The organism is Thauera sp. (assembly GCF_034003485.1).
Taxonomy (GTDB): Bacteria; Pseudomonadota; Gammaproteobacteria; order Burkholderiales; family Rhodocyclaceae; genus Thauera.
Genome location: NZ_JAVEYL010000024.1, coordinates 1 through 55,763 on the forward strand (window position 1 = coordinate 1; position 55,763 = coordinate 55,763).

Here is a 55,763-nt window from a genome sequence, read left to right on the forward strand (position 1 = left end):
CTGCGCGCCTTGCCTACCGCGACCACCGTCGAACACTTCGAGGCCCTCCTGCCCTGGAGTCTCAAGGCTGAGCAGTTGATCACAGCGTAGCGAGCCCCGGAAGGATGGGGTTCGTGGAGCGCTTACCGAACATAGGCTGCGGGCAGCAACCGCACCTCAATGCCAAGAGAATTGAGCCAGCGTGCCCAGTGATGCGCAGAACCGCAGGCTTCCATGATGACGAGCGCGACTTCGCGATTGGCGAACCAGCGTTCAAATTGAGCGCGGGTGAGACGATGGCTTTCGGTTACGCGCCAGGCCGAATCGGCCACCGCCAGTTGAAAGACGCTCTTGGCCAGGTCAACGGCAACGGTAGTAGCATGCATGACGGACTCCTCCTTCTGAAGACCGATCCCCATCCCCATGAGCACCGGTGGCGCCAATTGAGCGCCGAAAAGGAGGGGGAGTCCATCCCATCATTCAAGCGGGACGCGCTACGCGCGCCCCTTAATTCAGGCCTCATCAAACAACCGTCATGATCGTTCTCTAAGCCGCACAAATGACACCGAAATCCATAGCACTTATGGCCGACTACAACCGCTGGATGAACCAGCGAATCTACGAAGCCGCCTGCTCACTGCCAGAAGCAGAGGTCAGAAGAGACCGAGGCGCCTTTTTCGGCTCCATACTTCAAACGTTAAATCACATCGCAGTCGGCGACACCATTTGGTTGCATAGGTTTTCACAACACCCAGAAATGTCCGCGATGCAAACGGAACTGCTGAAGTTCCCGCAACCTTCATCACTAAGGCAGGAGATAGGCTCATCGATGGAAAGCCTGCGCAATTACCGGCAGGCACTGGACGAAGTCATTGTTCGCTGGTCTTGTTCTCTTACTCCTGAACAACTGGCCTCTACGCTCACCTACCGCAACATGGCCGGGCAACCTTCGTCCAAGATCTTCAGCCATTTGATACAGCACTTCTTCAACCACCAAACACACCACAGGGGCCAAGTAAGCACTCTTCTTTTTCAGGCCGGAGTGGATGTGGGAGTGACAGATTTGCTTGCCCTCATACCAAACGAGTCGTAGGAAAAATGCAAGCACAACAATCTGTCTTTTGCCCCACGTATGCGGCACACAAGGAATGCATTATTGCGAATAGCTCACAAGATCATACATCTGTCACGCGCCTAAGGATTCAACCGGACATCGACGTGCTGCGCACGTTGCCGCCGGTTAACTGGAGCGTTGAGCAACAGCTTTCCTCGTAAGTCAATGGCAGCATTGCGTCGAACCCCGCCAGTTATGAATGAGCAAATGAAAGGCCTGACCCCGGTTTTTTCTTCCTGGGCGACGCTTGCGGCGCGCGGGATAGGCCCTATTCGTTAGGCCCCGTAAAACCTACTACGCTGCAAGGCAAAACAATGACCTTAGACGCAAGACCAACTCTGGCTAACCTCCTTGCGGAGAACGAGAGAACTATCGGAATCTTCTACCGACTGGCGACGATACTGCTAGTCGGCAGCTTGATTGCTCACCTCGCGTTTGCGTCCTACTACGTCCTTTCTGCAACGGCAGTGGAAAATGGAAATGTACTTATATTTGCAATCTTCAATGTCGCAGCCCTTGTGGTCGAGGTCTATCTCGGGCGCATCGCTTTCATGCTTGGATCAAGAGCGGGCCAGCTTAGGGACATGCAATACGCATTGCTGATTGCTGAGCAAGACATAGACACGATGCGATTCGAACTCGCCGCAAAGGCGATCATGTCGTTGCGTCGAGACGTTGGCGGACTGAAGGTCCTTGACGTCGAAAGCATTGTTAATAGGCTCTCCAGCGGCAAGCCGAGCGGAAAGGACGCGAGCTGACCTTTCGAACAAGCGTACCCCAAGCGTTGTAGGGCTTTGCTCCAACGTTAAACGACCGCTTTTCGGAGACGACGAGAGCGACTGCTGTGGCGGCTTACTGCTCACAAAACTGCCGATTTATTCTTTGAGAAGATCTGCGTCTGTCGAATCTGGATCTGCAGCTTACTGAGCCGCATGTTGATTCCGGAATGCGTGACGGTTGGCGCGAGTGGCGATGGTCAGCGCCACGACGACCAGGACCGCCGCGACGGCGAAGGTAATCCGCATACCTGTTGCAACAGCATCGGAGGGCGCGGTAGCAATGTCGCTCGACGCCGATCCGAACGCGAAGACTGCGCCCATGGCCGATGCGCCGGTGATGAGCCCCAGGTTGCGCGACAGGTTGAGCATGCCGGAGATGGCGCCACGTTGGTCCGGGCTGACATCCGCCATCACCGCGGTGTTGTTTGCGGTCTGGAAGAACGCATAGCTGGCGGTAATCACGACGATGGGTGCGAGGTAACCGGGGACGCCGAACGTCGTCGGCAACACGGCAAGTGTGATGGCCCCGGCAGTCATGCCGAGAAGGCCAACGGTCGTGACACATGGCGTGCCGAGCCGATCTGTCAGGCGCCCGGCAGGCACCGCGGTCAGTGCGGCTACGGCTGGACCGACGGACAGGACGAACCCGATCATTGCCGCGTCAAGCCCGAGGGACCGGGAGAGATAGAATGGTCCGACAACCAGTGTCGCCATCATCACGGTTGAAACGAGGGCGCTGGTCGCCAGGCTCGCACTCAGTTCAAGCTTGCGAAACATCGCCATCCGGATCAAGGGGGATGGGGTCCGCGCTTCGGCGAAATAGAAAAGACCTGCGCCGATAATGGCAAGTAAGAGCAGGGCCGCGCTGAGCAGGCCAAAGCTGCCGCGCGCGGTTGTCATCGCTAGCGCATAGGCGGCGAGCGTCAGGGCCAGCAGCAGCGTGCCTCTTGTGTCAAAGGCGGCGGGTTCCGTTTTCGGCTTCCTTTGATCCGCACGCAGGTGGCGATAGGCGAGAAGAAGCGCCAGAGCGCCCAGCGGCACGTTGATGAAGAATAGGGCCCGCCAACCGAACCCCGCGATCAGCGCACCGCCGAGCGTAGGACCGAGCGCGGTGCCGATTGCCGACATCGTTCCCAGCAGGCCAATGGCGCTACCCGTTTTTTCTTTCGGTACCGTCTCGCCGACGAAGGCCATGGCAAGCGCCAGCATGATCGCGGCGCCAAGACCTTGCAGCACACGTGCAGCAATCAGCAGCCACAAGGTGGGCGCCATGCCGCAAAGGATCGAGGCCAGCGTGAACAGGGAGATGCCGAACAACAGCAGCCTTCTGCGGCCCACGATGTCGCCGATGCGCCCGGCGCTGACGATCAAGGTGGTGATGGCAAGCAGATAGGCGATGACGATCCACTGCACTGCCTGGAAGGAGGCGTCGAACGCTTCAGCCATGCTCGGCAAGGCCACGTTGGCAATGCTGGTGCCGAGGGAGGACAGCAATACGGATAGCGCCAGGCCGGCCAGCGCCCAGCGCACAGAAGGCGTTCTTTCGGGACTTCGAGATTCCGCGTCAACGAGTCCTGCAAAGCGTGTTTTCACCGTTAACTCCTTTGATGTATGGCGATCCCGACGGGGCTAGGTGAATCGTAGGTCGCTGCATGACATGGCGGAAGGCGCAGCATTTGCACGTTATTGATGCGTATGGCGCCATATATCGAACGAACGCTGCTATCGTGGCTTCATGTCGAGACCTGATCTGAACCTGCTTTTCACCCTGGATGTCTTGCTCGCCGAAGGCAGCGTGGCAGGCGCCGCCCGACGCCTGCGGCTCAGCCCGTCGGCGATGAGCCGAGCGCTGGCAAGATTGCGCGAGACGACGGGTGATCCTCTGTTGGTCAGAGCCGGGCGCGGTCTCGTACCAACGCCGCGCGCAATTGAACTGCGCGAGCGGGTCGGTCAACTGGTGCAGGATGCGGAAGCCGCTTTACGCCCGGCAGAAAGACTTGACATCAAACAACTGGTCAGGACCTTCACGCTGCGGACCAGCGAGGGATTTGTCGAGAACTTCGGACCGGAATTGATCGCCCGCGTCGGAGAGGAAGCGCCTGGCGTGCGCCTGTGCTTCGTGCAGAAGCCGGACAAGGACAGCAAGCCGCTGCGCGACGGGCTGGTCGATCTGGAGACCGGTGTCGTGGGGCAGAACGCGGCGCCAGAGCTGCGAGTGCAGGCACTGTTCCGCGACCGTTTCATTGGCGTCGTGCGCATGGGGCACCCCCTGAGCCAGGGCGAGGTCACGCCTTCCCGCTATGCGGCCGGACGCCATGTCCACGTCTCGCGTCAGGGTGCGGACAAGGGGCTGATCGACGAGGCGTTGAGCGCAGTCGGACTGGAGCGCAAGATTGTCACCATCGTTGGTGACTTTTCGACCGCACTGGCCCTGGCTCGTGCATCCGACCTGATCGCAAGCGTTCCCGAACGACATACCGGAAACCTGCGCGCCGGCATGCACAGTTTCCCCATTCCAGTCCCCTCTCCAGAGCTCACGGTTTCATTGCTCTGGCACCCGAGGCAGGATGCAGATCCCGCGCATCGATGGCTACGTGGTCAAGTCAGAGACGTGTGTGCGGCGTTGCGCTGAGATGCGCGGACAGGCTCGACAGGGCTGAATGGCGGGTTCCGAATCATTTCGGAGCCATTCGCGATTGCTGCATTCTCCCTGTATTGACCAACGTCAACGAGAATTGCTTTCATCTGCAACACTCTTATCCCACTCCCGGGCTCGGGATCATTTCAGGAGCGAGACATGGCAAGAAAGCTTGAAGGCAAGGTCGCAGTCGTCACGGGCGCCAGCAGCGGGATCGGAAAATCGATCGTCGAGAAATACGTGGAAGAGGGCGCCCGGGTCGTCGCGTTTGCGCGCAATCTGGATGCCTTGAAGGAACTGGAGGCGAGCTGTCCCGGGCAGGTCAAGATCGTGGCGGGCGATGTGACGAAGCCGGAAGACCTGCAGCGCCTGGTCGCTGAAACCGTGCAGACCCATGGCGGCGTGGATATCGTCGTTCCGAACGCAGGCATTGCGCGCGTCGTGTCTTTTGAGGACAGCACCGCCGAAGCCTTCGACACCCAGTTTTCGGTGAATCTCTTTGGCGCCGCGGAAACCGCGCGCCTGTTCGTTCCCCACATCCGCAAGGGCGGATCGATCCAGTTCATCACCACTTTCCTCACCCAGGTCGGCTTTCCCGGGTTGGCCATTTACAGTGCCAGCAAGGCGGCGCTCAAATCCCTTTCCCAGACCCTGGCAGCAGAACTCGCTCCCCAGGGCATCCGGGTCAATTCCATCGCCCCGGGCCCGATCGGCACGCCGCTGTGGGGAACGGTCGGGCTGCCGCCTGAGGTCCTGGGCGCGGTCGCGGAAAAGATCAATTCCAGACTGATGCCCGGCGCGTTCGGCCAGCCCGAGGATATCGCCGAGCTCTCGGTGTTCCTGGCCTCGGACGGTGCGAAGAACATCTTCGGCCAGGAGATCGTCGTGGATGGCGGCTACACCGTAGGGTGAGCGCTGTTGTGAATGGCCGGTTTCAGCCCGCCGCCGGCGAGTTTTTCCGATGCTGGTGCTGATGGGGATGGGGCGGTGGTGGGGGCGTTCGTGGCGTTGCAGAGTTCACTGCTGCTGGAGTTGTCGGTTGATGCCCCCGTGCAGCGGAGCGTCAGTCGTTTCGCACCCGAAAGGAGATTTCTCGCCTTGGACATTCCACGGATCTTCAACATCACCGAGAGTGCTCACCGCATCCACAACCCGATGACACCCGAAAAGCTCGCCACGCTTGGCGCGGCGCTGCGTCTGGAAGCGGGTGCCCGGGTGCTCGACCTCGGCAGCGGTTCGGGGGAGATGTTATGCACCTGGGCACGCGATCACGGCATCATCGGTGTCGGCATCGACATGAGCCAGACGTTCAACGAGCAGGCGAAACGCCGCGCCGAAGAACTCGGCGTCGCCGATCAAGTCACGTTCATCCATGGCGATGCTGCCGGCCATGTCTCTGACGAGAAGGTCAGTGTGGCAGCCTGTATCGGTGCCACCTGGATCGGCGCGGGCGTCGCCGGCACGCTCGAACTTCTGGCGCGAAGCCTGGGCCCTGGCGGGATCATCCTCATCGGCGAGCCCTACTGGCGGCAGTTACCGCCGACGGAAGAGGTTGCCAAGCGGTGTCTTGCGGACTCGGTCTCCGACTTTCTGATGCTTCCAGAACTTCTCGCGTCCTTCGACCACCTTGGCTACGACGTCGTCGAGATGGTTCTTGCAGACCAGGACAGCTGGGACAGATACGAGGCCGCCAAATGGCTCACCATGCGCCGATGGCTTGATGCCAATCCCGACGACGAGTTGGCCAAGGAGGTTCGTGCCCAACTGAGCTCGGAACCCGTGCGCCACGCCGCTTATACGCGTGAGTACCTGGGCTGGGGGGTGTTCGCGCTGATGTCGCGGCGATGAGGGCATGACCGGGCGACACGGAAAGTGGGAAAGGACCGGTCATGGCGGATTCATCATTCGAGTGCTTCTTGTTCGTTTCAGCCTGGTGACAGGTGTACAAGGATCTCTATAAACATGAAGGCCCTGAACATCCTTTGGCAGCGACTCGTGACTCCCGAGGGGGAGACCTGCGAGCGGTGTGGCGGCACGCAAGACGCGATCGTCCAGGCTATCCCGAAGCTTCAGGAAGCGCTGCGGCCGCTGGGCATCGAGCCGGTTCTGGAAACGCGGGAGATCGCACTCGACGCATTCAAGGGGATGCCGTCCGAGTCCAATCGCATCTGGATTGCCGGGCGCTCGATTGAGGACTGGCTCAACGCCGGCGTCGGGAAAAGCACGTGTTGCTCTGCCTGTGGCGGCGCGGAGTGCCGGACTCTCGAAATCGGAAATGAAAGGTTCGAGACGATTCCGGAGCAGCTGATTCTCAAGGCTGCGTTGCTTGCCGCGTCTCAAGCCCTGAGTGCTGCAAGCGACGAAGGGGCCGATTCCGTTGAGATGAAACCGGGATGCTGTTCCGGTGGTTGAACGATCGAGCTGCCGGCGCGAGGTTTCGCCCGGCAGCAACGTCTGTCGCGCATGTAACCATGGTTGGCCATGTAAAAACGGTGCGAACATGAAAACCGCTTCTGTCGCCGAGACCAAGTCCGACCTGTCCAGCCTCATTGCCGACGTCGAAGCCGGCAATGACGTGCTCATTACCCGCCGCGGCCGGGCGGTTGCACGTCTGGTGGCCGAACCGGGCGCGGCGCGCGTGCTTGATCGCCTGGAGCCCCTGCGTCGCGAAGGGCTGGTGATCTCGGCGTGGGCGCTCACCGAAATGGCCAGCGTCGGCGGCATCAAGCAGCGCACCGGCGCCATCGACGCGGCCACGCGGCAGCAGGCGCTGGCGCACTTCCAGCGCTTCGTGTCGGCCGATTTCCGCACCGCAGCGGTGTTCATCGACGCGTCGCTGGCGCTGCGCGCGGTTGATGCGCTGCACCTGGCGAGTCTCGACCGCCGGCTGAACGAGGCTGCCGTCTTTCATCACATCGCTTGTGAAGACATGCTCGCGTAGCCGAGCCGTGAGCGGGCGGCTCAGTCCCGCAAGAACACCTGCAGCAACTCATTCAGAAACCGCCGCCCCTGCAGCGTCGGCCGCAGCTGCCCCGCCGCGATCTCCAGCAGCCCGAGTTCGCGCGCCCGCGTCAACTCGTCGGTGACGGCCTCGATCGGCACCCCGGTGCGCGCGGCGAAAAGCTTGGCCGGCACGCCATCGGTGAGCCGCAGCGCGTTCATCATGAACTCGAAGGGCAGCTCCGTCACCGAGACCTCGCGCGCTTCCTGGATGAAGTCGCCGCGCGCCGCGCCTTCGAGGTAGCGCCCGGGGTGCTTGTGGCGCATCTCGCGGCGGATGCCTTCGTGGCTGGAGAGCTTGCCGTGGGCGCCGGGGCCGAGGCCGAGGTAGTCGCCGAAGGTCCAGTAGTTGAGGTTGTGGCGGCTTTGTTCGTGCGGGCGGGCGAAGGCGGAGGTTTCGTAATGCGCGAAGCCGGCTTCGGCGAGGCGGGCCTCGATCGCTTCCTGCATGTCGGCGGCGGTGTCGTCGTCGGGCAGCGGCGGCGGGTTGTGGGCGAAGGGCGTGTTGGGCTCGAGCGTGAGGTGGTAGCAGGACAGGTGCTGCACGCCGAAGCCGATCGCGGTGTCGAGGTCGGCGAGCGCCATGTCCAGGGTCTGGCCGGGCAGGGCGTACATCAGGTCGAGATTGACGCGCTCGAAGTACGTGCGCGCGGCGTCGATCGCGCGCCGCGCATCAAGGCCGCCGTGGATGCGGCCGATCCTGGCGAGCATGACGTCGTCGAAGCTCTGGATGCCGAGCGAGAGGCGATTGACGCCGGCGGCGCGGTAGTCGCGAAAGCGCTCGGCCTCGACGGTGCCCGGGTTGGCCTCGAGCGTGACCTCGGCGAGCGGGTCGAGCGGCAGCAGCATGCGGATGCCGGTGAGCAGGCCGTCGAGCGTGGCCGCCGACATCAGGCTGGGCGTGCCGCCGCCGATGAACACGCTATGCACCCGCCGGCCCCAGATCTGGGGCAGGGCGTGCTGCAGGTCGGCGAGCACCGCGGCTAGCCAGGCCTGTTCGGGGATGCCACCGTCGCGCGGGGCGTGGGAGTTGAAGTCGCAGTAGGGGCACTTCTTCACGCACCACGGGAAATGCACGTAAACCGACAGCGGCGGTGGGGCCTCGAGTTGCGGGCGCTCGGGCAGTGCCAGGACGCGCGCCGGGCTGGCGGCGGGGGTGAGCGGGATGATGCGGCGGGTGGTCACGGCGAGGGGCGGTCCGGTGCGGTCTGCGCGTGTAGCAGCAGCGGTGGGAGTAGCCGTGGGAGCGGGCTTGCCCGCGAATACAGCGCGACAGCATGCAATATGCGCGGGCAAGCCCGCTCCCACAGGGCGGCGGGGTCAGAGCGGATGAGCGGCGAGGCGGGCGAGCAGGTGGCGCATGGCGGCGCCGCGGTGGCTGAGCGTGTTCTTCAGCGCCGAATCCAGCTCGGCAGCGGTCTGTTCCAGCTCGGGCACCCAGAACAGCGGGTCGTAGCCGAAGCCGCCTTCGCCGCGCGCGGCGGGCAGGATCTCGCCGTGCCATTCGCCGTCGGCGATCAGCGGGCGCGGGTCTTCGGCGTGGTGCACCAGCACCACGGCGGAATAGAAATAGGCACGGCGCTGGGCCGGCGCGGTGAGGTGGGCGAGCTTTTCCAGCAGCAGGGCGTTGTTGCGCGCGTCGGACTTGGGCTCGCCGGCAAAGCGCGCCGAGATCACGCCCGGCAAGCCGCCGAGCGCCTCGACGCACAGGCCCGAGTCATCCGCCACCGCGGGCAGGCCGGTGGCGGCGGAGGCGTGGCGGGCCTTGGCGAGTGCATTCTCGACGAAGCTGGGGTGCGGCTCTTCGGCCTCGCTGACGCCGAACACCGCTTGCGGGATGACCTCGATGCCGAGCGGGGCGAGCAGGGCCTGCATTTCGGCGGCCTTCTTGGCGTTGTTGCTGGCGAGGACGAGTCGGGTGCTCATGATTCGGTGGCTCCTGAGTGCGATCGCGCTGCGTTCGGCGCGTGGGTGTCGCGGCGGCCACCGCTCCCACAGCGAAACCGGGTGTCAGCTCCCGTGGGAGCGGCCTTGGCCGCGAAAGTTGCGCTTGATCTTGCGACATTCGCGGGCAAGCCCGTTTCCACAGACAGTTGCTCCCACAGGAATGCGGGGGGGACGGTAGCGGGGTCGTCGGCCGGATTCAGGCGGTGAGGATGGCTGAGCGTACCGCCGCGCGCTGCAGTTCGAACAACTGTCGGCCGCCGAGTTCGGCGAGGTCGAGCAAGGCGTTGAGTTCGGCGCGCGAGAAGGCCGCGCCCTCGGCCGTGCCCTGGACCTCGATCAGGCCGCCGCCCTCGGTCATCACCACGTTCATGTCGGTGTCGCAGTCGGAATCTTCGGCGTAGTCGAGGTCGAGCACCGGCTCGCCGTGGTGGATGCCGACCGACACCGCGGCGACGAATTCGCGCATCGGGTTGCGGGCGAGCTTGCCGGCGGTGACCAGGCCGACGAGCGCGTCATGCACCGCGACGCAGGCGCCGGTGATGGCGGCGGTGCGGGTGCCGCCGTCGGCCTGCAGCACGTCGCAGTCGACCACGATCTGGCGCTCGCCGAGCGCGCCGAGGTCGACCACCGCGCGCAGGCTGCGCCCGATCAGGCGCTGGATCTCCTGGGTGCGGCCGCTCTGCTTGCCCTTGGCCGCCTCGCGCGCGCTGCGGGTGTGGGTGGCGCGCGGCAGCATGCCGTATTCGGCGGTGACCCAGCCCTGACCCTTGCCGCGCAGGAAGCCGGGTACGTTTTCTTCGACGCTGGCGGTGCACAGCACGCGGGTGGCGCCGAATTCGACCAGCACCGAGCCTTCGGCATGGCAGGTGAAGCCGCGGGTGAGGCGCACGTCGCGGAGTTGGTCGGGCTGGCGCTGGCTGGGTCGCATGGGGGGTGTCCTATCGTTTCTGGTCGAATTTGCGGATGGTTTCGTTGATCTCGCGGATGGCGCGCTCGATCTCGTCCTCGTCGAGCTCGCCCGCTGGCCCCGTGCCCATGCTCGACATGTCGAGCCGGTTGGAGAAGTCGTCGAGTTCCATCGTGTGCGTGGAGATCGATTCGGCGCTGGCCGGGCTGGCATTGTCCTCGTCGTGCCAGCACATGGCTACCATGGAGAGGTTGTCGGCGTTGGGGCCGGCGCGGCGTTCGGCGTCGTCGAGCAGGCGCGGCACGGCCTGGCCGAGTGGCGTGGCGGTGAGGTGGGTGACGAAGCTGTCGTCGCCGACGGGTCCCCACACGCCGTCGCTGCACAGCGCGAGGACGTCGCCGTCGCGCAGCGGCGTGCGCGGCGAGTGCTCGACCTGCGGCGCGTGGTTGCCGCCGAGGCAGGAGTACAGCCGGTTGCGGCCGGGGTGGTTGTGCGCATCCTCGGGTTGCAGAAGGCCCTGGTCGAGCATCAACTGGGTGCGCGAGTGGTCGCGCGTGCGGGTGACGACGTGGCCGCGGCGCAGCAGATACAGGCGCGAATCGCCCGCGTGCGCCCAATGCGCGGCGCCGTCCTGTACCACGCAGGCGACGAGGGTGGTGCGCGGCGCCTCGGGCAGCAGGCGGTCGAGCGCATCGTCGAGGATCGCGTGGTGCGCGCCCGTCAGCACGCGCGACAGGAACAGCCCGGGATCGGGCAGCCGTGGGCGTGCTTCGCGCTGGAAGGCCTGGGTGATGTGCTGGGCGGCGATGTGCGCGGCGAGCTCGCCATGCAGGTGGCCGCCCATGCCGTCGGCGACCAGCATCAGCAGCGCTTCGCGCGAGTAGCAGTGGGCGATGCGGTCCTGGTTGCTGGCGCGTTGGCCGATGCGGCTTTCCTGGTAGATCGTGAAGCGCATGGTGGGCTCCTTCAACTGCGACCGATGAAGGACTTGAGCCGGTTGCCCAGGTCCGAGAACCAGGGCTCGGGACGATTGGCGCCGGCGTGGCGGTGGATCAGCGCCTTCTGCAGGGCATAGACGCTCTGCGGCCGGGCGAGGGAGTCGAGCCGCAGGCACCAGTCGATCAGTTCCAGCAGTTGTGCGTCGTAGCGGCCGGCGTGAGTCCTGGCGACTGGCTGCAGGGTGTCGTTGAGCACGCGCTCGTCGGCGCGGGGCGGCGCATTACCGGTGACGCTCGCGAACAGGCTGGCGCCCACGCTGTAGATGTCGGTCCACGGGCCAAGCTGCGCGTCTTTCTCGTACTGCTCGGGCGCGGCGTAGCCGGGGGTGTACATCGGCTTGAGCACCGGCTGGTCGCTCACCAGGGTCTGGCGCGCGGCGCCGAAGTCGAGCAGCACCGGTGTGCCGTCGTTGCGCAGATAGATGTTCGAGGGCTTGATGTCGAGGTGCAGCAGCTTGTGCGCGTGGACTTCGCGCAGGCCGTTGAGCATGCGCGCGAACACCGCGCGGATCAGCATTTCCCTGACCTCGCCGCGGTGCTTCTGGATGTAGTCGTGCCACGTACGGCCGCGCTCGAACTGCATGACCATGTACACCGTGCCATTGGCGCGGAAGAAGTTGAGCACGCGCACCACGTTCGGGTGCATGAGCTTGGCGAGCGCGCGGCCTTCCTCGAAAAAGCACTTCATGCCGTAGCGGAAGGCGAGCCGATGCTCGTCCGAGACCTGGGGTTCGGTCTCGCCGTCCTTGCGCAACGCAAGCGAGTTGGGGAGGTATTCCTTGATCGCCACCGGCGTGTCGTGGGCATCGAAGGCGAGGTAGACGATCGAGAAGCCGCCTAGCGACAATTGACGCTCGATGCGGTACTGGTCGAGCTGAAAGCCCTGTGGCAGCGCGCAGTTGGCTTGAGACGGCATCTTCGGGGGCGCTAGAATCGCGTCTTTCGCGGTTTCATCCTGATCGGACCCTGCAGTCTAATCGATGGGGCAGGGTTCCCGGAGCGCCTCAATGGTCCAAAGCATGACAGGGTTCGCGGTTCAGACGCGAGACTTGGGTGGTGTCAGCCTTCACCTCGAACTGCGCAGCGTCAATTCGCGCTATCTCGACCTGGGTTTTCGCATCGTCGACGATCTGCGCGCCGCCGAGCCCGCAATCCGCGAGCGCATCAGCGCGCGCCTCGGGCGCGGCAAGGTCGAATGTCGCCTCAACCTGCAGGCCGGTCACGCCGCGCCGCGCAGCATGGCGCTCAACGCCGCGCTGCTCGACCAGCTCGCCGACGCCCAGACCACGCTGCGCGCGCGCTTTGCCGACGCCGCGCCGCTGTCGGTGAATGAGCTGCTGCGCTGGCCGGGCATGCTCGCCGACGACAGCCTCGGCTTCGACGAGATGCTGCCGGCGATCATCGCGCTGACCAACGCCGCGCTCGACGACCTCGTCGCCACCCGTGGGCGCGAGGGCGAAAAGCTCGCCGACATGATCCGCGAGCGCGTTGCCCGCATGCGCGAGCTCGTCGCCATCGCCACGCCGCGCATGCCGGCGGTGGTGGTCGAATACCAGGAGCGCCTGACCGCCAAGCTGCGCGACGCGGTGGCAAGCCTGGACGAGGACCGCATCCGCCAGGAAGTCGCGCTCTACGCCCAGCGCATCGATGTGGACGAGGAGCTGACCCGGCTCGTCACCCATCTCGACGAGGTCGAGCGCATCCTCAAGGCCGGCGGCGCGGCCGGCAAGCGCCTCGACTTCCTGATGCAGGAGCTCAACCGCGAGGCCAACACGCTTGCCTCCAAGTCGCCGGCGACCGACATCACCGGCATCGCCATGGAGATGAAGGTGCTGATCGAGCAGATGCGCGAACAGGTGCAGAACCTGGAATAAAGGAAGACAGCCTCATGCCCGGAACCCTCTTCATCGTCACCGCACCCTCGGGCGCCGGCAAGACCACGCTGGTGCGCGGCCTGCTGCAGCGCGACCCGCGCGTGCAGTTGTCGATCTCCTACACCACGCGCGACCCGCGTCCGGGCGAGCAGAACGGGCGCGAATACAACTTCGTCGATGTGCCCACCTTCCGCGACCTGCGCGATCGCGGCGAGTTTCTCGAGTGGGCGGAAGTCCACGGCAACTACTACGCCACCTCCAGGGTCTGGCTGAGGGCGCAGATCGAGGCCGGCCGCGACACGCTGCTCGAGATCGACTGGCAGGGGGCGCAGCAGGTGCGCAAGCACTTCCCCGAGGCGGTCGGCGTATTCATCCTGCCGCCGTCGATGGACGCGCTGGAAGAGCGCCTGGTCGGGCGCGGCACCGATAGCCCCGAGGTCATCAGCCGCCGCCTGCTCGGCGCGCGCGGGGAAATGCGTCATGTCGCCGAATTCGACTACGTTATAATCAACGACGAAATCGATGCCGCGCTCGACGACCTGGTCGCCGTAGTGCGGGCTGCGCGTTTGCGCTGCGCCAATCAGCACCAGCGGCATCCCGAATATTTCGCCTTTCTAGAACAGGATTGACCATGGCCCGCATCACCGTAGAAGACTGCCTGAAAAGAATCCCGAACCGCTTCCAGCTCACCCTGGCGGCGACCTATCGTGCGCGTCAGCTCACCGCCGGCGGCACGCCGCAGATCGAGGTCGACCCGCTCGACCGGGACAAGCCCACCGTGATCGCGCTGCGCGAAATCGAAGCGGGCAAGGTCGGCCTCGAGATGCTCAACCGCGGCCAGGCCTGATTCCCTCCGGGGGTTGCATGAACACCGCAGAAGCGGGCCCTGCCCCCCAACCTTACCGCCCGCCCCCGTCGAGCGTGCTCTCGCTCGACTTCCAGCAGCTCAAGGCCAAGCTCGAGACCTATCTCAGGCCCGAAGACGTGGGTCGCGTCGAAGCGGCCTACCATTTTTCGGCCGATGCCCACGCCGGGCAGTTCCGTGTCAGCGGCGAGCCTTATGTCAGCCACCCGGTGGCGGTTTGCTCGCTGGTCGCCGACTGGAATCTCGACCCCCAGGCGCTGATCGCCGCGCTCCTCCACGACGTGATGGAGGACACCCACATCTCCAAGGCGGAGATCGCCGAGCGCTTCGGCAAGGTGGCGGCCGAGCTGGTCGACGGCCTGTCCAAGCTCGACAAGATCGAATTCCGCTCGCACGAAGAGGCGCAGGCCGAGAACTTCCGCAAGATGCTGCTGGCGATGGCGAGCGACCTGCGCGTCATCCTGATCAAGCTCGCCGACCGCCTGCACAACATGCGCACGCTGGACCACATGCGTCCGGCCAAGCGCCGCCGCATCGCCAACGAGACGCTCGAGATCTACGCCCCGATCGCCAACCGGCTGGGGCTCAATGATCTCTATCGCGAATTGCAGGAGCTGTCGTTCCGCAACAAGTACCCGTTGCGTTTCGAGGTGCTGTCCAAGGCCATCCGCTCCGCGCGTGGCAACCGCCGCGAAGTGGTCGGCAAGATTCTCGCCAGCATCGAGGAGCGCCTGCCCCAGTGGGGTATCGGCGCCGAGGTGCAGGGACGCGAGAAGCACCTCTACGGCATCTACCGCAAGATGGTCGAGAAGCACCTGTCTTTCTCGCAGGTGCTCGACATCTACGGCTTTCGCGTCATCGTCAAGGACGTGCCGAGCTGCTATCTGGCGCTCGGCGCGCTGCACTCGATGTACAAGCCGGTGCCGGGCAAGTTCAAGGACTACCTGGCGATCCCCAAGGCCAATGGCTACCAGAGCCTGCACACCACGCTGATCGGACCGTTCGGCATGCCGGTCGAGGTGCAGATTCGCACCCGCGAGATGCACCACATCGCCGAGACCGGCGTGGCCTCGCACTGGCTGTACAAGGAAGACGAGCGCACGCTCACCGAACTGCAGCAGAAGACGCATTCCTGGCTGCAGTCGCTGCTCGAGCTGCAATCCACCTCGGGCGAGGCCACCGAGTTCCTCGAGCACGTCAAGATCGATCTCTTTCCGGGTGAGGTGTACGTGTTCTCGCCGATGGGCAAGATCTTCTCGATGCCCAAGGGCTCGACGCCGGTGGACTTTGCCTACGCGGTGCACACCGACGTCGGCAACCGCTGCGTGGCCTGCCGCATCAACGGCGATCTGATGCCGCTGCGCAGCGAACTGCACAACGGTGACCAGGTCGAGATCATCACCGCCGCGCACGCCAACCCCAATCCGGCCTGGCTGTCGTATGCGCGCACCGGCAAGGCGCGCTCGCAGATCCGCCACTTCATGAAGAACGCGCAGCAGGACGAGTCGGTCGCGCTCGGCGAGCGCCTGCTCAACCAGGCCCTGCGCCCGCACGGCCTGACGCTGGGGCAGATCTCGTCCTTCGCCTGGGACCGTTTCCTGCGCGACCGCGGCGTACGCAACAAGAAGGACATCTTCTCCGACATCGGTCTGGGCAAGCGCCTGCCGGTGATCGTCGCCCGGCGCCTGGCCGAGGCGCAGGATCTCGAATCCGGCCGGCCGGACGTGGTCAAGCCCAAGCCCGCGGGCGCGATCACCATTCGCGGCTCGGAGGGCGTGGCGGTGCAGCTTGCGCGCTGCTGTCATCCGATTCCGGGCGATCCGATCATCGGCACCTTGCGCAAGGGCCAGGGGCTGGAAGTGCATACCCACGACTGCCCCAACGTGGCCAAGCTGCGCGGCGACCGCGGGCGCTGGGTGGACGTGGAATGGGAGCACGTGGTCGACGACCGCCTGTTCGATGTCGGCATCCGCGTGCTCAGCCGCAACGCGCGCGGGGTGCTGGCCCGGGTGGCGAGCGCGATCGCCGAGGAAGACTGCAACATCCAGAGCGTCAGCATGGAAAGCGAGCAGGGCGACTACACCGCGCTGAGCTTTACCGTGCAGGTTCACGACCGCATGCATCTGGCGCGCGTGATGCGCGCGGTGCGTCGGGTGCAGGAAGTCGTGCGCATCGGCCGCCTGAAGGCTGACGGGCGCGTGGGTTGATCCGCACTGGCGCTGGTAGAATCCGCACCGACCGTAGCGCGGCCGGCGCTGCAACCACATCAACAGGGGCCTCACATGGCGATGTACGAATCCGATCACACCAAGTTCATGCGCGAATGGATGGAGAAGCATCCGGAGCAGCGCGACGAGCAGAAGCAGGGCCGTGCCCTGTGGTGGGACAAGCCGCAGCGTGTCGACGAGCAGCAGCGCCTCGACGCGGCCGATGTGCCGGTCAAGCCCTACTACTACGACGCCAACCACTGAGTCCGGGCGCGTTTCCTGTTCTTGCGCGTGACTGAGCTCGCAACCGAGCGCATGCCCCGCAGGCCCGCATGAGCCTGCCGCGCCGTCTTGCAATCATCGATGTCGAGAGCACCGGCGCGCATCCGGTGCGCGACCGCATCACCGAGATCGCCATCCTGCGCATCGAGGACGGCGAGGTGGTGGCGCGCTGGGAGAGCCTGGTCGCGCCCGGGCAGTCGATCCCGCCGCTGATCGAGCAGGTCACCGGCATCTCCGACGCCATGGTGGCCGACGCGCCACCCTTCGCGGCCGTGGCCGATACGGTCGCGGCGCTGCTCGAGGGCTGCGTCTTCGTCGCCCACAGCGCGCGCTTCGACTTCGGCTTCATCAAGAACGCCTTCACCCGCATCGGGCGTGAGTTCGCGGCGCCCGTGCTGTGCACGGTCAAGCTGTCGCGCGCGCTGTTCCCCGAACATCACCGCCACGGCCTCGACGCGCTGATCGAGCGCCACGGTCTGGTGTGCGCGGCGCGCCATCGCGCCATGGGCGACGTCGAGGTGCTGTGGCAGTTCGTGCACCAGGTGGAGGCGGCGTTTGCGCCCGAGGTGCTGGCGCGCGCGGCCGAGCGCGCGATGAAGGCGCCGGTGCTGCCGCCGGGCCTGCCCGAAGGCATGCTCGAGGCCGTCCCGGATGTGCCCGGGCTGTATCTTTTCCACGCCGCTGCAGAAGCCCCTGCCGACGGACGGCGCGATCCGCCGCTGTTCGTTGGCCGTGCCCAGAGCCTGCGCGCGCGGGTCAGGGAGCACTTTGCGCCGCACGCGCGCAAGGGCCGTGACGCCGAACTGGCGGCCCGGGTGAAGCGCGTGGAGTGGATCGAAACCGCCGGCGAACTCGACACCTCGCTGCAGGAGCTGGCGCTGCTGCGCGACTTCCGTCCGCCGTACAACCGCCCGCAGGAACCCGCCGACGGGGCGTTCGCGCTGCGCCTGCTGGCCAACCGGCGGCGCGCACCGATGCACGAGAGCGTGCCGATTGCCGGCTCCGATCCAGCCGCATGGGAAGGCCTGTACGGCGTGTTCCGGAACCGGCGCGAAGCCGACAACCTGCTGCGCGAGCTGGCCATGCTGTACGGGCTGTGCCTGCGCCGCCTCGGCCTCGAGGGCGGGAGCGGTCCGTGCGCGGCGCATGGCGCCCGGCGCTGCGCCGGCGTGTGTGCGGGGAGGGAGTCGATCGCCGAGCACGATGCGCGCCTGGCGGCGGCGCTGGCCGGGGTGGGGGTCAAGCCCTGGCCCTGGGCCGGCGCGGTGCGCGTCACCGAGCATCACGCGGCGAGCGGGCGCACGCGTCATCACGTCTTCGACCGCTGGTGCTACCTGGGGAGTGTGGCCGACGAGGCCGCGGCGGTGGCGCTGGCAGCGAGCGCGCCGCGCAGCTTCGATGTCGATATCTTGCGGATACTCACTCGCTGGCTGGCGGTGCCCGCCCATCTGCAGCAGGTGGCGCCGTTTCCCGCGGGCGCAGCCTGAAGCGTTCGGTCGCTGGCTGGGGGGCTTGTCTGCGCTGCAGGCGCGTCAGTGCGCCGCGCAGCTGCGCAGTTCGGACAGCTTGCTGAGCACCATGCCGCGGCGGCCGCGCGGCTGGATCATGCCTTCACGGGTGAGTTGCGACAGGATGCGCGACAGGGTTTCGGGTGTCAGGTTGAGCTGGGCGGCGATGGTCTGCTTGTCGATGTCGAGACGGATCTCGCAGTGTTCGGCATCATCCGGGGCCAGCCGGGTGAGGTAATGCGCCACGCGTTGCGTGCCGCTGAGCTGGAACTGGACCTGCATGGTCGACATCAGGTCGTAGCTGGCGGTTGCCAGGCGCATCGACATCGACACCGCGAACGGGGTCGAGCTGACCATCGCCTCGCGCAACAGCCCGGTGGGCACGAACAGCAGTTCGCTCTGGGTCATGGCTTGCGCATTGACGATGTGCGGGCGGTTGAGCAGGGCGGCCTCCTCGCCGAAGAAACTGCCCGGATCGGCCAGGCGCACGATCTTCTCGCCGCCGGAGGGCGACAGCACGAAGCATTTGACGCGTCCGGCGAGCACGAGGTGGATGCCGCGCGGACAGTCTTCCTGCTGCACGAGCAGTTCGCCGCGCGCGGCATGGATCGGTCGCGCAGCGTTCTGGATACGTGTGCGGTCGGCAGCGTCGAGCATGTTGAAGGCGGCGAAGCGGGCCAGAAGATCCTGGGTATCGACGGCGGGTGCCTTGCTGCAGCTCATGCGACTCTCCTGCTGACGCCGTGTGCGGCGAACGAGCTGTAGACTAGCTGCTGATGTGTCGAATGCATGCTTCGGGGCGCCGCCGGAGAGCCTGTGGAGAGCGCTCGAATACCTCTAAAGAGGTATTTGAAAAATTTTGCAAGACTCTGATATTGAAAAGAAAATGAAAACGACGCAGCGTTTCCGGGGTGAAAACGACCTGCAAGGAGTATGTCGACGTTGTCGATGGGCCAGACCCTGGGGAAAAGGCTGATGATGCGATTTGCGATTCCACGGCCGGTGGTGCGGCGTTCGATCATGCTGCTGGTGTCGGTGGCCATGCTGTCGCTCACGCTGATCAGCCTGGCGGGTATGAGCGTCTCGGTACTGGTCGTCGAGAGCACGCGCGGCAGCGCGAGTGCGATCAACATCGCGGGCAGCCTGCGGCGCTACACGCATCGCGTGGCGAACCTGATCGCAGTCGATGCGCTGGGTGGCCGATTCGAGACCGAGCGCGTCGCTTCTGCCATGCGGGACCTCGAGCGTCAGCTCGAGCACCCGGCGCTGATGCGCTTCATCGAGCGTGCGCCGGGCGAACTGTTCGCCGCCACCTACCGTGGCGTGACTGCGTCCTGGCACCTGAGCCTGAAGCCGCGCATCGAGGCGCTCGGCAGCCTGGCGGGGCCGCCGCCGTCCGACCAGGTGGAGCTCCTGCTCAACGAGGTCGATGCCTTCGTCGAACAGCTCAACACCCTGGTGGCGGTGCTCGAGCACGACACCGAGACGCGCATCCATGATCTGCGCTTCATTCTCGGTGTCGCGATTGCGGTCACGATACTCGTCGTGATCATCGCGCTCTTCATGCTCCATCGTGCGCTGCTTCGACCGCTCAACGGCTTGCTCGACGCGGCGCGGCGCATCGCGGGGGGCGATTTCGGCGTCCGCGTGCGCTACACCGGTGAAGATGAGCTGGGTCGCGTGGGGAGTGGCTTCAACCTGATGGCGGACGAGCTCGCCAAGCACTATCACTCGCTCGAGCAGCGCGTTGCCGACAAGACGGTGGAGCTGCAGCGCAGCAATCGCTCGCTCGAGTTGCTTTACCACGCCATCGCCCGCCTGTATCAGTCGCCGACCTCGGTCGAGGCCTATGAGGCGACACTGCGCGACATCGACCGCGTGGCCGGCCTGCAGGGCAGCTTCGTGTGCATCGAGTCACGCCATGGCGGTCCGGCGAAGGTGATCGCGTCGTCGATCGGGCCGTGTCCGGACCGCGCCGCGGGTGGCGAAGAGGCCTGCAACGCCTGTCGCTCGGCTTCGGGCGGCGATGGTCTGGCGCTGCACAACCCGGCGCTGCTGCGCTTCCCGCTGCGCGATCGCGAGCACCATTACGGCATGCTGCGCCTGTCGCTGTCCGATGGCGTGCGCCTGGAGGACTGGCAGCGCCAGCTCGTCGAGGCCTTGTCGCGCCACATGGGGATGGCGCTCGGTGCCGCGCGACGAAGTGAACAGGAGCGCCTGCTCGCGCTGCAGGAAGAACGTTCGGTGATCGCACGCGAGCTGCACGATTCGCTCGCGCAGGCGCTGTCCTACATGAAGATCCAGGTGAGCCTGCTGCAGCCCGTGCTCGCAGACCCGGCGCGCAGTGCTCAGGCTGCGCCCATCCTCGCCGACCTGCGCGAGGGCATCAACGCCGCTTACCGGCAGTTGCGCGAGCTGCTGGTGTCCTTCCGTCTCGGCCTGTCCGCCGATCTCCCAACGCTGATCCAGGATGCCGTGCGCGAATACGGCACAAGGGGCGGTGTGGACATCGCGCTCGATGTCCACCTCGGGCCCTGCCTGCTGAGCCCCAACCAGGAGGTGCATGTGCTGCAGATCGTGCGCGAGGCGCTGTCGAACATGGTGCGTCATGCCAAGGCGCGTGCGGCGCGGGTGGCCTTGCATGGCGCGGCGGACGGCGAGGTCTGCCTGATCGTCGAGGACGACGGCAGCGGCCTGGGTGCACCGCCGGCTGATCTGCGCAACCACCACGGTCTGGCCATCATGCGCGAGCGTACGCGCAGCATGGGCGGAGAGATCGAGATCGCCTCGATGGATGAACACGGCACCCGCGTCCGCGTGCGCTTCCGCGCCGCGACCGGTGTCGCCACACCTGCTGCGGACGTCCGCAGCGAATTCGGAGACTCCAGCGCATGACGGAAACGCATCGCGTGCTCATCGTTGACGACCACCCGTTGTTTCGCCGCGGGCTCGTGCAGTTGCTGCAGGTCATACCGGGCTTTCAGCTGGTTGGCGAGGCCGCCGACGGCGCGGAGGGGCTGGCCCTTGCCCGCGAGCTGCGTCCCGACCTGATCCTGCTCGACCTCAACATGCGCGACGTGAGTGGGCTCGACGTCCTGCGCGGTCTGCGCGCAGCGCGCCTCGAGGCGCGCGTGATCATGGTGACCGTGTCGGATTCGGGCGAGGACGTCGTCGCTGCGTTGCGCGGTGGCGTGGATGGCTACCTGCTCAAGGACATGGAGCCGGAGGCCATGCTCGAGGCGCTGCAGGCGGTCGCTGCCGGGCGGATCGTGATCCCGGAGCAACTCAACCACCTGCTTGCTGCGGCCTTGCGCAGCGAGTCCCGTCCGCAGTCGATGGCCGCAGCTGGGCTCACCGAACAGGAGACGCGCATCCTGGAGAAGATCGCCGAGGGTATGTCGAACAAGCAGATCGGGCGCGAGCTCGACATCGCCGAAGGCACGGTCAAGGTGCACGTCAAGCACCTGCTGCGCAAGCTCGACCTGCGTTCGCGCGTCGAGGCCGCGGTCTGGGCTGTGGAGCGCATGCGCAGCTGAGGTCGCGCACGACCGACCTTGCGGCCCCCTGCCGAGGTTCCATGGCCAGGTTCGATGCCCGGGTTCATTGCGACCTGTTCGCAAGTTGATCGCGGTCAATAACCTGATGGAGCGAGTGGATTCTAATTCGCTTTGCCGTTCTATCAGGAAACACCCTTGGCTCCCGAGTCGTCCGCACGCGTTGCTACATCCCGCAGGGGCTTCCTGCGCATCGGAAGGCGTACGGTCGAGCCCGCCCGGCGCCCGCCCTGGGCGATCGATGAGGCGCTTTTTGTCGATCGCTGCACGCGCTGCGACCGCTGCATCGAGACCTGTCCCACGCAGATCCTGGTCCGCATGGATGGTGGCTTCCCCGGCGTCGACTTCAGTCGCGGTGAGTGCACCTTCTGCGGCGATTGCGTGAGTGTGTGCGAACCCCGGGCCCTGCTGCGGGGTGATGCCGCCGCGCTGCCATGGACCTTGGTGGCCGCGATCGGCGCCGATTGCCTGGCCGTGCGCGGCGTCGAGTGCCGGGTGTGCGGCGAAGTCTGTCCGGAGCGCGCGATTCGTTTTCGTCTTCAACTGGGTGGCGTAGCCCATCCCGTCCTCGATGCCGGCGTCTGCACCGGCTGCGGCGCCTGCATCGGTCCCTGTCCTGCTCGGGCAATCGCGATGCAGTCGGACAACAACATCCCCACCGAGAGGGAAACATGAATATTGCAAGTCTGGTCGTGCGGGCATTTCCCGCGGACTTCCCGGACGTGATCGAAGCCCTGAAGAAGATTCCCGGCGTCGAGCTGCACGGGTCGTCTTCCGAGAAGGGCAGCATCGTCATCACCATCGAGGACGGTGCGGGCTGGTCGGTGACCGACTCGATCCTGGCGGTGAATCTCGCCCCCAAGGTGCAGGGTCTGACGGTCGCTTATGAATACACCGATGCTGGTCTGGAATTGACGGAGGTCTGAAATGAGCATGAATCGACGCGAATTCATCAAGAACAACGCGATCGCCGCTGCGGCTGCCACCGCCGGCATCGGCATTCCGGTCGTGACGCAGGCGCAGGAGGGTGGCGCCAGCACCAAGGTGCGCTGGGACAAGGCCGCCTGCCGTTTCTGCGGCACGGGCTGTTCGGTGCTGGTGGGCGTGCAGAACGGTCGCATCGTGGCCACCCAGGGCGACCCGGACTCGCCGGTCAACCGCGGCCTGAACTGCATCAAGGGCTACTTCCTGTCCAAGATCATGTACGGCGAGGACCGCCTCACCAAGCCGCTGCTGCGCATGAAGAACGGCCAGTACGACAAGAACGGCGAATTCACGCCGATCTCGTGGGATCAGGCCTTCGACATCATGGAAGAAAAGTGGAAGAAGGCGATCAAGGAGCATGGCGTCGATTCCCTCGCCATGTTCGGCTCGGGCCAGTGGACGGTGTGGGAAGGCTATGCCGCCTCCAAGCTGATGAAGGCGGGCTTTCGCACCAACAACCTCGACCCCAACGCGCGCCACTGCATGGCCTCGGCCGTGGCCGGCTTCATGCGCACCTTCGGCATCGACGAGCCGATGGGCTGCTACGACGACATCGAGAACACCGACACCGTCGTGCTATGGGGCTCGAACATGGCCGAGATGCACCCCATCCTGTGGAGCCGCATCACCGACCGCCGCCTGTCCAAGGAAGGCTGCCAGGTCCACGTGCTGTCGACCTTCGAGCATCGTTCGTACGAGCTCGCCGACAACCCGATGATCTTCGTGCCGAACACCGACCTCGCGATCCTCAACTACATCTGCAACCACATCATCCAGAGCGGCAAGGTCAACAAGGCCTTCGTCGAGCGCAACGTCAAGTTCAAGATCGGTGAAGGCGACATCGGTTTCGGTCTGCGCCCGAACCATCCGCTCGAGGCCCAGGCCACCAGCAACGGGTACCCGGGTGCGGACGGCAAGCCCAAGGGCGATACCGGCGCAGCCAAGGATTGCAGCTTCGAGGACTTTGCCGCCTTCGTCTCCGGGTACACGCTGGAGAAGGTATCGAAGCTCTCCGGCGTGCCGGAAGACCGCCTGGTCAGGATGGCCGAGCAGTACGCCGACCCGGACCGCAAGGTCACCTCGTTCTGGACCATGGGCTTCAACCAGCACACCCGCGGCACCTGGGTGAACAACATGATCTACAACGTCCACCTGCTGGTGGGCAAGATCTCCGAGCCCGGCAACAGCCCGTTCTCGCTCACCGGCCAGCCCTCGGCCTGCGGTACCGCGCGCGAGGTCGGCACCTTCGCCCACCGCCTGCCGGCGGACATGGTGGTGATGAATCCGATGCACCGCGCGCTGACCGAGGAGATCTGGAAGCTGCCCGAAGGCACGATCTCGCCCAAGATCGGCTACCACGCGGTGGCGCAGAGCCGCGCGTTGAAGGACGGCAAGATCAAGTGCTACTGGACGTCCACCACCAACAACATGCAGGCCGGCCCCAACGTCAATGACGAGATCTACCCGGGCTGGCGCAATCCGGAAGCCTTCGTGGTGGTCTCCGACGTCTATCCGACCGTGTCCGCACTGTCGGCCGACCTGATCCTGCCGTGCGCGATGTGGGCCGAGAAGGAAGGCGCCTTCGGCAACGCCGAGCGCCGCACCCAGTTCTGGCGCCAGCAGGTGTCCGCACCGGGCGAGGCCAAATCCGACCTGTGGCAATACATCGAGTTCGCGAAGCGCTTCAAGGTCGAGGACGTGTGGCCGGAAGAGTTGATCGCCAAGAAGCCCGAGTACCGAGGCAAGACCTTGTACGACGTGCTCTACGCCAACGGTCAGGTCGACAAGTTCCCGCTCGAGGACGTGGAGAAGGCCAACGGCCACGCCTGGGCCGGTTACATGAACGACGAGTCGAAGGAGCTCGGCTACTACCTGCAGAAGGGTCTGTTCGAGGAATACGCCGCTTTCGGCCGTGGCCACGCGCACGACCTCGCAGACTTCGACGTCTATCACAAGGCGCGCGGCCTGCGCTGGCCGGTGGTCGATAACAAGGAGACCCTGTGGCGCTTCCGCGAGGGTTATGACCCCTACGTCAAGGCCGGTGAGGGCGTGAAGTTCTACGGCTACAAGGACAACAAGGCGATCATCTTTGCGCTGCCCTACCAGGATCCGCCCGAGATGCCGGATGCCGAGTACGACATGTGGCTGTGCACCGGTCGTGTGCTGGAGCACTGGCACACCGGTTCGATGACGCGGCGCGTGCCCGAGCTGCACCGCTCGGTCCCCGAGGCCCAGATCTTCATGCACCCGGACGACGCCCAGAAGCGCGGGCTGCAGCGCGGCATGGCGGTCAAGGTGTCCTCGCGCCGTGGCGAGATCGTCGCCCGTCTGGAGACCCGCGGCCGCAACAAGCCGCCGGTCGGACTGATCTTCGTGCCCTTCTTCGACGAAGGCCGGCTGGTGAACAAGCTCACGCTCGACGCCACCTGCCCGATCTCGAAAGAGACCGACTACAAGAAATGCGCGGTCAAGGTGGTGAAGGCTTAAGGCTCAACGACAGGAGGCGCAAGCCCCGCGCCCCGCCGACCGGGGGGACGGTAGCGGGTGCGGGCTTGCGATGACCATGAACGACAAGCTGCAACCAACCGGGCGTGCTGCAACCAGCGCACCGTCGCCGCGCCGCCGCTTCCTCAAGGATGCGGCGGGTGTCGCCGGTGGCGCGGGCCTGCTCGCGCTCGGTGCCGGGATGTACGCGAAGCAGGCGTCGGCGCTGCCCTCCACTGCCATCCGTCCACCCGGCGCGCTCCCCGAAGACGACTTCCTCGCGGCCTGCGTGCGCTGTGGCCTGTGCGTGCGCGACTGCCCCTACAACACCTTGAAGCTGGCCGAACTCGGCGACAACGTGGCCACGGGTACGCCTTATTTTGTGGCGCGCGACATCCCCTGCGAGATGTGCGAAGACATCCCCTGTGTGGTCGCCTGTCCGACCGGTGCGCTCGATCGTTCGCTCACCGATATCGGCAAGGCGAAGATGGGGCTGGCGGTGCTCATCGACCAGGAGAACTGCCTCAACTTCCTCGGTCTGCGCTGTGACGTGTGCTACCGGGTGTGCCCGGTCATCGACCAGGCGATCACGCTCGAGCGCATGCACAACCCGCGCTCGGATCGTCACGCCATGTTGCTGCCAACCGTGCATTCCGAGCACTGCACCGGCTGCGGCAAGTGCGAGAAGGCCTGCGTGCTGCCGGGCGAGTCGGCGATCAAGGTGCTGCCGATAAAGCTTGCGCAGGGCTCGAAGGCCGAGCACTACCTGCGCGGCTGGGAAGAGAAGGAAGCGGCCGGCCAGTCGTTGATCGGCGATCAGGTCGAGCTGCCCGTGCGTGGTCTCGAGGACAAGGCTTACGGCGACACTCGCGTCAAGCCGGGTGAAGGTCCGCAGGTGCCGGATTACAAGCCTGCCCAGCCGGGCGTTGGCGGCCTCGAATCGGGGTGGAAGCCATGAGCGCACAGACGACGACCGGCGGCGTGCCGGGGCGCAAGGTTCCGCCCAACAGCATCCGCGGCGCAGCGATGCGCGGCGTGGTTGCGCGACCGGGCCATGAGGCGGTGCAGGTCAAGGGTTGGTTGCGGGCGCACAAGTGGCTGCTGCTGCGGCGTGCGGCGCAACTGGGCATTCTGGCGCTGTTCCTCGTCGGCCCCTGGCTGGGGTGGTGGATCGTCAAGGGTAATCTTGCATCGAGTCTCACCCTTGGGGTCCTGCCGCTCACCGACCCATTCCTGATTGCGCAGCAATTCGCCGCGGGGCGGTGGCCTTACCAGGAGGCGCTGATCGGTGGCGGCATCGTGTTGGCCTTCTACCTGCTCTTCGGTGGGCGCCTGTTCTGCTCTTGGGTATGCCCGGTGAACATCGTCACCGATGCCGCCGCATGGCTGCGTCGCCGTCTCGGGCTCAAGGGCGGCAAGACGCCGGCGGCCGCCACGCGTTACTGGGTGCTGGGCTTCGTGCTGGTGATCGCGGCGGCGACCGGCTCGTTGGCGTGGGAATGGGTGAATCCGGTATCGATGTTCCACCGCGGCCTGATCTTCGGTTTCGGCCTGGCCTGGGGCATCGTCGGCGGCATCTTCTTCTACGACCTGCTGATCGCGCCGCGTGGCTGGTGCGGTCATCTGTGTCCGCAAGGCGCGTTCTACGCGCTGCTCGGGCGCAAGTCCGTGATCAAGGTCTCGGCGGACAAGCGCAGCGCCTGCAACGATTGCATGGATTGTTTCGCCGTCTGCCCCGAGCCCCAGGTCATCCGTCCCGCGCTCAAGGGCGTGGGGCAGGACCATCCCCTCATTCTGGATGCCGACTGCACCGCCTGCGGACGCTGCGTGGATGTGTGCGGGAAGGACGTTTTCCGTATTACGACCCGATTCAACAGGAGCGAGTCATGAGAAAGACCCCCACGCTTACCCGCTACGCGGGATCGCTACCCCCCGAGCGGGCTGTTTCATCTTGGGGCGGCCCGGCGATGAAACGACAAACCCGAAATCTGGTGCTCGCGCTCGTGGCCGCAGTCGGCTTCGGTGCGATTTCGCCGCCCGCGGTGATGGCGCAGGTGGTGAAGAGCATCCGCGGTGCCGATGTGGCCGATCAGGAACTGCAGGTGGGCAACTTCAAGGCCATGCCAGATCAGGCGCCCATCGACCGCGACTACGTGCAGCAGCCGCCGCTGATCCCGCACAAGGTCGAAGGCTACGAAGTCTCGATCAACTTCAACAAGTGCATGGATTGCCACGCCTGGAGCCGCTACAAGGAGTCCGGCGCGACCAAGGTCAGCCTGACCCACTTCAAGGATCGTGACGGCGGCGAACTGTCGAACATCTCGCCGCGTCGCTACTTCTGCATGCAGTGCCACGTTTCGCAGACCGACGCGAAGCCGCTGGTCGCGAACAAGTTCCAGCCGGCAGAAGGGCTGCGCTGAAGTATCAATAAACGGGGAAAGTCATGACCGACAACAACAAGAGCCTGATGCAGCGCATCCGGGGTGCCGGCTGGAGCGCCATCGTGCTGCTCTTCGCCTTGGGCGTGATTTTCTGGGGTGGCTTCAACTGGGCCCTGGAAATGACCAACACCGAGAAGTTCTGCATTTCCTGCCACGAGATGGAGGAAAACGTCTTCAAGGAGTACCGCAACACCATCCACTACCAGAACCGCACCGGTGTGCGCGCGACCTGCCCGGACTGTCACGTGCCCAAGGAGTGGGGCCCGAAGATGATCCGCAAGATCAAGGCTTCGCGAGAGGTGTACGGCAAGATCATGGGCACCATCAGCACCCCGGAGAAGTTCGCCAGCGAGCGTCTGCGCCTCGCGCAGAACGAGTGGACCCGCATGAAGGCGAACAATTCGCAAGAGTGCCGTAACTGCCATAACTTCGAGTATTTCGACTACTCGGTCCAGGGGCGCCGCTCGAATCAGATGCACCAGGCCGGCTTCGCCGAAGGCAAGACCTGCATCGACTGCCACAAGGGCATCGCGCACTCGCTGCCGCCGGTTGACCAGAATATCGGTGTCCAGCGCGATAGCGTCGCTCCCGAGGTGATGCACCCATCGGTCACGAAGGATTGAACCGCGCAGGAGACAGCGTCGAACTGACATGTCTGACCGAAGACGGCCCCACATCCGCTGATTTGATCGGCGTGGTGCTGGGGCCGGTTTTTACTGTCGCGTCGGGATGGCGCTCCCTGCCGTGGCTGTGGTTCAATCCGTCCCCATGCTCGAAGTCCAAGAACTCGCCTGCCTGAAGGGCGATCGCCTGCTTTTCCGCGACCTCGCTTTCCGCCTGCAGGCGGGGGGGCTTTTGCGCGTTGCCGGTCCCAATGGTGTCGGCAAGACCAGTCTGCTGCGTCTGGTGACCGGCCTCGCCTTGCCCGAAGACGGTGAAGTGCGCTGGCGAGGACACTCGATCCGGCGCGAGCGCGAGGCCTTCCACGGCGAACTGCTCTACCTTGGGCATGCGCCGGCCCTGAACGACCTGCTCACCCCGCTCGAGAACCTGCGCTTTGCGTGTTCGGCCGCCGGCGACGATATCGACGAGCAGTGCTGCGTCGACGCGCTGGCGCGCATCGGGCTGGCCAACCAGCTCGACCTGCCGGCGCGCGTGCTGTCACAGGGGCAACGTCGCCGCGTGGGGCTGGCGCGTCTGTTCCTGTCCGCAAACCGCCCGCTATGGGTGTTGGACGAGCCCTTCACCGCGCTCGACGTGCACGCCGTCGCCGATCTTGCCACGACCCTCTCCGCGCACTGCGACGCGGGCGGCATGGTCATGCTCACCACGCACCAGGACGCACCCTTCGCTCGCCCTCCCGAAGTGCTCGACGTGGGAGCCTTCGCGTGCTGAGCGCCTTCTTTGCAGTGCTGCGCCGCGACCTGCTGCTGGCCTGGCGTGGTCGCGCCGACGTCCTCGTCACCCTCGCGTTCTTCATCATCGTGGTCTGCCTGTTCCCCTTCGGCGTCGGGGCGGAGCCCAACCTGCTGCGTGCGATTGCACCCGGCGTGCTATGGGTTGCCGCGTTGCTGGCCTGCCTGCTCTCGCTGCACCGCCTGTTCGCTCAGGACTACGCGGACGGAACTCTCGAGCAGTTGCTGCTGTCAAGGGAGCCGGCAGCGTTGTGGGTGATGGCCAAGGTGCTGGCGTTCTGGATCAGTACCGGTCTGCCGGTCATCGCGATCGCGCCGGCCATGGCCTTGCTGCTTGACCTGGAGCAAGGCGGCCTGACTGTGCTGATACTAAGTTTGGCGCTCGGGACGCCGATCCTCGCGCTGCTGGGCGCGGTAGGCGCGGCACTGACCCTGGGCCTGCGCGGCGGTGGCATGTTGCTCGCACTCCTGGTGTTGCCCCTGTTCGTGCCGGTGCTGATCTTCGGTGCCGGTGCGGTGGAGGCAGAGCTGTCCGGAACGGGAGCCGTCGCCCACCTGCTGTTGTTGGGTGGGGGACTGGCGGGAGCGCTTGCCCTGGCGCCCGTGGCGTGTGCCGCGGCGCTGAGAATTTCGACCGATTGACCCTGCTGCCGCGCCGCTTCCCGGGCGTGGCCGAGCGAGAAACGAACCAACAAAGCATGACGAATCCCGAACGCGGTCGCAGCCTCCTGAGGTTCGCCTCGCCGCAGCATTTTTACCCCCTCGCAGGCCGTCTCGCTCCCTGGTTCGCCGCCATTGCGATCGTCCTCACCGCGATCGGATTGTGGCTCGGCTTCTTCGTTGCGCCCACCGATGCCACCCAGGGGCAGGTCTACCGCGTCATCTTCATCCACGTGCCGGCGGCGTGGATGTCGATGTTCATCTATCTGTTGATGGCGTTCTGGTCCGCTGTCGGGCTGATCATGAACACCCGGCTGTCCTTCGTGATGAGCCAGGCGCTCGCGCCGACGGGAGCGATGTTCTGCTTCGTCGCGTTGTGGACCGGCGCGCTGTGGGGCAAGCCGACCTGGGGTGCCTACTGGGTATGGGATGCGCGCCTGACCTCGCAGTTGCTGCTGCTGTTCCTGTATTTCGGCTTCATCGCGCTCACGCGCGCCATCGAGGATCCGCGCCGCGCCGATCGTGCGGGCGCCATCATCGCGCTGGTCGGTGCGGTGAACGTGCCGATCATCTACTTCTCGGTGCAGTGGTGGAATACGCTGCACCAGGGCGCCTCAGTGAGCCTGACCAAGGCGCCGTCGATGGCGGCTACCATGCTCGCCGGGATGCTGGTGATGGCCTTCGCGGCGTGGGCCTATACGCTGGCGGTGGTGTTCTGGCGCGTACGCCCGATGATTCTCGAGCGCGAGCGTCACACCGATTGGGTTGCCGCGGAGCTCGAGCGCAGCGGACCTGTTTCGCAAGCCGCCGGAGGTCGTGTCTGATGGCGCAGTGGGAGAGCTGGTCCGCGTTCTGGGACATGGGCGGCGCGGCATTTTTCGTGTGGGGCAGCTATGGCCTCACCTTTGCATTGATCGCGCTGGAACTCGTGCTCGTCTTCCAGCGTCGGAGGGACACGGTTCGTCGTCTACTGCGCTGGCGGCGAGCGGTCGGTAAGGATTCGCTCAAGCGCAATGGTGCGGGCCTCGCGTCCGCCATGGAGTCGGAACAATGAAAGCCCGTAGCAAGCGTCTGATGTTGGTCGGTGGCGGGGTGGCCCTGCTGGTTGCCGCCGTGGCCCTGGTGTTGAGTGCCTTCCAGCAGAATCTGGTGTTCTTCCATACGCCGACCGAGGTCGTCGAGGGCAAGGCGCCCATCGGCAAGACTTTCCGCGTCGGCGGCATGGTGGAGGACGGGTCGATCGCACGTGAGGCCGATGGCATCACCGTGCGCTTCGCGATCACTGACACCGCCAAGGTGATCCCGGTGACTTACCGCGGCACGCTGCCTGACCTGTTCAAGGAGGGTAAGGGCGCCGTCGTGCAAGGTCAGCTCGAAGACGGCGTGTTCCGCGCCACCGAGGTCCTCGCCAAACACGACGAAAACTACATGCCGCCCGAGGCCGCACACGCCGTCGAGCAGGCACAGAAAGCCGCCCAGACTGTGAGCCAGTGACGCCATGATCCCCGAACTCGGACATTTCGCCCTCATCCTCGCCCTCGTCCTTTCGCTGGTGCAGGCGGTCGTGCCCCTGGTGGGCGCGCGTCGAAACAGCATGGCGCTGATGGCAGTGGGGCGCCCTGCGGCGCAGGGGCAGTTCTTCTTCATCCTCTTCAGCTATGTGTGCCTGACCTGGGCCTTCATCACCAGCGACTTCTCGGTGCAGCTCGCGGCGTCCAACTCGCATAGCGCGACGCCGATCATGTACAAGATCACCGGCGTGTGGGGTAACCACGAAGGCTCGTTGCTGCTGTGGGCGATGTCGCTGTCGCTGTGGACGGTGGCGGTGACCGTGTTCTCGCGCCACCTGCCCGACGCCTTTCTCGCCCGCGTCCTCGGCGTGCTGGGTTGGGTCAGCGCAGGCTTCATTTCCTTCACCCTGGTCACCTCCAACCCCTTCGAGCGTCTGTTGCCGGGCGTGGCCGAAGGTCGCGACCTCAACCCGCTGCTGCAGGATCCGGGGATGATCATCCACCCGCCGCTGCTGTACATGGGTTATGTCGGCTTCTCGGTCGCCTTCGCCTTCGCCATCGCCGCGCTCATGTCGGGCCGCCTCGATGCAGCCTGGGCGCGCTGGTCACGCCCATGGACCACGGTGGCGTGGGTGTTCCTCACTGCGGGTATCGCGGTGGGTTCGGGCTGGGCCTATTACGAACTCGGCTGGGGAGGCTGGTGGTTCTGGGATCCGGTGGAGAACGCCTCCTTCATGCCCTGGCTGCTCGGCACTGCGCTGATCCATTCCCTGGCCGTCACCGAAAAGCGCGGCGCCTTCCGCAGCTGGACGGTGCTGCTGGCGATCTCGGCGTTTTCGATGTCGCTGCTCGGCACTTTCCTCGTCCGCTCGGGCGTCATCACCAGCGTGCATGCATTCGCGACCGACCCCAAGCGCGGCCTTTACATCCTGGCGCTGCTGGTCTTCGTGATCGGCTTCTCGCTCATCCTGTATGCGATGCGCGCGCCCAAGCTGGCGGGCGGTGGCAGTTTCAGTCTGGTATCGCGCGAGACTGCGCTACTGGGTAACAACGTGCTGCTCACGGTAGCCTCGACCTCAGTGTTGCTCGGCACGCTTTACCCGCTGTTCCTCGATGCGCTCAACCTCGGCAAGATCTCGGTCGGCCCGCCGTATTTCGAGGCCGTGTTCGTGCCGCTGATGACGCCGGTGGTGGTGCTGATGATGTTCGGCCCCTTCCTGCGCTGGAAGGACGACGACCTGGTGGCGGCTGCACGCAAGGTGGCGCCGGCTTTCGCCGCCAGTGTGCTGATCGGCCTGGGCTCCGCCTGGGCGGTGGATCACGTCACCTGGCGTACCGTGCTCGGTCTGTCGCTGTCGGCGTGGGTGGCGCTGGCCAGCATCCAGTTGCTGGTGGGCCGCCTCAAAGAGCGTGCCGGCGCCACGGCGGGGTCGCGCCTGCGCTCGATCACGGCATCCTGGTGGGGCATGTGGCTGGCGCACCTCGGGGTCGGCGTGTTCGTCATCGGGGTGACGCTCGTGGGCAGTCTCGATCAGCACCTCGACGTCAAGATGCAGCCGGGCCAGCGCACCGAGATGGCGGGCTACACCTTCACCTTCCGGGGTGCGGTCGAGGCCGACGGTCCGAACTACGATGCCGAGCGCGGCACCATAGACGTCACCCGCGATGGCCGTGCGATCGCCACGCTGACCCCCGAGAAGCGCCTTTATTGGGCGCAGGGCATGCCGATGACCGAGGCCTCGATCGACATCGGGCCCTTCCGCGACGTCTATGTGTCGCTCGGCGAACAACTCGAGAGCGGCGCCTGGATCGTCAGCCTGTACTACAAGCCGTTCATCAGCTGGATCTGGCTGGGGTGCACGCTGATGGGGCTGGGTGGTCTGTGCGCCGCGGCCGATCGTCGCTACCGCCGGCTCGCCGAGCGCGACGCCAAGGTCGGCGCCGGCCAGCAGGTCGCGGGCGCGGCTTGAGTGAAGTCCCAAGGAACCCCATGAAAGCCAAGTTTCTCGTACCCCTGCTGCTGTTTTTTGGTCTTGCCGGCTTCCTCGCCTTTGGCCTCACCCTCAACCCGCGCGAAGTGCCTTCGCCCTTGATCGACAAGCCGGCGCCGGATTTCAGCCTTGCCCGCCTCGATCAGCCGGAGCAGACGTTTTCCCTGAAGGAAATGCAGGGCGAGGTGTGGATGCTCAATGTCTGGGCCTCATGGTGCGTTGCCTGCCGCGAAGAGCATCCGCTGCTGGTGCAGATGGCGAAACGGAAGATCGTCCCCGTCGTTGGACTCAACTACAAGGAGGTGCGCGGCGACGGAGCGATCAACGCGCGCGGCATGGCGCTGGAAGTCGAGACCGGCATGGCGATCGAGCGCGCACGGCGCTGGCTCACCGATCACGGCGACCCGTACGTCTTGTCGGTGCTCGATATCGACGGGCGCGTCGGCATCGATTTCGGCGTATATGGCGTGCCCGAGACCTTCCTCATCGATCGCCAGGGCACGATCCGCTACAAGCACATCGGACCGATCACGCCCGATACGCTGCAGAACGTGCTGATCCCGAAGATCGAGGAGCTGCGCCGTGCGGGTTGATGCTTCGTATGCAGTCTTGCGCAGTGCGGTGCTGGTGAGCGCTGTCGCGCTGAGCGTGGGCCTCGCCGGTCCGGTTCGCGCCGACACCCCGGCTGCGGTTGCAGACCCCGGCCTCGCGACCGCGCTGGCGGCCGACCCGAAGCTCGAGGCCGACGCCATGGAGTTGTCGCACAAGCTGCGCTGCCTCGTCTGCCAGAACCAGTCGATTGCCGAGTCGAACGCCCCGCTCGCCGTGGACCTGCGCGATCAGGTGCGCGAGCAGTTGGCCGCGGGCAAGAGCAAGGAGGACGTGGTCGACTACCTGGTCGAGCGCTATGGGGATTTCGTCCTGTACGAGCCGCCATTCAAGGCCGCCACGGCCCTGCTCTGGCTGGGCCCTGCCGCACTGTTGTTCGGAGGTGCCGCTTGGCTGGCATTCCGCCTGCGTCGCCGCCGCGACGAAGTCGCCGCCCAGAAGACCCTGTCGGCGGCAGACCGTACCCGTGCGCGCGCCCTGCTCGAAAGTGCCCCGGGCGCAGCCCATTCTGAATCTCCGGAGTCCCGTTCGTGACCGCTTTCATCCTGTTTGCCGGCCTGCTGCTGGCCGGCGCGCTGCTATTGATCCTGCCGCCCCTGCTTGGCGTGGGCGCCCGCCGCCGCCGTGAGGCTGCACGGCAGAGCACGATGGCACTCACCGTGCTGCGCGAACACCTTGCCGAACTCGATGCCGAGCTGGCGGCCGGCCAGATCGACGCGGCCAGCCACGCCAAGAGCCGCGAGGAACTCGAACGCCGGGCGCTGGAGGAGGGCGGGGCCGCAGCCGAGGTCGCCGAGGCTGCCGACGTGCGTCCGAGTCGCGGCTGGGCAATCGGTATGGCCCTGACCGTGCCGGCTCTCGCGGTGGCGGCTTACCTGATGATCGGCGAACCGGATGCCCTCGACCCGAAGAACATCGCCGGCCAGCAGGGCTTCACCAAAGAGCAGGTCGAGGAGATGGTCGGCGCGCTCGTCACGCGCCTCGAGCAGGAGCCCGACAACGCGGAGGGCTGGAGCATGCTCGCGCGCACTTACATGGTGCTGCAGGATTATCCCAAGGCCGTGGCGGCCTATGAGCGCATCGACAAGCTGACGCCGAACAACCCGGACGTGCTGTCCGACTGGGCCGATGCGACTGCCGCCATCAGCGGGACCGTCGTCGGCGAGGCCGAGGCGCTGGCGCTGCGCGCGCTCGAGGCCGCACCCACGCATCCGAAGGCGCTCGCCCTTGCCGGTACCGGTGCTTACCAGCGCGACGATTTCGCTGCGGCGGCCGCGCTCTGGGAGCGCATCCTGGGGCAGATTCCGGCAGGTGACGACGTCGCGAAGGGGGTGCGCGCCAGCATCAACGACGCGCGTGCGAAAGCCGGCATGGCTCCGCTCGCCCAGAACGAAGGCACGGCAGCTGCCGTTGCGCCTTCGCCGCTCACCGTATCGGGCCGGCTCGAGGTCGATGCAGCGCTCGGTGCGCAGGTCGCTGCCGAAGACACCGTGTTCGTTTTCGTGCGCGGAGAGGCGGGTGGGCCGCCGCTGGCGGCGCTGCGCTTCAAGGGGAGCGAACTGCCGCTCGACTTCAGCTTCAACGGCGCCACCTTGATGATGGGTGACGCTCCGGTGCCCGAGCGTGTGGTGGTCGCCGCCCGTGTAGCCAAGGGCGGCGACGCCACGGCGCGTGCGGGCGATCTGGAAGGCGCGAGCGCGCCCGTCGCCACCGATGTGACCGGGTTGAAGCTGGTGATCGACCGCGTTCGCAACTGATCGTCGGCGCCAGCGCGTGCGCTGGCGCCGCCCGACCCACCCACAATTCGACCCACGCGGTGACGCTGGCGGCCTTGAAGCCCGGTGCTGGGCAGGCCGTCAGCCGCTATAGCTGAAGCGCACCCGCTTGACGTTGCACAGCAGCTCGTAGGCGATGGTGCCGGCGGCCTGCGCCACGCGGTTCACCGGCACCTGCCGTCCCCACAGTTCGACGCCACTGCCGATGCCCGCGTCGGGCAGACCGGTGAGGTCGACGGTGAGCATGTCCATCGACACCCGGCCGATGATGCGGGTGGGCAGGCCATCCACTGCCACCGGCGTGCCGTCCGCCACCCCGCGCGGATACCCATCGGCGTAGCCCATCGCCACCAGGCCTACGCGCGTGTCGCGCTCGGCGACGAAGCGAGCGCCGTAGCCGAGCGCTTCGCCGGCGGCGATCTCGCGCACCGCCATCACCGCACTCTCGAGCGTCATCACCGGCTGCAGGCCGTGGCCCTCGTCCGGCATCGGGTCGGCGCCATAGAGCAGGATGCCCGGGCGCGCCCAGTCGCGGCGCGCCTGCGGCCAGCCCAGGATTGCCCCTGAGTTGGCCAGGCTGCGTCCGCCGGGCAGGTGGGCGGTGGCGGCGTCGAAGCGGCTCACCTGTGCTTCGGTGGTGATCACCTGTGGCTCGTCGGCGCGGGCGAAGTGCGTCATCAGCGTGATGTCGGCCACCTTGGCGCTTGCGCGCAGGCGTTGCCAGGCAGCGTCGACCGCAGCCGGCAGGAAGCCCGCGCGATTCATGCCGCTGTTGATCTTCAGCCAGACATGGATCGGCGCCGCGAGCGCGGTGCGCTCGATCATCTCGATCTGCGCCTCGTGGTGGACCACAGTCCACAGGCTGCGGCCGGCAACGTCGGCCAGTTCCTTGGCTGCGAACACCCCTTCGAGCAGCAGGATCGGTTGCTGGATGCCCGCGGCACGCAACTCGAGCGCCTCTTCGAGGAAGGCCACCGCAAAGCCGTCCGCCTCGTCGGCCAGAGCCTGCGCACAGCGCACCGCGCCGTGGCCATAAGCGTTGGCCTTGACCACCGCCAGCGCGCACCCACCGTGAAGCTGGCGGGCGAGGCGGTAGTTGTGACGCAGGGCGGCAAGATCGATCAGGGCGCGGGCAGGACGCATGGCGGTTTCGGGAGGGGGCGACGACGAGTCGGAATGGTGCGGCGAAACCCGCGCCGCTGCAATGCGCTCGCGCTGCGGGAGCGGGTGCTCTCAGGCGGTGCCGAGCGGGCGCTGGCGGGCGTTCGGCAGCGCGGCCATGCTGCGTACGCTGGCGTAGCGCGCCAGGCCAAGGTCGTCGTGGCGGATTGCGGGCTGGTGCCCGGTGACCAGGTCGGCGACGAGCTGGCCGGCCCCGCACGACATCGTCCAGCCCAGGGTGCCGTGGCCGGTGTTGAGAAAGAGCTCGGGGTAGGCGGTGGCGCCGATGATCGGGGTCGAGTCGGGGGTCATCGGGCGCAGGCCGGTCCAGAACTCGGCGCGCTCGACGTCGACGCTGCCGGGGAAGAGGTCATTGACCACCATCTCCAGGGTCTCGCGCCGGCGCGGGTTGAGGGCGAGATCGAAGCCGGCGAGCTCGGCCATGCCGCCGACGCGGATGCGATTGTCGAAGCGCGTCACCGCCACCTTGTAGGTTTCGTCGAGCACGGTGGACACCGGGGCCGCGTCGGCATCGACCAGCGGCACGGTGAGCGAGTAGCCCTTGACCGGGTAGACCGGCAGGTCGAGCCCGAGGCTGGCGGCCATCTGGCGCGAGTAGCTGCCGAAGGCGAGCACGTAGCGCTCGGCGCTCAGCACCTCGTCGGCGGCGCCGGGCGTGGCACCGGCGATGCGCACGCCGGTGACGTGGCCGTTGCGGCGCTGCAGCTCGCGCACCTGGACGCCGAAGCGGAAGGTCACGCCGGCGGCGCGCGCGCGCTCGACCAGGCGGCTGGTGAACAACTGGCAATCACCGGTCTCGTCGTTCGGCAGGCGCAGGCCGCCGGCGAGCGTACCGGGGCGGCGGGCGAGGGCGGGCTCGGCGCGCGCCACCTCGTCGCCGCTCAACAGCTCGAAGGGCACGCCGCATTCTTCAAGCACCGCGATGTCGCGCGCGGCGGCGTCGAGCTGGGCCTGGGTGCGGAACAGTTGCAAGGTGCCGCGGCTGCGCTCCTCGTAGCCGATGCCGATCTCGGCACGCAGCGTGCGCAGGCAGTCGCGGCTGTACTCGGAGACGCGCATCATGCGTTCCTTGTTCACCGTGTAGCGCGCGCTCGAGCAGTTGGCCAGCATCTGCGCCATCCAGCGCAACTGGAACAGGCTGCCGTCTGCGCGGATCGCCAGCGGCGCGTGGCGCTGGAACAGCCACTTGAGCGCCTTGAGCGGGATGCCCGGTGCGGCCCACGGCGTCGAATACCCGGGCGACACCTGGCCGGCGTTGGCAAAGCTGGTCTCCAGCGCGGCGTCGGGCTGGCGGTCGATCACGGTGACCTGGGCACCGCGCCGGGCCAGATACCAGGCCGTGGTGGTGCCGATCACGCCGCTGCCGAGTACGATTACGTGCATCTGAGGTCTCCGGGCAAAACGTTATGGAATGCCGGAAGTCTATTGATCATATGGAAGAGAAATTCACTTAGATAACGTAGCTGCGAAGTGAAAAGCGCTATTGTTGCAATCGTCCAGCCCCTGACTCAGTGAAATGCGCGAACTCGACCGTACCGACCTGAAAATCCTCGACTTCCTGCAGAAGGATGGACGCCTCTCGATGACCGAACTCGCCCAGCGCATCGGGCTGTCGGCAACGCCGTGCACCGAGCGCGTGCGCCGTCTCGAGCGTGAGGGGGTGATCACCGGCTACCACGCCCGGGTGAGTCCGCGCGCTCTCGGGCGACCGCTGCTGGTCTTCGTCGAGCTCAAGCTGGCGGCCAAGTCGAACGACACCTTCGAGCGCGTCAAGCACGAGCTCGCTTTCGTGCCCGAGGTGATGGAATGCCACCTCGTGTCGGGCGACTTCGATTACCTGATCAAGGCGCGGATTTCGGAGATGAGCGACTACCGGCGGCTGCTCGGCAACATCCTGCTCAAGCTGCCGTCCGCCACCGAGTCGCGCAGCTACGTCGTCATGGAAGAGGTCAAGGAGACGCTGTACCTGCCGCCGCCGGCGTGAGCGCGGCCGCGGCCAGCCAGTGCAGCACGCCACGGCCGGCGGCAGCGCCGCTGGCGAAACAGGCGGTGAGCAGATAGCCGCCGGTGGGCGCCTCCCAGTCGAGCATCTCGCCGGCGACGAAGGCGCCCGGACGGGCGCGCAGCATCAGGTGCGCGTCGAGCGCGTCGAAGCGTACGCCACCCGCGCTGCTGATCGCCTCGTCGAGCGGTCGGGTGGCGACGAGCGTCAGCGGCAGGGCCTTGATCGCGGCCGCGAGCCGTGCCGGGTCGTCGAAATCGGCCTTCGGCAGGCATTCGCGCAGCAGCCCGGCCTTGACGCCCTTGATTCCGGCCTGGCTCTGCAGGTGGCTCGCCATCGAGCGGCTGCCACGCGCACGCCCGAGCTCCGCCGCGAGGCGCTCCACACTGCGCCCCGGGGCGAGGTCGAGGTGCAGGGTGGCGGTCCCTTGCGCCATCAGCCTGTCGCGCAGCGGAGCCGACAGGGCATAGATCAGCCCGCCCTCGATACCGGTGGCCGAGATCAGGCACTCTCCAGCGCGCTCGAGCGCCGTGCCATCGACCGCGGTGAAATGAGCCACGACCGATTTCAGGGGTTGGCCGCGGAAGCGTTCGGTGAAGTGCGCGCTCCAGCCCGGAGCGAGCTCGCCCTGTTCGGGAGCGGCCGTGGCGCGGGCGACATCGAAGCCGCAATTTGCCGGCAGCAGATCGGCGACCTCGACCCCCGCCGCACGCAACAGCGGCACCCAGGCACCATCCGAACCCAGCTTCGCCCAACTACCGCCGCCGAGAGCGAGTACCACCGCATCCGCGTCCACGACGCGCTCGACTTCGAGCGTGTCGAACAGCAGGCGCTGGCTGCCAGTGCGAGCCATGGCGCAGGGGTGAGCGTCGCCATTCGCCAGCCCGGCTGCGCTCATGGCTTCTGTTTCGAGCGCGGGCGCCCAGCCGCGCCAGCGGTGGCGCACGGCAAAATGCACGCCGGCCGCACGCAAGCGCGCCAGCCACGCGCGCAGCAGCGGCGCGGCCTTCATCTCGGTCGGAAACACCCGGCCCGAGCTGCCGACGAAGGTCTCGATGCCGAGCGCGTGCGCCCACTCACGCAAGGCCTCGGGTCCGAAGGCTTCGATCATCGGCGCGAGCTGCGTGCGGCGGGCGCCGTAGCGGCCGAGGAACGCCTCGTGCGCTTCGCCGTGGGTCAGGTTGAGGCCGCCGCGTCCGGCGAGCAGGAACTTGCGCCCGACCGAGGGCATGGCGTCGAACACCGTGACCTGCAGCCCGGCCTTGGCGAGCACCTCCGCGGCCATCAGGCCGGCAGGGCCGCCGCCGATCACGCCCACGTGGGCCAGGCGAGCGGGTGCGCTTTGGGGGCGGGCGTTGGCGGGCTGTTGAGTGCGGGTCATGAGCGTGCCGAGTGCATCGTCGGGGCGGGCGCCGCCCCCAGGCTAGGCGAAGCGCGCGCGAAAGCCCGTGGGTACCGGCGCCTTCGTGCGTGTCCGGTAGTCGAAGAACACGATGCCGGTCTTGCCACGTGCGACCTCGCGGCCGCTTTCTGCCTCGGCCATGCGCCACACGAGGTCGCAGCCGAACTCGCTGAAGTCGGTGGCGGCCATCTCGACCTGCATCTTTTCGCCGTGGAAGGCTTCGGAACGGTACTGCAGCGCGGCGTCGGCGACGATGATGCCCACGCCCTCGATGTCGAGTTCGGTGTAGCCCAGCGACTTCAGGAAACGCAGGCGAGCCTCGGACACCACGCCGAGCAACTGTGCGTTGTCGAGGTGGTTGCCGTAGTTGATGTGGGAGATCAGCAGCGGGATGGCGGTGCTGAAGGCGAAACGGTCTGGCAGGTCGATCCTGATGCGGGCCATGGGCGGTGCGGCGTCGAGCGCGGGCTCAAAAAAGGAAAGGCCCGAGCGTAATCGCCCGGGCCTGGAAGGGGCAAGCGGCGCTGTGGGGCACCACCTGCCGTCTCATCAGCCTTGCGGCGGAATGCGCAGCATCTGACCCGGGTAGATCTTGTCCGGGTGGCTGAGCATCGGCTTGTTGGCCTCGAAGATCGCCGGGTACTTGTTGGCGTCGCCGTAGAACTTCTTCGCGATCGCCGACAGGGTGTCGCCGCGCACCACGGTGTGGAACTGCGCTTCCGGTTCGGCACGTGCAACCGACAGCTTGTTCTCCACTTCCGCGACCCCGGCGACGTTGCCGGCGGCGAGCAGGATCTTCTCGCGCGTGGCCTGGTCCGGCGCAGTGCCGGAGACCGTGACCAGCGAGCGGGCGCCGTCGAAGCTGATGCCGAGGTCGGGCGGGGCGAGCTTGAGCGCGACGATGTAGTTGTGGATGGCTTCTGCGGCCTTGGCGTTGCCGGCCGCCGGGTCGGCATCAGTTGCCGCGGCCTTGGCTTCGCCGGTGCCGAACAACTTTTCGCCTGCTTCCTTGATGAATGCGAACAGACCCATGTAAACCTCCTGTCGGTTGAAAAATGCAATCCCTAGGATAAACGCTTAAGTGCAGGGGGTCCACGCGCGGGGACTTGAGCCCGCTCGGCAGGTGTGATGGTGCATGCCGTTGTTTCTCGCACTGAAACAGTGCGGTGCTCAGTGCATTTTCATAAAGAACGCATTTTTGGTGATGATCATGCACCGAAAGCGGGATTCTGATGCACAATGCGAGGGATTTCGCGATGGCCTCGGGTAAACCCTGAGTCTGTCGCGTGCGCGTGTCCGCTCGTTTCATTCTTCTTCAATCAACCCATGGGTCCAACATCATGAAATACCAGTCCCTCGAGGAGTTCCTGGCCTACGTTGAACAACGCAATCCCGGCCAGCCCGAGTTCTTGCAGGCCGTCAGCGAGGTCATGGAGAGCCTGTGGCCCTTCATTTCGGCCAACAAGCGCTACGCCGAGCATTCGCTCCTCGACCGACTGATCGAACCCGAGCGCGTGATCATGTTCCGCGTGTCGTGGGTGGACGACAAAGGTGATGTCCAGGTCAACCGCGGCTACCGTATCCAGCACAGCTCGGCCATCGGCCCCTACAAGGGCGGCCTGCGCTTCCATCCCTCGGTGAACCTGTCGATCCTCAAGTTCCTGGCTTTCGAGCAGACCTTCAAGAACGCGCTGACCACGCTGCCCATGGGTGGCGGCAAGGGTGGTTCCGACTTCGACCCGAAGGGCCGCAGCCCGGGCGAGATCATGCGTTTCTGCCAGGCTTTCATCAGCGAGCTGTTTCGCCACGTCGGCCCCGACACCGACGTGCCCGCGGGTGACATCGGCGTGGGCGGTCGCGAGGTCGGCTTCATGGCCGGCATGATGAAGAAGCTGTCGAACAACGCCGCATGCGTGTTTACCGGCAAGGGCCTGTCCTTCGGTGGCTCGCTGATCCGTCCCGAGTCGACCGGCTACGGCACCGTCTATTTCGCCAATGCGATGCTCGAGCACGCCGGCCGCGACTTCAAGGGCCTGCGCGTCTCGGTATCGGGCTCGGGCAACGTCGCCCAGTACGCGATCGAGAAGCTGATGCAGCTCGGCGCCAAGCCGATCACCTGCTCGGATTCGAGCGGCACGGTGATCGACGAGGCCGGGTTCACGCCCGAGAAGCTCGCTCTCCTCATGGAGATCAAGAACCACTACTACGGCCGCGTCTCCGAGTACGCCGAGCGCGTTGGTGCCCGCTTCGAGCCGAACGTGCGTCCGTGGCACGTGCCGGTGGACGTCGCCCTGCCGTGCGCGACGCAGAACGAACTCGACGCCAACGACGCTGCCACCCTGGTCAAGAACGGCGTGATCGCCGTGGCCGAGGGCGCGAACATGCCGAGCACGATCGAAGCCGTGAAGATCTTCGAGCACAACGGCGTGCTGTACGCGCCGGGCAAGGCTTCGAACGCCGGCGGTGTCGCCACTTCCGGGCTGGAGATGAGCCAGAACGCGATGCGCATGTCGTGGACCCGCGACGAGGTCGATGCCCGCCTGAAGGAGATCATGCTCGGCATCCATGCTGCCTGCCTGAAGTACGGCGAGCGCGAAGACGGCACGGTGAGCTACGCCGACGGCGCCAACGTTGCCGGCTTCGTCAAGGTGGCCGAAGCCATGCTGGCCCAGGGCGTGATCTGATCGGCAGTCGTCAGTAACAGCGGAAGCGGGCTTGCCCGCGAATCAGCGCTCGATCAGAGGCTGCTTCGCGGGCAAGCCCGCTTCCGCGTTCACGCGCCGGACGTATCCGCTCATCGGCTAAACTCCGGGCCAAAATCACATCTTCAGGAGCGCTTGCGATGTTCCAGGCCACCATCGTCCCGGTCACCCCCGTCCAGCAGAACTGCAGCATCCTGTGGTGCGAGCGCACCCGGAAGGCGGCGGTGGTCGACCCCGGCGGCGACATCGACCGCATCCTTGCCGCGGTGGCGAAGCTGGGTGTGACGGTGGAGAAGATCCTCATCACTCACGGCCACATCGACCATGCCGGCGGCACGGCGAAGCTGGCGCGCACGCTCGGCGTCCCGGTCGAGGGGCCGCAGGAGGAAGACCGCTTCTGGATCGAGGGCATGCCGCAACAGAGCAAGATGTTCGGCTTTCCCGACGTCGAGTCCTTCGAGCCCGACCGCTGGCTGAATGACGGCGACACGGTCACCGTCGGCGACCAGACGCTGAACGTCATTCATGCACCCGGCCACACCCCTGGCCATGTCGTCTTCGTCCATGAGGGCGCTCGCCTGGCCGTCGTCGGCGACGTACTCTTTGCCGGCTCGATCGGGCGCACCGACTTCCCGCGCGGCGATCATCAGACCCTGATCCGCTCGATCCGCGAAAAGCTGTTTCCGCTCGGTGACGACATCACCTTCATCCCTGGCCACGGCCCCACTTCGACCTTCGGCGAGGAGCGCGACAGCAATCCCTTCGTCGGCGCCTACGGCTGAGGGACTGCCCGGTACCGGCAAGGCGGGTAGCCGGCGCATTGTTCCCGGTGTGATTCCGGCGCAATATTCCGGGGGTTGAGGCGATGCCCGCGCGATCGGGACCTTTCCAGTCAGGGAGCATGCAATGAGCAACGACGAAATGAGCAAGACGGGCTATCAGTGGCGGTTCTTCCGCTCGGGTGGCTTCGATCAGGTACGCATCGAGACTGCGGACGACCTCCGCCATCTCGGCGAACTGGACCAGAAACTGTGGTCCGTGCTTGCCTGCCCGACCTCGGGGCTGGAGTTCGACACCCGCACGCTTCAGGTGCTCGACAGCGACGGTGACGGGCGCATTCGCGTGCCCGAGATCGTCGCCGCCACCCAGTGGGTATGCGCCGTGCTCAAGGATCCCGACGTCCTGTTCCGCGGGGTCGACAGCCTGCCGCTTGCCGCCATCGATGCCGAACATCCGGAAGGCGCCAAGCTGCTGGCGACCGCGAAGAAGGTGCTCGACTACATCGGCAAGCCGGAGGCGGATGCGGTCGGTGTTGCCGATCTCGCCGACACCACCCTGCTGTTCGCGCCCGAGCACTTCAACGGTGACGGCATCGTGCCCGCCGAGCTCACCACCGACGCCGATCTCGCCAAGGCGATCGGGCTGATCATCGACGGCTTCGGCGCTGCAGACGATCGCAGCGGCAAGCCGGGTGTGGATCAGGATCGCGTGACCGCCTTCTTTGCCTCCGCGCAGGCCGTGTCGGACTGGTATGCACAGGCCGAGGCCGACGCGGCTACCGTCTTGCCGCTGGGCGAGGGCACCGCCGCTGCGGCCGCCGTGTTCGACGCCGTGCGTGACAAGGTCGAAGACTACTTCACCCGCTGCCGCCTGGCCGCCTTCGACGAGCGCGCTGCAACTGCGCTCAACCCTGCCGACACCACCTACGCCAGCCTGGCCGTGCAGGCGCTCGGCACCGGTGCCGAAGACGTTGCTGCACTGCCGCTCGCATTGGTGGGTCCGGGTCGGGGCTTGCCGCTGAATGCAGCGCTCAACCCGGCCTGGGACGCCCGCATCGCGGCGCTGCGCGACGGGGTGATCAAGCCCATCCTGGGCGAGCGGGACGAGTTGTCGTACGCCGAGTGGCAGGATCTCGCCTCACGCTTTGCCGCCTATGGTGCATGGGTCGGCACGCGACCCGCCAATCCACTCGCCGCGATGGACATCGCCGAACTACGCGCGCTGCTGTCCGGCGCTACCCGCGCCGGACTCGAAGCCCTGATCCAGCAGGATCTGACCGCCGAAACCGCGGCTGCGCAGGTCGACGCACTCGAGCGCCTTGCGCGCTACAACCGCGACCTCGTCAAGCTCCTGCGCAACTTCGTCACCCTCAGCGACTTCTACGCCCGCCAAGAAAAGGCCATCTTCCAGGCCGGCACGCTGTATCTGGATCAGCGCAGCTGCGAGCTCTCCCTGCGCGTGGCCGACATGGGTCGCCATGCCGCGCTCGCCCCGCTGTCGGGTGCCTATCTGGTGTATTGCGACTGCGTGCGCCAGGGCGAGGCGCCGATGACGATCGTCGCCGCGATGACCGGTGGCGATGCCGACGAGATGATGGTGCCGGGCCGCAACGGTGTGTTCTACGATCGCCAGGGCCGCGACTGGAATGCGAGCGTTGCCAAGGTGGTGGAGGCCCCGATCAGCGTGCGCCAGGCGTTCTGGTCGCCTTACAAGCGCATCGGTCGCATGATCAGCGACCAGATCCAGAAGTTTGCCGCCGCACGTGACAAGGCTGTCGACGACAAGGCTGCCGCCGGTGTGGCCGATGCCGGGGCCAAGGTCGAGGCGCCAGCGGCTCCGCCCGCCGCGCCGGCCGCAGCCTTCGATATCGCCAAGTTCGCCGGTATCTTCGCCGCCATCGGCCTCGCGCTCGGTGCCCTGGGTACGGCGCTGGCGGCGGTGGTGTCCGGCTTGCTGTCGCTGCCGGCATGGCAGATGCCGCTGGTCATCGTCGGCGTCGTGGTGCTGATCTCCGGGCCTTCGATGCTGCTTGCCTGGCTCAAGCTGCGCCAGCGCAACCTCGGCCCGCTGCTCGACGCCAATGGCTGGGCGGTGAACACCCGCGCACGCATCAACATCCCGTTCGGCGCAGCACTGACCGGAGTGGCCGCGCTGCCGCCGGGGGCGTCGCGTTCACTGTCCGACCCCTACGCGGAGAAGCAGACGCCCTGGGGCACCTGGTTCTTCCTGCTGCTGCTGGTGGTGATCGCCGTCGTGCTGTGGCGGCAGGGCTTCCTCGATCGCTTCCTCGGCTGACAGCCTTGCAGTGACCGCGTTTCGGGCTCATCAGGTCGACTCGTGATCTGATCGAGGGGCCGGTTTGCAGGCAGGATGCCTCCGCTTCCTGCGCTGCGAACCGGCCCTTTTGTACGCCCGGTTCGAGGGCGCGTCGAGCTTGCCGGCATCAAGGGCCCCCAACCACCACCACCAGGGTCGCCGCCGGTGTGTGATCGGCTATCCTTCGGTCCCCATGCTTTCCCTCGTTCAGGTCCTCCTCAGTGGCGTCGCGACCGGCTGTGTCTATGGCCTGGTCGCGCTCTCCTTCGTGCTGATCTACAAGGCGACCGAGACGGTCAGCTTCATGCAGGGCGATCTGCTGATGCTGGGTGCCTTCGCCGCCCTCGGGCTGCACCTGTACGTGGGCCTGCCCCTGCTGCCGGCCGCCATCGTCGCGGTCATCGCCGTCGGCATGCTCGGCGCAGGGCTGGAGCGCGCAGTGCTGCGCCGGGCACTCGGCCAGCCGCACCTGGTTGCCGTGCTCCTGACTTTCGGTCTGGGGATGATGATGCGCGGCGGCGTCGCCTCCGTGCCGGCGGCGGCGCAGGAGGTGCACCGGCTGCCCTTTGCCGCCGACACTCTCGCCATCGGGCCGCTGGTGCTGGCCGCCAGCCACCTGTGGGTGACGCTGGCGACCGTGGTGCTTGCGGGGCTGCTGGCGGCATTCTTCAGATACACCCGCACCGGCCTGGCCCTGCGCGCCTGTTCCGAGGACGCGCGTGTCGCTGCGCTGATGGGCGTGCCGGTGGCGCGCATGCACACCCTCTCCTGGGCGCTCGGCGCAGCGCTGGCCGCCTGCGCCGGGCTGCTGCTGGCGCCGGTGACCTTCGTGCATCTGAACATGGGGTTCATCGCGCTGAAGGCCTTCCCGGCCGCAGTGCTGGGCGGGCTCACCAGCCTGCCGGGCGCGCTCGTGGCCGGCGTGTTTCTCGGTGTGGTGGAGGCGCTCGCCGGGCTGGCGCTGCCCGAAGGCGTCAAGGATGTCGTGCCCTATGCGCTGCTGATGGGCGCGCTGCTGCTCTTTCCGCAGGGCCTCGGTGCGCGCCGCGCAGGCCGGAACGGGACATGAGTCAGCCGATTCGCGCGGGCGCGCCCACTGGCGCGCGGGTGGCGTACACGCTGCGCAGCCTGCTGCCGTGGGTGCTGATCCTGGCGCTGGCGGTGGCCATGCTCGGCGCCGACTACGCGCTCGGCAAGGCCACCCTGGTGGCGACCTACGCGATCGCCGGTCTCGGCGTGGTCATCGTGGTTGGCCAGGCGGGGCAGATTGCGCTCGGCCAGGCCGCGCTGGTGGCGCTCGGTGCCTATGCCCAGGCCGTGCTCGTGCGCCATGGTGTTCCGGCTGTGCTGGCGCTGCTGGCGGGCGTTGCCGCGGGCGCGCTCGGCGGCGCGCTGGCGAGTCTGCCGGCGCGCCGGCTGGGAGGGCTGTATTTCGGCATGAGCACGCTCGCCTTTGCGCTGATCGTCGAGGAGGCGCTGGTGCGTGCGGAGCCGTTGACGCACGGTTCGGCGGGGATGACGGTGGCGGCGTTCTCCATTCTCGGCTGGCGTGCCGACACGACCCTCGCGCAGGCGGCGGTGAGCCTGGTCGCGTTCGCCATCGCCGTGTTCGGCTGCAACCGCCTGCTGCGCTCGCGCCACGGCCGCGCCTGGCGCGCGGTGCGCGACGACGAGGTGGCGGCCGCGGCCTGCGGCATCGCCCCGGCTGCGGTGAAAATGCAGGCCTTCGTCGTCGGCGGCGCGCTGTCCGGGCTGACGGGCGCGCTTTACGCGCACTGGATCGGCTTCATCAGCCCGGAGCAGTTCGGGCTGGTGTTCTCCTTCGAGTTGCTGATGCTCGCCTTCATCGGCGGCGCGCGGCGGCTCGCAGGCGCGGCGTGGGGGGCACTGGTGATCGTCGTCATCCCGCAGGCGATTGCGATCCTGCGCGACCTGCTTCCCGGCGACTGGGCGCGTGCGGCCGGGCTCGAGCTGGTGCTGTTCGGCGCGGTGATCGTGGCCGTGGTGGTGCTGCGGCCGTCCGGCCTTGCCGGCGGCGGCGCGCGCGACGGTGCGTCCGGGCAGAACGGAGCTTGATTCCTGCGCGTCAGCGACCGATAGTTACGGCCTCGCCGCTGCCGGACCGCCGGCTGCCATTTTGAACTGGACACTGCCGTGCATATTCCGAGCGTTATCCGCTTCGTCCGTGGTCTCGTCCTCGCCGTCACCGCTGCCGCGCTGCCGGCCGCGGCGGCAGACATCGTCGGCGACGAGATCGTCGTCGGCACCGTTTCCGATCTGTCCGGCCCGATCGCGCTCCTCGGCGTGCCGGTGCGCGACGGCATGCTGATGCGCTTCGACGAGGCCAATGCGGCCGGCGGCGTGCATGGGCGCCGGATCCGCCTGGTCGTGGAAGATGCGGGCTACGACCCCAAGCGCGCGGTGCTCGCGGCGCGCAAGCTGGTGCAGCGCGACCAGGCCTTCGCCTTCATCGCCAACATGGGCACACCGGTGGTGATGGCAACGATGCCGATCGTGCTCGATGCCGGACGCCTGCATCTGTTCCCGTTTTCCCCGCACAGCGCGACCTACGAGCCGCTGCATCCGCTCAAGTTCCAGAACTTCGCGCCCTACCAGGACTACATGGAGGCGGCCACGCGCCACATGGTGCGCGAGCGCGGTTACGAGCGTACCTGCCTGCTGTACCAGGACGACGACTACGGCCTGGAGGTGATGAAGGGGGTGGAGAAGGCCCTGTCCGGTCTCGATCGCGAGCTGATCGAACGCACCAGCTACAAGCGCGGCGCCACCGACCTGTCGAGCCAGATCGCCCGCCTGCGCGCGGCGCGCTGCGACTTCGTGGTGCTCGCCACCGTGGTGCGCGAGACGGTGGCGGCGATGGCCGAGGCGCGCAAGATCGGCTGGGAGCTCGACATGCTGGTCACCGCGTCGGGCTACTCGGCGCAGACGCACGAGCTGGGCGGGGCGGCGGTGGAGGGGCTTTATGGCGTGTCGGTGCTGCCGCATCCCTATGCCGAGGGCGCGAATGGCCAGCTCGCGGCGTGGATCGAGCGCTATCGCGCGCGCTTCAACGCCGAACCCAACGTGTGGAGCGTGATGGGCTATACCCTGGCCGACCTGTTCGTGCGCACCGCTGAAGCCACCGGTCCCGAGCTCACGGTCGACGCCTTCGCGCGCACGCTCGAGGGCATGGAATTCAGTCGCGACTACTTCGGCAGCCCGAACTACCGCTTCACACCCGAGGATCACCTCGGCAATCGCCACGGCCGTCTCGCCCAGATCCGCAATGGACGGTGGGAATTGATCACCGACTACCTGCAATGAACCCGCCGCGCACGATCACCGTCGCCTTCACCGGCGCCTCCGGCCTGCCGTATGGTGTGCGCTTGGTGGAGTGCCTGCTGCAGGCGGGCTGCCGGGTATGGCTGCTGTATTCGCAGGTCGCGCAGATCGTCGCTCGCCAGGAGATGGACTGGAGCCTGCCGGCGCGCCCGGCCGAGGTCGAGGCCGAGTTGACTGCACGCTTCGACGCCTCGCCGGGGCAACTGAGGGTGTTCGGTCGCGAGGAATGGTTTGCGCCACCGGCCTCCGGCTCCAATCCGCCCGACGCGATGGTGGTGTGTCCGTGCACGGTGGCCACGCTGGCCTCGATCGCCGGCGGCCTGAGCCAGAACCTCATCGAGCGCGCTGCCGACGTCGTCATCAAGGAAGGCCGCAAGCTGGTGCTGGTGCCGCGCGAGACACCGTACTCGGCGATCCATCTCGAGAACATGCTCAAGCTCGCCCGCCTCGGGGTGTGCATCCTGCCGCCAAACCCCGGCTTCTACCATCATCCGCAGAGCGTGCAGGATCTGGTCGACTTCGTCGTCGCCCGCATCCTCGATCAGCTTGGCGTGCCGCACACGCTGATGGCGCGCTGGGGCGAAGATCGCGTACAGACGGTCGAGCCGAGCGCCGGCGGCGGATGAGGCGCTCGTCGCTGCGCCCCGCCGTCCCCATCCGAGCCCCCCGAGTCCAGGACCACGCCATGACCACGTCGCCCGAACGCCTGCCGCTGTTTCCCCTCAAGACGGTGCTGTTTCCTGGCGGTGTGCTGCCGCTGCGCGTGTTCGAGCCGCGCTACATGGACATGATCACGCGCTGCATGCGCGAGGACGCCAGCTTCGGCGTCTGCCTGATCGCCGCGGGCGAGGAGGTGGGCGAGACGGCGGTCCCGCATCCGGTAGGTACCGAGGCGCGCATCGAGCAGTGGGACATGGCGCAGGCCGGCGTGCTGAACCTCGTTACCCGTGGCCGCCGGCGCTTTCGCATCGAGGACCACGAGGTCGAGCGCGACGGCCTGCTCGTCGCCAGCGTGCGCTGGCTCGACGAGCCGCCGCCCGTTGGCGTCCCCGCGGCGCAGGCCGAGCTGCTGCCGCTGCTCAGGACGATCGTCGCCGAGCTCGGTGAGCGCCTGCCGCCGCCGCACGATTTCGATGAGGCAGCCTGGGTGGGTGGGCGCTACACCGAGTTGCTGCCCATTCCCCTGCTCGCCAAACAGAAACTGCTCGAGCTGGACGACCCCATCAGTCGGCTGGAAATCCTGCAGAAATACCTGCGCGAACACGGCTTGCTGCCGAACGTCGCCTGAGGCCCGGCGCGTCGCCGCGCGCAGTTCAGTCGCCGGCGAACAGGTCCGGTGCCGCCAGGGTGTCGAGGATGCGCCGCACCGGTGTCGGCAGCGCGGCGCCGCCACGGGCGGCCAGGGGTTGCCAGCACAGCGCACCATCGTCGGCAGCGCGATGGTGGAGCGGATCGGCGTGAGCGCGGGGCACTTGCTCCACCTGCAGCAGCACCGGGTGCAGTTCGAGCACGAAGTGGGTGAAGGCGTGGGTCAGGGGGGCCAGGGGCTGCGCTGCGGACACGCTCAATCCGAAGCGCTCGCCCGCCCACTGTGCGGGTTCGGCAAGGTCCTCCGGAATCTCGGGTAGCGCCAGCAGCCCGCCCCAGATTCCGGTCGGTGGGCGGCGTTGGAGCAGCACCGCGCCGTCGCGCAGGATCACCGCGTAACGCGCGCTGCGCCGGGGCACGGTCTTGCGCGGGCGGGGCGTGGGCAACTCGGCGACGCGCCCGTCGCGATGGGCGACGCAGTCGGCGGCGAAGGGGCAGCGGATGCAGGCCGGCCGGGCGCGCGTGCACAGCGTGGCGCCAAGGTCCATCTGCGCCTGGATGTAGCGTCCGACATCCCGCGCAGGAAGCAGCGCCTCGGCCAGTTCCCACAATCGGTTCTCGACCGCCTTTGCACCCGCAAAACCGTCGATGCCGAATAGCCGGCACAGCACGCGCTTGACGTTGCCGTCCAGAATCGCGGCGCGCTCGCCAAAGGCGAAGGCAGCGATCGCGGCGGCGGTCGAGCGCCCGATGCCGGGCAACTCGGCGATTTCGGCGGCCGTGCGTGGAAAGTGGCCGCCGTGCTCGGCTACGATCACCTGCGCCGCACGGTGCAGGTTGCGCGCCCGCGCGTAGTAGCCGAGGCCGCTCCACAGCGCCATCACGTCTTCGACCGGCGCCGCCGCGAGCGCGCCGACATCGGGAAAGCGTTCGAGAAAGCGCACGTAGTAGGGGATCACGGTGTCGACCTGGGTCTGCTGCAGCATGATCTCCGACAGCCAGATCGGGTAGGGATCGGAGCCGCCCTGCCAGGGGAGGTCGTGACGTCCGTGCTCGCGCTGCCAGGCGATCAGGCGGCTGGCGAAGTCGTTCATGTTGCGGTTTTTCCTGTGTTTATTGCATGCATCAAGGTGTTCGCCCTCGACGCTGGTCGCGCGCGCAGGGATAATCCGCGCTTCGATTGCACTACAGCAGAGCGCGGATAAACCGCGACGGCCCATCCCATGACCCAACAGCGTTTCCCCAGCGAGGACTTCTCGCGCAGCCTACGTAATGCGCTTGGCATGTTCGCTACCGGCATCACGGTGGTGACCACGCGGACTCCCGCCGGCGAGCCGATCGGCCTGACGGTCAATTCGTTCAACTCGGTGTCGCTCGATCCGCCACTGATCGTGTGGAGTCTGGCGAACGACCTGCCCAGCCGCGGGCTTTTCGAAGCGTGCGAATACTACGCGATCAATGTGCTGGCCGAATGTCAAACGGAATTGTCGCAGCGCTTCGCGAGCCGGATCGAGGACAAGTTTGCCGGGCTCGAGTACGACACGGGCGCGGGCGGCGTGCCGTTGCTCAGGGGCTGCTGCGCGCGCTTCCAGTGCCGCAACACCGTGCGCCATGAGGGCGGTGACCACCTTGTCTTCATCAGCGAAGTCGTTGACTTCGACCGCGAAGCGCGTGCGCCATTGATCTATTTCGGTGGCGCCTACCGCCAGCTCAAGGACTGAGTAACCGGCAGACACCGGGACACGCTCAGGCGCGCTTTTTGGGCGCAGGGCGTTCGATGACGTCGACGGTGTGGACGATGGAAGGGTCGAGGGCGAGCGCCAGCACGTTAAGGCGCTTGCGTGCGCCCTCGAGATTCTCGCCTGTTTCCGGCCCGCTCAGCGCTTCGCGGTAGAAGGGGCCCTCCGGGTGGAAGTTCCATGCTCCGGCCGGGACCATTGCACAGTCGGCGATCACGCCATCGGCGATTCTGACCCAGCACAGCAGCGTGCCACGCGCAGTGGCCACGCGCGCCACGCCCACCAAGGGGCCAGCCTGAACCGCGTCGACCAGCGGCGGAACGTCGTCGGTGTAGGGGTAGCGCATCCGGCTCGCACAGTCGGCCACATCGATGGCCTTGGCGAACAGGCGGGCCGACACCCGGTGTCCGCGCTCCAGCAGCAGGCGTACGAGTGGCGACGGCGCGTGGCGGGCGAGCGGCCCCGTCTCGGCTGGCGCACCGCCAAAGGTCGGGTGACGCACGAAGTCCGCAGTGGGCCAGCTCCCCACGCCGCTCACCCAGGCCGCGGCGCTGAGCATGCCGAGCAACTGGGCCGGGCCGCCGCGGGGTGAGCTCGTCGGACCCATCGCGATCAGCCCGTTCATCACCGAACTCAGGCTGCCGCCGGCATTGAGCCGGTCGATGAATTCGCCGATGCCGTGGGGCATGCGGATCTGGTTGAAGAAGCCGGCGAGCATCTCGCGGGCGACCAGGTCGAGCACGTCTCCGCCGAGCGCGAATGCGGTCTCGGGGTCGAGCGGCGCGATCAACTGGCGGTGAAATTCGGCGAAACGGTTCAGGCGTGGCTCGAATCCGAACTGCGGTGGCCAGTCGATCAGCAGGCGGCGCAGATGGGTATCGGCCATCTCGGCGGCCAGCGCGCGTTCGGTGGCGATCTGGGTGTCGAGCTCCGCAGGCGGCTCGCCAAGTGCCGCCGCGCACGCCCGTTCGACTGCGCAGGCGTGGGCACGCGGGCTGTGGCTGGCGTGGGCGCTCAGGTGGGCGGTGGCTGCGGCGGGCGTCATGCCCACGACCTGCGTACCCATCCAGGCCAGCGCCGGAATATGCACCTTGACCTGGGTGACGTTTCCACCCTGGCGTGTGGCGGTGATGCGGATGGTGTCGTCGCCGGCAGGGGCTTGTGTGTTCATCGTCGATATCTTTCGTGGTCGTGTTGCTGGCAGGAGGATACCCCCTGTTGTTGCCCGGAGTGGGCTTTCCGTGCCGCGACCGCATGCGGGCGTACCTTGTGTGACGCGCCATGGCGGATGTCACGGACGGACATCAGGAGGCGCCCCACAAGCCGCGACGGTGCTAGAATCCGCCGCGTAGACCGGACTTTCCAAAATCCCACTCACACCAATCGAGGAAAAGCATGAATAAAGGTGAATTCGTCGAAGCCCTGGCTGACCGTCTGGATGTTTCCCGCGCTCAGGCCGATCGCGCGCTGTCTGCTGTGCTCGACATCATCGCCGAGCAACTGGGCGAGGGCGAGAAGGTTGCCTTCACCGGTTTCGGTTCCTTTGAAGTTTCCGAGCGTGCCGCTCGCACGGGTCGTAACCCGCAGACCGGCGCCACGATCGAGATCGCTGCGTCGAGCGTCCCCAAGTTCACTGCCGGCGCCACGCTGAAAGCCGCGGTCAACAAGTAACTGGCAAGTCGAGATTCCTCGACCGGGGTGCGTCCCCGGCAAGAGCGGGCCCGTATGCACTGTACCGGCCCGCTTTTCTTTTGTCCGAATGCGGCTTGGACAAGTAAACGGCGACAACACGATCAAAAGCGATTATACTACGCCCCGTTGTGCAATGCAGCATCAGGGCCATACAGGTTTCTGGCGAGGACAAGGATGCCCGCCGACCGGCCCCAGGGACTGTAACCACAGCCCCATCGCCCCCGACCTCCCGCCGAACCCCATTCGTTCTTCCGATCGTCTGGCATCGTGACAACCGGTTGGTGCCGATGCGCGGTCTTTCTGCAGCGGTTTTGCGACCGTCTTGCGAATCGACCGGCCACGCCCATCGCGCGTTCGTCGCCCTTGCGATTCCGTGCGCCCTGACTGTTTCTGCAGTCCTGGCGCGCCGCGATGCCATGCGGCCCGATTTCACGGGCCCGAATTAGTCCTTCCCTCCTTTGTGGGCCGGACAGCAAGACACAGGAAGAACCACATGACGTTTCAAAGCCTCGGCCTCGCCGCAGAACTCCTCAATGCCGTCGAACAGACCGGCTACACCGTCCCGACGCCGGTGCAGATGCTGGCCATTCCGGCTGCGATTGCCGGACAGGATCTGCTGGTGTCCAGTCACACCGGCAGTGGCAAGACCGCTGCGTTTACGCTGCCCGCCCTGCAGAAGATCATCGATCGCCGCCCCACCCCGGGCAGTGGCCCGCGCGTGCTGGTGCTGACCCCCACCCGTGAGCTTGCGCAGCAGGTCGAGAAGGCCGTGCAGACCTACGGCAAGGCACTGCGCTGGCTCAACACCGCGTGCCTCGTCGGCGGCGCGCCGATGTTCGCCCAGATCAAGCAGTTGCAGCGCCAGTGCGACGTCGTCGTCGCTACGCCCGGCCGCCTGCTCGACCACCTCAATCGCCGCAAGATCAAGCTGTCCGACGTCGAAGTGCTGATCCTCGACGAAGCCGACCGCATGCTCGACATGGGCTTCGCCGAAGATATCGACGCCATCGTCGCCGCCACCCCGGCCAAGCGCCAGACGCTGCTGTTCTCGGCCACGCTCGACGGTGTCGTGGGCAACCTGGCGTCGCGCCTCACCCGCAACCCGCAGCGCATCGAGATCGAAGTCGCGCAGCAGGATCGCGGCCAGATCGAGCAGCGCCTGATGTTCGCCGACGACCTCGGCCACAAGGGCCGCCTGCTCCACGCCCTGCTCGGCGAGGAAGGAATGAACCAGGCGGTGGTGTTCACCGCCACCAAGCGCAGCGCCGACGAGCTGTCGCTCTCGCTCCAGGAAAAGGGCATCTCCGCCGCTGCGCTGCACGGCGACATGCACCAGACCCAGCGTAACCGTACCCTCGACCGCCTGCGCCAGGGCCGCATCGGCGTGCTGGTGGCGACCGACGTCGCCGCGCGCGGCATCGACGTCGCCGGCATCAGCCACGTCATCAACTTCGACCCGCCGCGCCAGGCCGAGGACTACGTTCACCGCATCGGCCGTACCGGTCGTGCCGGTCGCGACGGGATCGCGATCACCCTGTCGGGTCCGCGTGAAACCGGCCTCATCCGTGCCATCGAGCGCTTCACCGGCGACCGCCTGGAAGTGCACACGATCGCCGGCATGGAGCCGTCGCCGCGCAAGCCTGCTGGGCCCCGCCCGGCTGGCAGCAGCACGGGGCGTCGATTCGGCAGCGGTGGCGGCACTGGCCGTCCGGCTGGCGACAATCGCCGTAGCGCTGGCGGCTTCAATCGCGATGGTCACCCGTCGCGCAGCGAGCG

General features: G+C 66.5%; 56 protein-coding genes and 2 pseudogenes (1 of these 58 running past the window's edge). 43 read left to right on the forward strand and 15 right to left on the reverse strand.

Features of this window, described 5'->3' with window-relative positions:
- Positions 1-125 precede the first annotated feature (125 nt).
- Positions 126-365: pseudogene (locus tag RBT54_RS13515) on the reverse strand (IS110 family transposase); the annotation flags it as partial.
- 197 nt (positions 366-562) lie between these two features.
- On the opposite strand from RBT54_RS13515, the gene RBT54_RS13520 reads away from it, so the two are divergent.
- Together RBT54_RS13520 and RBT54_RS13525 are read left to right on the forward strand one after the other, a co-directional pair.
- Positions 563-1,072, forward strand: a complete 510-nt coding sequence (locus RBT54_RS13520; RefSeq protein WP_320367594.1) for a DinB family protein — start codon at positions 563-565, stop codon at positions 1,070-1,072.
- A gap of 335 nt (positions 1,073-1,407) precedes the next feature.
- Positions 1,408-1,851: a hypothetical protein gene (locus tag RBT54_RS13525; protein ID WP_320367595.1), complete on the forward strand. Its 444-nt coding sequence runs from the start codon at positions 1,408-1,410 to the stop codon at positions 1,849-1,851.
- Positions 1,852-2,013: 162 nt separating this feature from the next.
- On the opposite strand, the gene RBT54_RS13530 is transcribed toward RBT54_RS13525, so the two are convergent.
- Entirely contained in the window at positions 2,014-3,465 is a 1,452-nt protein-coding gene (locus RBT54_RS13530; protein WP_320367596.1) for an MFS transporter, read from the reverse strand.
- 142 nt (positions 3,466-3,607) lie between these two features.
- Here RBT54_RS13530 and RBT54_RS13535 point away from each other — a divergent pair, with 142 nt between their 5' ends.
- From RBT54_RS13535 to RBT54_RS13555, 5 genes are all read left to right on the forward strand, one after another.
- Positions 3,608-4,504 (forward strand): LysR family transcriptional regulator, encoded by an 897-nt coding sequence (locus tag RBT54_RS13535; RefSeq protein WP_320367597.1) that lies wholly within the window; start codon positions 3,608-3,610, stop codon positions 4,502-4,504.
- Positions 4,505-4,669: 165 nt separating this feature from the next.
- Entirely contained in the window at positions 4,670-5,422 is a 753-nt protein-coding gene (locus tag RBT54_RS13540; RefSeq protein ID WP_320367598.1) for an SDR family oxidoreductase, read from the forward strand.
- A 186-nt stretch (positions 5,423-5,608) separates the two neighbouring features.
- Complete coding sequence (locus RBT54_RS13545) at positions 5,609-6,358, forward strand: class I SAM-dependent methyltransferase (protein ID WP_320367649.1); 750 nt, start codon at positions 5,609-5,611, stop codon at positions 6,356-6,358.
- Between the two features lie 114 nt (positions 6,359-6,472).
- Positions 6,473-6,922, forward strand: a complete 450-nt coding sequence (locus tag RBT54_RS13550) for a DUF2703 domain-containing protein (protein WP_320367599.1) — start codon at positions 6,473-6,475, stop codon at positions 6,920-6,922.
- A gap of 88 nt (positions 6,923-7,010) precedes the next feature.
- Positions 7,011-7,451, forward strand: a complete 441-nt coding sequence (locus tag RBT54_RS13555; RefSeq protein WP_320367600.1) for a type II toxin-antitoxin system Phd/YefM family antitoxin — start codon at positions 7,011-7,013, stop codon at positions 7,449-7,451.
- A gap of 20 nt (positions 7,452-7,471) precedes the next feature.
- Here RBT54_RS13555 and hemW read toward each other — a convergent pair whose 3' ends face one another.
- The 5 genes from hemW to RBT54_RS13580 form a co-directional block, all read right to left on the reverse strand.
- Entirely contained in the window at positions 7,472-8,695 is a 1,224-nt protein-coding gene (hemW, locus tag RBT54_RS13560) for a radical SAM family heme chaperone HemW (RefSeq protein ID WP_320367601.1), read from the reverse strand.
- A gap of 135 nt (positions 8,696-8,830) precedes the next feature.
- Positions 8,831-9,436, reverse strand: a complete 606-nt coding sequence (rdgB, locus tag RBT54_RS13565; RefSeq protein WP_320367602.1) for an RdgB/HAM1 family non-canonical purine NTP pyrophosphatase — start codon at positions 9,434-9,436, stop codon at positions 8,831-8,833.
- A 217-nt stretch (positions 9,437-9,653) separates the two neighbouring features.
- Positions 9,654-10,385: a ribonuclease PH gene (gene rph, locus RBT54_RS13570; protein ID WP_320367603.1), complete on the reverse strand. Its 732-nt coding sequence runs from the start codon at positions 10,383-10,385 to the stop codon at positions 9,654-9,656.
- Positions 10,386-10,395: 10 nt separating this feature from the next.
- Positions 10,396-11,319: a PP2C family serine/threonine-protein phosphatase gene (locus tag RBT54_RS13575; protein ID WP_320367604.1), complete on the reverse strand. Its 924-nt coding sequence runs from the start codon at positions 11,317-11,319 to the stop codon at positions 10,396-10,398.
- A gap of 11 nt (positions 11,320-11,330) precedes the next feature.
- The gene (locus tag RBT54_RS13580) at positions 11,331-12,278 is read right to left on the reverse strand and encodes a serine/threonine-protein kinase (RefSeq protein ID WP_320367605.1); all 948 of its coding nucleotides are present in this window, start codon (positions 12,276-12,278) and stop codon (positions 11,331-11,333) included.
- Between the two features lie 91 nt (positions 12,279-12,369).
- Between RBT54_RS13580 and RBT54_RS13585 the strand changes: the two genes are divergently transcribed.
- The 6 genes from RBT54_RS13585 to RBT54_RS13610 all read left to right on the forward strand — a co-directional run bounded on the left by RBT54_RS13585 (position 12,370) and on the right by RBT54_RS13610 (position 18,077).
- Entirely contained in the window at positions 12,370-13,236 is an 867-nt protein-coding gene (locus RBT54_RS13585; RefSeq protein WP_320367606.1) for a YicC/YloC family endoribonuclease, read from the forward strand.
- A 14-nt stretch (positions 13,237-13,250) separates the two neighbouring features.
- A complete protein-coding gene (gmk, locus tag RBT54_RS13590) occupies positions 13,251-13,865 on the forward strand; it encodes a guanylate kinase (RefSeq protein ID WP_320367607.1) in 615 nt (204 codons plus the stop codon).
- A gap of 2 nt (positions 13,866-13,867) precedes the next feature.
- Complete coding sequence (rpoZ, locus tag RBT54_RS13595; RefSeq protein WP_320367608.1) at positions 13,868-14,083, forward strand: DNA-directed RNA polymerase subunit omega; 216 nt, start codon at positions 13,868-13,870, stop codon at positions 14,081-14,083.
- A 17-nt stretch (positions 14,084-14,100) separates the two neighbouring features.
- On the forward strand, positions 14,101-16,308 hold the full coding sequence (locus RBT54_RS13600) for a bifunctional (p)ppGpp synthetase/guanosine-3',5'-bis(diphosphate) 3'-pyrophosphohydrolase (RefSeq protein WP_320367609.1): 2,208 nt from the start codon (positions 14,101-14,103) through the stop codon (positions 16,306-16,308).
- 75 nt (positions 16,309-16,383) lie between these two features.
- Positions 16,384-16,572 (forward strand): DUF3460 family protein, encoded by a 189-nt coding sequence (locus tag RBT54_RS13605; RefSeq protein WP_320367610.1) that lies wholly within the window; start codon positions 16,384-16,386, stop codon positions 16,570-16,572.
- A 68-nt stretch (positions 16,573-16,640) separates the two neighbouring features.
- Positions 16,641-18,077 carry an exonuclease domain-containing protein gene (locus RBT54_RS13610; RefSeq protein WP_320367611.1) on the forward strand — a complete coding sequence of 479 codons (1,437 nt, stop codon included), beginning with the start codon at positions 16,641-16,643 and terminating at the stop codon, positions 18,075-18,077.
- A gap of 45 nt (positions 18,078-18,122) precedes the next feature.
- On the opposite strand, the gene RBT54_RS13615 is transcribed toward RBT54_RS13610, so the two are convergent.
- Positions 18,123-18,821, reverse strand: coding sequence for a Crp/Fnr family transcriptional regulator (locus RBT54_RS13615; protein WP_320367612.1), 699 nt, complete (start codon positions 18,819-18,821; stop codon positions 18,123-18,125).
- A gap of 255 nt (positions 18,822-19,076) precedes the next feature.
- Between RBT54_RS13615 and RBT54_RS13620 the strand changes: the two genes are divergently transcribed.
- From RBT54_RS13620 to ccmI, 18 genes are all read left to right on the forward strand, one after another.
- Complete coding sequence (locus RBT54_RS13620; RefSeq protein ID WP_413788455.1) at positions 19,077-20,993, forward strand: histidine kinase; 1,917 nt, start codon at positions 19,077-19,079, stop codon at positions 20,991-20,993.
- Positions 20,990-21,634, forward strand: coding sequence for a two-component system response regulator NarL (gene narL, locus RBT54_RS13625; protein ID WP_320367614.1), 645 nt, complete (start codon positions 20,990-20,992; stop codon positions 21,632-21,634). The genes RBT54_RS13620 and narL overlap by 4 nt, the downstream gene beginning before the upstream one ends.
- Positions 21,635-21,790: 156 nt before the next feature.
- Positions 21,791-22,327, forward strand: coding sequence for a ferredoxin-type protein NapF (gene napF, locus RBT54_RS13630; protein WP_320367615.1), 537 nt, complete (start codon positions 21,791-21,793; stop codon positions 22,325-22,327).
- Positions 22,324-22,578 (forward strand): chaperone NapD, encoded by a 255-nt coding sequence (locus RBT54_RS13635; RefSeq protein WP_320367616.1) that lies wholly within the window; start codon positions 22,324-22,326, stop codon positions 22,576-22,578. The genes napF and RBT54_RS13635 overlap by 4 nt, the downstream gene beginning before the upstream one ends.
- A gap of 1 nt (position 22,579) precedes the next feature.
- Complete coding sequence (gene napA, locus RBT54_RS13640; RefSeq protein WP_320367617.1) at positions 22,580-25,123, forward strand: nitrate reductase catalytic subunit NapA; 2,544 nt, start codon at positions 22,580-22,582, stop codon at positions 25,121-25,123.
- Positions 25,124-25,199: 76 nt separating this feature from the next.
- Positions 25,200-26,078: a ferredoxin-type protein NapG gene (napG, locus tag RBT54_RS13645; RefSeq protein WP_320367618.1), complete on the forward strand. Its 879-nt coding sequence runs from the start codon at positions 25,200-25,202 to the stop codon at positions 26,076-26,078.
- Entirely contained in the window at positions 26,075-27,010 is a 936-nt protein-coding gene (napH, locus tag RBT54_RS13650; RefSeq protein ID WP_320367619.1) for a quinol dehydrogenase ferredoxin subunit NapH, read from the forward strand. Before napG ends, napH begins: the two co-directional genes overlap by 4 nt.
- Before the next feature lie 77 nt (positions 27,011-27,087).
- Positions 27,088-27,540 (forward strand): nitrate reductase cytochrome c-type subunit, encoded by a 453-nt coding sequence (locus RBT54_RS13655; RefSeq protein WP_320367620.1) that lies wholly within the window; start codon positions 27,088-27,090, stop codon positions 27,538-27,540.
- A gap of 23 nt (positions 27,541-27,563) precedes the next feature.
- Positions 27,564-28,184: a NapC/NirT family cytochrome c gene (locus RBT54_RS13660; protein ID WP_320367621.1), complete on the forward strand. Its 621-nt coding sequence runs from the start codon at positions 27,564-27,566 to the stop codon at positions 28,182-28,184.
- Positions 28,185-28,329: 145 nt separating this feature from the next.
- Complete coding sequence (ccmA, locus tag RBT54_RS13665) at positions 28,330-28,956, forward strand: cytochrome c biogenesis heme-transporting ATPase CcmA (protein ID WP_320367622.1); 627 nt, start codon at positions 28,330-28,332, stop codon at positions 28,954-28,956.
- Positions 28,950-29,618: a heme exporter protein CcmB gene (gene ccmB / locus RBT54_RS13670; protein ID WP_320367623.1), complete on the forward strand. Its 669-nt coding sequence runs from the start codon at positions 28,950-28,952 to the stop codon at positions 29,616-29,618. The genes ccmA and ccmB overlap by 7 nt, the downstream gene beginning before the upstream one ends.
- Positions 29,619-29,674: 56 nt before the next feature.
- Positions 29,675-30,460: a heme ABC transporter permease CcmC gene (gene ccmC, locus RBT54_RS13675; RefSeq protein WP_320367624.1), complete on the forward strand. Its 786-nt coding sequence runs from the start codon at positions 29,675-29,677 to the stop codon at positions 30,458-30,460.
- Positions 30,460-30,690 carry a heme exporter protein CcmD gene (gene ccmD, locus RBT54_RS13680; protein WP_320367625.1) on the forward strand — a complete coding sequence of 77 codons (231 nt, stop codon included), beginning with the start codon at positions 30,460-30,462 and terminating at the stop codon, positions 30,688-30,690. Before ccmC ends, ccmD begins: the two co-directional genes overlap by 1 nt.
- Positions 30,687-31,130: a cytochrome c maturation protein CcmE gene (gene ccmE, locus RBT54_RS13685; RefSeq protein ID WP_320367626.1), complete on the forward strand. Its 444-nt coding sequence runs from the start codon at positions 30,687-30,689 to the stop codon at positions 31,128-31,130. The genes ccmD and ccmE overlap by 4 nt, the downstream gene beginning before the upstream one ends.
- A gap of 4 nt (positions 31,131-31,134) precedes the next feature.
- A complete protein-coding gene (locus RBT54_RS13690) occupies positions 31,135-33,117 on the forward strand; it encodes a heme lyase CcmF/NrfE family subunit (protein WP_320367627.1) in 1,983 nt (660 codons plus the stop codon).
- A 20-nt stretch (positions 33,118-33,137) separates the two neighbouring features.
- Positions 33,138-33,731, forward strand: a complete 594-nt coding sequence (locus RBT54_RS13695; RefSeq protein ID WP_320367628.1) for a DsbE family thiol:disulfide interchange protein — start codon at positions 33,138-33,140, stop codon at positions 33,729-33,731.
- A 49-nt stretch (positions 33,732-33,780) separates the two neighbouring features.
- Entirely contained in the window at positions 33,781-34,281 is a 501-nt protein-coding gene (locus RBT54_RS13700) for a cytochrome c-type biogenesis protein (RefSeq protein WP_413788456.1), read from the forward strand.
- Positions 34,278-35,504, forward strand: coding sequence for a c-type cytochrome biogenesis protein CcmI (gene ccmI, locus RBT54_RS13705; protein ID WP_320367629.1), 1,227 nt, complete (start codon positions 34,278-34,280; stop codon positions 35,502-35,504). Before RBT54_RS13700 ends, ccmI begins: the two co-directional genes overlap by 4 nt.
- A 99-nt stretch (positions 35,505-35,603) precedes the next feature.
- Here the strand turns inward: ccmI and alr are convergent, their stop codons facing one another.
- Both alr and RBT54_RS13715 read right to left on the reverse strand, forming a co-directional pair.
- A complete protein-coding gene (alr, locus tag RBT54_RS13710; RefSeq protein ID WP_320367630.1) occupies positions 35,604-36,665 on the reverse strand; it encodes an alanine racemase in 1,062 nt (353 codons plus the stop codon).
- 90 nt (positions 36,666-36,755) lie between these two features.
- Positions 36,756-38,087, reverse strand: coding sequence for a D-amino acid dehydrogenase (locus tag RBT54_RS13715; RefSeq protein WP_320367631.1), 1,332 nt, complete (start codon positions 38,085-38,087; stop codon positions 36,756-36,758).
- A gap of 133 nt (positions 38,088-38,220) precedes the next feature.
- Here RBT54_RS13715 and RBT54_RS13720 point away from each other — a divergent pair, with 133 nt between their 5' ends.
- Complete coding sequence (locus RBT54_RS13720; RefSeq protein ID WP_320367632.1) at positions 38,221-38,688, forward strand: winged helix-turn-helix transcriptional regulator; 468 nt, start codon at positions 38,221-38,223, stop codon at positions 38,686-38,688.
- Here the strand turns inward: RBT54_RS13720 and RBT54_RS13725 are convergent.
- From RBT54_RS13725 to lysM, 3 genes are all read right to left on the reverse strand, one after another.
- The gene (locus RBT54_RS13725; protein WP_320367633.1) at positions 38,654-40,087 is read right to left on the reverse strand and encodes a TIGR03862 family flavoprotein; all 1,434 of its coding nucleotides are present in this window, start codon (positions 40,085-40,087) and stop codon (positions 38,654-38,656) included. The genes RBT54_RS13720 and RBT54_RS13725 overlap by 35 nt on opposite strands.
- 42 nt (positions 40,088-40,129) lie before the next feature.
- Complete coding sequence (locus tag RBT54_RS13730; RefSeq protein ID WP_320367634.1) at positions 40,130-40,552, reverse strand: thioesterase family protein; 423 nt, start codon at positions 40,550-40,552, stop codon at positions 40,130-40,132.
- 105 nt (positions 40,553-40,657) lie between these two features.
- A complete protein-coding gene (lysM, locus tag RBT54_RS13735; protein ID WP_320367635.1) occupies positions 40,658-41,140 on the reverse strand; it encodes a peptidoglycan-binding protein LysM in 483 nt (160 codons plus the stop codon).
- Positions 41,141-41,448: 308 nt separating this feature from the next.
- Here lysM and gdhA point away from each other — a divergent pair, with 308 nt between their 5' ends.
- The 8 genes from gdhA to RBT54_RS13775 all read left to right on the forward strand — a co-directional run bounded on the left by gdhA (position 41,449) and on the right by RBT54_RS13775 (position 50,536).
- A complete protein-coding gene (gdhA, locus tag RBT54_RS13740; protein ID WP_320367636.1) occupies positions 41,449-42,792 on the forward strand; it encodes an NADP-specific glutamate dehydrogenase in 1,344 nt (447 codons plus the stop codon).
- A 158-nt stretch (positions 42,793-42,950) separates the two neighbouring features.
- Positions 42,951-43,592, forward strand: a complete 642-nt coding sequence (locus RBT54_RS13745) for an MBL fold metallo-hydrolase (RefSeq protein WP_320367637.1) — start codon at positions 42,951-42,953, stop codon at positions 43,590-43,592.
- A gap of 124 nt (positions 43,593-43,716) precedes the next feature.
- Positions 43,717-45,885, forward strand: a complete 2,169-nt coding sequence (locus RBT54_RS13750; RefSeq protein ID WP_320367638.1) for a hypothetical protein — start codon at positions 43,717-43,719, stop codon at positions 45,883-45,885.
- Between the two features lie 214 nt (positions 45,886-46,099).
- Positions 46,100-46,975, forward strand: a complete 876-nt coding sequence (locus tag RBT54_RS13755) for a branched-chain amino acid ABC transporter permease (protein ID WP_320367639.1) — start codon at positions 46,100-46,102, stop codon at positions 46,973-46,975.
- The gene (locus tag RBT54_RS13760) at positions 46,972-47,982 is read left to right on the forward strand and encodes a branched-chain amino acid ABC transporter permease (RefSeq protein WP_320367640.1); all 1,011 of its coding nucleotides are present in this window, start codon (positions 46,972-46,974) and stop codon (positions 47,980-47,982) included. The genes RBT54_RS13755 and RBT54_RS13760 overlap by 4 nt, the downstream gene beginning before the upstream one ends.
- A gap of 141 nt (positions 47,983-48,123) precedes the next feature.
- Positions 48,124-49,230 (forward strand): ABC transporter substrate-binding protein, encoded by a 1,107-nt coding sequence (locus tag RBT54_RS13765; protein WP_413788457.1) that lies wholly within the window; start codon positions 48,124-48,126, stop codon positions 49,228-49,230.
- On the forward strand, positions 49,227-49,874 hold the full coding sequence (locus tag RBT54_RS13770; RefSeq protein WP_320367641.1) for a flavin prenyltransferase UbiX: 648 nt from the start codon (positions 49,227-49,229) through the stop codon (positions 49,872-49,874). Before RBT54_RS13765 ends, RBT54_RS13770 begins: the two co-directional genes overlap by 4 nt.
- Before the next feature lie 59 nt (positions 49,875-49,933).
- Positions 49,934-50,536 carry an LON peptidase substrate-binding domain-containing protein gene (locus tag RBT54_RS13775; protein WP_320367642.1) on the forward strand — a complete coding sequence of 201 codons (603 nt, stop codon included), beginning with the start codon at positions 49,934-49,936 and terminating at the stop codon, positions 50,534-50,536.
- 25 nt (positions 50,537-50,561) lie between these two features.
- On the opposite strand, the gene mutY is transcribed toward RBT54_RS13775, so the two are convergent.
- Positions 50,562-51,650 carry an A/G-specific adenine glycosylase gene (mutY, locus tag RBT54_RS13780; RefSeq protein ID WP_320367643.1) on the reverse strand — a complete coding sequence of 363 codons (1,089 nt, stop codon included), beginning with the start codon at positions 51,648-51,650 and terminating at the stop codon, positions 50,562-50,564.
- 129 nt (positions 51,651-51,779) lie between these two features.
- On the opposite strand from mutY, the gene RBT54_RS13785 reads away from it, so the two are divergent.
- A complete protein-coding gene (locus RBT54_RS13785; RefSeq protein ID WP_320367644.1) occupies positions 51,780-52,277 on the forward strand; it encodes a flavin reductase family protein in 498 nt (165 codons plus the stop codon).
- A gap of 25 nt (positions 52,278-52,302) precedes the next feature.
- Here RBT54_RS13785 and RBT54_RS13790 read toward each other — a convergent pair whose 3' ends face one another.
- Positions 52,303-53,466 (reverse strand): hypothetical protein, encoded by a 1,164-nt coding sequence (locus RBT54_RS13790; RefSeq protein WP_320367645.1) that lies wholly within the window; start codon positions 53,464-53,466, stop codon positions 52,303-52,305.
- Positions 53,467-53,687: 221 nt separating this feature from the next.
- Between RBT54_RS13790 and RBT54_RS13795 the strand changes: the two are divergent.
- Positions 53,688-53,966: pseudogene (locus tag RBT54_RS13795) on the forward strand (HU family DNA-binding protein); the annotation flags it as partial.
- Between the two features lie 514 nt (positions 53,967-54,480).
- Positions 54,481-55,763, forward strand: the 5' portion of a protein-coding gene (locus tag RBT54_RS13800; RefSeq protein ID WP_320367646.1) for a DEAD/DEAH box helicase. The gene runs 31 nt beyond the window's last position; 1,283 of the gene's 1,314 nt are visible here — the first part of the coding sequence; the start codon lies at positions 54,481-54,483; its stop codon lies off the right edge, out of view.

Bases quoted from the DNA above. Each gene is read 5' to 3' on its own strand.
- RBT54_RS13520 (WP_320367594.1), top strand. From the start codon at position 563: ATGGCCGACTACAACCGCTGGATGAACCAGCGAATCTACGAAGCCGCC.
- RBT54_RS13525 (WP_320367595.1), top strand. From the start codon at position 1,408: ATGACCTTAGACGCAAGACCAACTCTGGCTAACCTCCTTGCGGAGAAC.
- RBT54_RS13535 (WP_320367597.1), top strand. From the start codon at position 3,608: ATGTCGAGACCTGATCTGAACCTGCTTTTCACCCTGGATGTCTTGCTC.
- RBT54_RS13540 (WP_320367598.1), top strand. From the start codon at position 4,670: ATGGCAAGAAAGCTTGAAGGCAAGGTCGCAGTCGTCACGGGCGCCAGC.
- RBT54_RS13550 (WP_320367599.1), top strand. From the start codon at position 6,473: ATGAAGGCCCTGAACATCCTTTGGCAGCGACTCGTGACTCCCGAGGGG.
- RBT54_RS13555 (WP_320367600.1), top strand. From the start codon at position 7,011: ATGAAAACCGCTTCTGTCGCCGAGACCAAGTCCGACCTGTCCAGCCTC.
- rdgB (WP_320367602.1), bottom strand. From the start codon at position 9,436: ATGAGCACCCGACTCGTCCTCGCCAGCAACAACGCCAAGAAGGCCGCC.
- rph (WP_320367603.1), bottom strand. From the start codon at position 10,385: ATGCGACCCAGCCAGCGCCAGCCCGACCAACTCCGCGACGTGCGCCTC.
- RBT54_RS13575 (WP_320367604.1), bottom strand. From the start codon at position 11,319: ATGCGCTTCACGATCTACCAGGAAAGCCGCATCGGCCAACGCGCCAGC.
- RBT54_RS13580 (WP_320367605.1), bottom strand. From the start codon at position 12,278: ATGCCGTCTCAAGCCAACTGCGCGCTGCCACAGGGCTTTCAGCTCGAC.
- RBT54_RS13585 (WP_320367606.1), top strand. From the start codon at position 12,370: ATGGTCCAAAGCATGACAGGGTTCGCGGTTCAGACGCGAGACTTGGGT.
- gmk (WP_320367607.1), top strand. From the start codon at position 13,251: ATGCCCGGAACCCTCTTCATCGTCACCGCACCCTCGGGCGCCGGCAAG.
- rpoZ (WP_320367608.1), top strand. From the start codon at position 13,868: ATGGCCCGCATCACCGTAGAAGACTGCCTGAAAAGAATCCCGAACCGC.
- RBT54_RS13600 (WP_320367609.1), top strand. From the start codon at position 14,101: ATGAACACCGCAGAAGCGGGCCCTGCCCCCCAACCTTACCGCCCGCCC.
- RBT54_RS13605 (WP_320367610.1), top strand. From the start codon at position 16,384: ATGGCGATGTACGAATCCGATCACACCAAGTTCATGCGCGAATGGATG.
- RBT54_RS13610 (WP_320367611.1), top strand. From the start codon at position 16,641: ATGAGCCTGCCGCGCCGTCTTGCAATCATCGATGTCGAGAGCACCGGC.
- RBT54_RS13615 (WP_320367612.1), bottom strand. From the start codon at position 18,821: ATGAGCTGCAGCAAGGCACCCGCCGTCGATACCCAGGATCTTCTGGCC.
- RBT54_RS13620 (WP_413788455.1), top strand. From the start codon at position 19,077: ATGCGATTTGCGATTCCACGGCCGGTGGTGCGGCGTTCGATCATGCTG.
- narL (WP_320367614.1), top strand. From the start codon at position 20,990: ATGACGGAAACGCATCGCGTGCTCATCGTTGACGACCACCCGTTGTTT.
- RBT54_RS13635 (WP_320367616.1), top strand. From the start codon at position 22,324: ATGAATATTGCAAGTCTGGTCGTGCGGGCATTTCCCGCGGACTTCCCG.
- napA (WP_320367617.1), top strand. From the start codon at position 22,580: ATGAGCATGAATCGACGCGAATTCATCAAGAACAACGCGATCGCCGCT.
- napG (WP_320367618.1), top strand. From the start codon at position 25,200: ATGAACGACAAGCTGCAACCAACCGGGCGTGCTGCAACCAGCGCACCG.
- napH (WP_320367619.1), top strand. From the start codon at position 26,075: ATGAGCGCACAGACGACGACCGGCGGCGTGCCGGGGCGCAAGGTTCCG.
- RBT54_RS13655 (WP_320367620.1), top strand. From the start codon at position 27,088: ATGAAACGACAAACCCGAAATCTGGTGCTCGCGCTCGTGGCCGCAGTC.
- RBT54_RS13660 (WP_320367621.1), top strand. From the start codon at position 27,564: ATGACCGACAACAACAAGAGCCTGATGCAGCGCATCCGGGGTGCCGGC.
- ccmA (WP_320367622.1), top strand. From the start codon at position 28,330: ATGCTCGAAGTCCAAGAACTCGCCTGCCTGAAGGGCGATCGCCTGCTT.
- ccmC (WP_320367624.1), top strand. From the start codon at position 29,675: ATGACGAATCCCGAACGCGGTCGCAGCCTCCTGAGGTTCGCCTCGCCG.
- ccmD (WP_320367625.1), top strand. From the start codon at position 30,460: ATGGCGCAGTGGGAGAGCTGGTCCGCGTTCTGGGACATGGGCGGCGCG.
- ccmE (WP_320367626.1), top strand. From the start codon at position 30,687: ATGAAAGCCCGTAGCAAGCGTCTGATGTTGGTCGGTGGCGGGGTGGCC.
- RBT54_RS13690 (WP_320367627.1), top strand. From the start codon at position 31,135: ATGATCCCCGAACTCGGACATTTCGCCCTCATCCTCGCCCTCGTCCTT.
- RBT54_RS13695 (WP_320367628.1), top strand. From the start codon at position 33,138: ATGAAAGCCAAGTTTCTCGTACCCCTGCTGCTGTTTTTTGGTCTTGCC.
- alr (WP_320367630.1), bottom strand. From the start codon at position 36,665: ATGCGTCCTGCCCGCGCCCTGATCGATCTTGCCGCCCTGCGTCACAAC.
- RBT54_RS13715 (WP_320367631.1), bottom strand. From the start codon at position 38,087: ATGCACGTAATCGTACTCGGCAGCGGCGTGATCGGCACCACCACGGCC.
- RBT54_RS13720 (WP_320367632.1), top strand. From the start codon at position 38,221: ATGCGCGAACTCGACCGTACCGACCTGAAAATCCTCGACTTCCTGCAG.
- RBT54_RS13725 (WP_320367633.1), bottom strand. From the start codon at position 40,087: ATGACCCGCACTCAACAGCCCGCCAACGCCCGCCCCCAAAGCGCACCC.
- RBT54_RS13730 (WP_320367634.1), bottom strand. From the start codon at position 40,552: ATGGCCCGCATCAGGATCGACCTGCCAGACCGTTTCGCCTTCAGCACC.
- lysM (WP_320367635.1), bottom strand. From the start codon at position 41,140: ATGGGTCTGTTCGCATTCATCAAGGAAGCAGGCGAAAAGTTGTTCGGC.
- gdhA (WP_320367636.1), top strand. From the start codon at position 41,449: ATGAAATACCAGTCCCTCGAGGAGTTCCTGGCCTACGTTGAACAACGC.
- RBT54_RS13745 (WP_320367637.1), top strand. From the start codon at position 42,951: ATGTTCCAGGCCACCATCGTCCCGGTCACCCCCGTCCAGCAGAACTGC.
- RBT54_RS13750 (WP_320367638.1), top strand. From the start codon at position 43,717: ATGAGCAACGACGAAATGAGCAAGACGGGCTATCAGTGGCGGTTCTTC.
- RBT54_RS13755 (WP_320367639.1), top strand. From the start codon at position 46,100: ATGCTTTCCCTCGTTCAGGTCCTCCTCAGTGGCGTCGCGACCGGCTGT.
- RBT54_RS13760 (WP_320367640.1), top strand. From the start codon at position 46,972: ATGAGTCAGCCGATTCGCGCGGGCGCGCCCACTGGCGCGCGGGTGGCG.
- RBT54_RS13770 (WP_320367641.1), top strand. From the start codon at position 49,227: ATGAACCCGCCGCGCACGATCACCGTCGCCTTCACCGGCGCCTCCGGC.
- RBT54_RS13775 (WP_320367642.1), top strand. From the start codon at position 49,934: ATGACCACGTCGCCCGAACGCCTGCCGCTGTTTCCCCTCAAGACGGTG.
- mutY (WP_320367643.1), bottom strand. From the start codon at position 51,650: ATGAACGACTTCGCCAGCCGCCTGATCGCCTGGCAGCGCGAGCACGGA.
- RBT54_RS13785 (WP_320367644.1), top strand. From the start codon at position 51,780: ATGACCCAACAGCGTTTCCCCAGCGAGGACTTCTCGCGCAGCCTACGT.
- RBT54_RS13790 (WP_320367645.1), bottom strand. From the start codon at position 53,466: ATGAACACACAAGCCCCTGCCGGCGACGACACCATCCGCATCACCGCC.